The 57671-nt window shown below is 51.1% G+C and carries 52 protein-coding genes and 1 riboswitch (2 of these 53 running past the window's edge); of the genes, 28 read left to right on the top strand and 24 right to left on the bottom strand.

What is annotated here, in order from left to right; all coding sequences use genetic code 11:
* A protein-coding gene (locus MNO13_RS17565) for an autotransporter outer membrane beta-barrel domain-containing protein (protein ID WP_241939073.1) crosses the window boundary here: on the top strand, nucleotides 1–1843 show its end. Its footprint begins 1997 nt before the window's first position; only the last 1843 of its 3840 coding nucleotides appear in the window; its start codon lies beyond the left edge, outside the window; it ends in the stop codon at nucleotides 1841–1843.
* A gap of 138 nt (nucleotides 1844–1981) precedes the next feature.
* On the opposite strand, the gene ubiG is transcribed toward MNO13_RS17565, so the two are convergent.
* Entirely contained in the window at nucleotides 1982–2707 is a 726-nt protein-coding gene (gene ubiG / locus MNO13_RS17560; protein ID WP_121814089.1) for a bifunctional 2-polyprenyl-6-hydroxyphenol methylase/3-demethylubiquinol 3-O-methyltransferase UbiG, read from the bottom strand.
* A 148-nt stretch (nucleotides 2708–2855) separates the two neighbouring features.
* Between ubiG and gyrA the strand changes: the two genes are divergently transcribed.
* The 3 genes from gyrA to rcsC all read left to right on the top strand — a co-directional run bounded on the left by gyrA (nucleotide 2856) and on the right by rcsC (nucleotide 8950).
* Nucleotides 2856–5504, top strand: coding sequence for a DNA topoisomerase (ATP-hydrolyzing) subunit A (gyrA, locus tag MNO13_RS17555; protein ID WP_064548583.1), 2649 nt, complete (start codon nucleotides 2856–2858; stop codon nucleotides 5502–5504).
* A gap of 110 nt (nucleotides 5505–5614) precedes the next feature.
* A complete protein-coding gene (locus MNO13_RS17550) occupies nucleotides 5615–6001 on the top strand; it encodes an ASCH domain-containing protein (RefSeq protein WP_064548581.1) in 387 nt (128 codons plus the stop codon).
* Nucleotides 6002–6103: 102 nt separating this feature from the next.
* Complete coding sequence (gene rcsC / locus MNO13_RS17545; RefSeq protein ID WP_241939072.1) at nucleotides 6104–8950, top strand: two-component system sensor histidine kinase RcsC; 2847 nt, start codon at nucleotides 6104–6106, stop codon at nucleotides 8948–8950.
* A gap of 68 nt (nucleotides 8951–9018) precedes the next feature.
* Here the strand turns inward: rcsC and MNO13_RS17540 are convergent, their stop codons facing one another.
* The gene (locus tag MNO13_RS17540; RefSeq protein WP_121815380.1) at nucleotides 9019–10005 is read right to left on the bottom strand and encodes an IS110 family RNA-guided transposase; all 987 of its coding nucleotides are present in this window, start codon (nucleotides 10003–10005) and stop codon (nucleotides 9019–9021) included.
* A gap of 330 nt (nucleotides 10006–10335) precedes the next feature.
* Between MNO13_RS17540 and MNO13_RS17535 the strand changes: the two genes are divergently transcribed.
* On the top strand, nucleotides 10336–11463 hold the full coding sequence (locus MNO13_RS17535; RefSeq protein ID WP_241939071.1) for an integrase core domain-containing protein: 1128 nt from the start codon (nucleotides 10336–10338) through the stop codon (nucleotides 11461–11463).
* A 79-nt stretch (nucleotides 11464–11542) separates the two neighbouring features.
* On the opposite strand, the gene rcsB is transcribed toward MNO13_RS17535, so the two are convergent.
* Complete coding sequence (rcsB, locus tag MNO13_RS17530) at nucleotides 11543–12193, bottom strand: response regulator transcription factor RcsB (protein ID WP_064548567.1); 651 nt, start codon at nucleotides 12191–12193, stop codon at nucleotides 11543–11545.
* A gap of 16 nt (nucleotides 12194–12209) precedes the next feature.
* Nucleotides 12210–14849, bottom strand: coding sequence for a phosphotransferase RcsD (gene rcsD, locus MNO13_RS17525; protein WP_422387199.1), 2640 nt, complete (start codon nucleotides 14847–14849; stop codon nucleotides 12210–12212).
* An 891-nt stretch (nucleotides 14850–15740) separates the two neighbouring features.
* Here rcsD and MNO13_RS17520 point away from each other — a divergent pair.
* A complete protein-coding gene (locus MNO13_RS17520; RefSeq protein WP_232886019.1) occupies nucleotides 15741–16838 on the top strand; it encodes a porin OmpC in 1098 nt (365 codons plus the stop codon).
* A gap of 139 nt (nucleotides 16839–16977) precedes the next feature.
* On the top strand, nucleotides 16978–18018 hold the full coding sequence (gene apbE, locus MNO13_RS17515) for an FAD:protein FMN transferase ApbE (RefSeq protein WP_064548562.1): 1041 nt from the start codon (nucleotides 16978–16980) through the stop codon (nucleotides 18016–18018).
* A 28-nt stretch (nucleotides 18019–18046) separates the two neighbouring features.
* Here the strand turns inward: apbE and MNO13_RS17510 are convergent, their stop codons facing one another.
* The 8 genes from MNO13_RS17510 to MNO13_RS17475 form a co-directional block, all read right to left on the bottom strand.
* Complete coding sequence (locus MNO13_RS17510) at nucleotides 18047–19249, bottom strand: glycosyltransferase (protein WP_241939069.1); 1203 nt, start codon at nucleotides 19247–19249, stop codon at nucleotides 18047–18049.
* On the bottom strand, nucleotides 19246–19830 hold the full coding sequence (locus tag MNO13_RS17505) for a hypothetical protein (protein ID WP_232886015.1): 585 nt from the start codon (nucleotides 19828–19830) through the stop codon (nucleotides 19246–19248). Before MNO13_RS17505 ends, MNO13_RS17510 begins: the two co-directional genes overlap by 4 nt.
* Complete coding sequence (locus MNO13_RS17500) at nucleotides 19823–20944, bottom strand: glycosyltransferase family 2 protein (protein ID WP_064548558.1); 1122 nt, start codon at nucleotides 20942–20944, stop codon at nucleotides 19823–19825. The genes MNO13_RS17505 and MNO13_RS17500 overlap by 8 nt, the downstream gene beginning before the upstream one ends.
* Entirely contained in the window at nucleotides 20941–21909 is a 969-nt protein-coding gene (locus MNO13_RS17495) for an NAD-dependent epimerase/dehydratase family protein (protein ID WP_241939068.1), read from the bottom strand. The genes MNO13_RS17500 and MNO13_RS17495 overlap by 4 nt, the downstream gene beginning before the upstream one ends.
* Nucleotides 21910–21978: 69 nt before the next feature.
* Nucleotides 21979–23262 (bottom strand): F390 synthetase-related protein, encoded by a 1284-nt coding sequence (locus MNO13_RS17490; protein WP_133522435.1) that lies wholly within the window; start codon nucleotides 23260–23262, stop codon nucleotides 21979–21981.
* Nucleotides 23259–24065 (bottom strand): MBL fold metallo-hydrolase, encoded by an 807-nt coding sequence (locus tag MNO13_RS17485; protein ID WP_064548551.1) that lies wholly within the window; start codon nucleotides 24063–24065, stop codon nucleotides 23259–23261. The genes MNO13_RS17490 and MNO13_RS17485 overlap by 4 nt, the downstream gene beginning before the upstream one ends.
* Nucleotides 24058–25074, bottom strand: a complete 1017-nt coding sequence (locus tag MNO13_RS17480) for an NAD-dependent epimerase/dehydratase family protein (protein ID WP_232886011.1) — start codon at nucleotides 25072–25074, stop codon at nucleotides 24058–24060. The genes MNO13_RS17485 and MNO13_RS17480 overlap by 8 nt, the downstream gene beginning before the upstream one ends.
* Nucleotides 25071–26078, bottom strand: coding sequence for a 3-oxoacyl-[acyl-carrier-protein] synthase III C-terminal domain-containing protein (locus MNO13_RS17475; RefSeq protein WP_241939067.1), 1008 nt, complete (start codon nucleotides 26076–26078; stop codon nucleotides 25071–25073). The genes MNO13_RS17480 and MNO13_RS17475 overlap by 4 nt, the downstream gene beginning before the upstream one ends.
* 213 nt (nucleotides 26079–26291) lie before the next feature.
* Here MNO13_RS17475 and ada point away from each other — a divergent pair, with 213 nt between their 5' ends.
* The 4 genes from ada (at nucleotide 26292) to mgtE (ending at nucleotide 31267) form a co-directional block, all read left to right on the top strand.
* Nucleotides 26292–27362, top strand: a complete 1071-nt coding sequence (ada, locus tag MNO13_RS17470; RefSeq protein ID WP_241939066.1) for a bifunctional DNA-binding transcriptional regulator/O6-methylguanine-DNA methyltransferase Ada — start codon at nucleotides 26292–26294, stop codon at nucleotides 27360–27362.
* Nucleotides 27362–28003, top strand: a complete 642-nt coding sequence (alkB, locus tag MNO13_RS17465) for a DNA oxidative demethylase AlkB (protein ID WP_241939065.1) — start codon at nucleotides 27362–27364, stop codon at nucleotides 28001–28003. Before ada ends, alkB begins: the two co-directional genes overlap by 1 nt.
* An 83-nt stretch (nucleotides 28004–28086) precedes the next feature.
* The gene (locus tag MNO13_RS17460) at nucleotides 28087–29733 is read left to right on the top strand and encodes a multidrug ABC transporter permease/ATP-binding protein (RefSeq protein ID WP_121814024.1); all 1647 of its coding nucleotides are present in this window, start codon (nucleotides 28087–28089) and stop codon (nucleotides 29731–29733) included.
* Nucleotides 29734–29824: 91 nt separating this feature from the next.
* Entirely contained in the window at nucleotides 29825–31267 is a 1443-nt protein-coding gene (gene mgtE, locus MNO13_RS17455) for a magnesium transporter (protein WP_064548538.1), read from the top strand.
* Between the two features lie 6 nt (nucleotides 31268–31273).
* On the opposite strand, the gene MNO13_RS17450 is transcribed toward mgtE, so the two are convergent.
* Both MNO13_RS17450 and MNO13_RS17445 read right to left on the bottom strand, forming a co-directional pair.
* Nucleotides 31274–31906: an IbrB-like domain-containing protein gene (locus tag MNO13_RS17450; RefSeq protein WP_241939064.1), complete on the bottom strand. Its 633-nt coding sequence runs from the start codon at nucleotides 31904–31906 to the stop codon at nucleotides 31274–31276.
* Nucleotides 31903–33117 carry a phosphoadenosine phosphosulfate reductase gene (locus tag MNO13_RS17445; protein WP_241939063.1) on the bottom strand — a complete coding sequence of 405 codons (1215 nt, stop codon included), beginning with the start codon at nucleotides 33115–33117 and terminating at the stop codon, nucleotides 31903–31905. The genes MNO13_RS17450 and MNO13_RS17445 overlap by 4 nt, the downstream gene beginning before the upstream one ends.
* 334 nt (nucleotides 33118–33451) lie before the next feature.
* Here MNO13_RS17445 and modA point away from each other — a divergent pair, with 334 nt between their 5' ends.
* Genes modA through modC form a run of 3 tightly spaced genes read left to right on the top strand, consistent with a single transcriptional unit; the run spans nucleotide 33452 to nucleotide 35975 of the window.
* Nucleotides 33452–34225, top strand: a complete 774-nt coding sequence (modA, locus tag MNO13_RS17440) for a molybdate ABC transporter substrate-binding protein (protein WP_241939062.1) — start codon at nucleotides 33452–33454, stop codon at nucleotides 34223–34225.
* Nucleotides 34225–34917: a molybdate ABC transporter permease subunit gene (gene modB / locus MNO13_RS17435; protein ID WP_064548533.1), complete on the top strand. Its 693-nt coding sequence runs from the start codon at nucleotides 34225–34227 to the stop codon at nucleotides 34915–34917. The genes modA and modB overlap by 1 nt, the downstream gene beginning before the upstream one ends.
* Complete coding sequence (gene modC / locus MNO13_RS17430; protein ID WP_064548531.1) at nucleotides 34917–35975, top strand: molybdenum ABC transporter ATP-binding protein ModC; 1059 nt, start codon at nucleotides 34917–34919, stop codon at nucleotides 35973–35975. The genes modB and modC overlap by 1 nt, the downstream gene beginning before the upstream one ends.
* Before the next feature lie 41 nt (nucleotides 35976–36016).
* Here the strand turns inward: modC and MNO13_RS17425 are convergent, their stop codons facing one another.
* A complete protein-coding gene (locus tag MNO13_RS17425; RefSeq protein ID WP_241939061.1) occupies nucleotides 36017–36835 on the bottom strand; it encodes a pyridoxal phosphatase in 819 nt (272 codons plus the stop codon).
* A gap of 142 nt (nucleotides 36836–36977) precedes the next feature.
* Here MNO13_RS17425 and pgl point away from each other — a divergent pair, with 142 nt between their 5' ends.
* Nucleotides 36978–37976, top strand: a complete 999-nt coding sequence (gene pgl / locus MNO13_RS17420) for a 6-phosphogluconolactonase (protein ID WP_241939060.1) — start codon at nucleotides 36978–36980, stop codon at nucleotides 37974–37976.
* Between the two features lie 68 nt (nucleotides 37977–38044).
* On the opposite strand, the gene MNO13_RS17415 is transcribed toward pgl, so the two are convergent.
* The 4 genes from MNO13_RS17415 to bioA form a co-directional block, all read right to left on the bottom strand.
* Nucleotides 38045–39343 carry a putative acyl-CoA thioester hydrolase gene (locus MNO13_RS17415; protein WP_064548524.1) on the bottom strand — a complete coding sequence of 433 codons (1299 nt, stop codon included), beginning with the start codon at nucleotides 39341–39343 and terminating at the stop codon, nucleotides 38045–38047.
* 111 nt (nucleotides 39344–39454) lie between these two features.
* Entirely contained in the window at nucleotides 39455–39931 is a 477-nt protein-coding gene (locus MNO13_RS17410) for a kinase inhibitor (RefSeq protein ID WP_064548522.1), read from the bottom strand.
* Nucleotides 39932–39947: 16 nt separating this feature from the next.
* A complete protein-coding gene (locus MNO13_RS17405; protein WP_121814018.1) occupies nucleotides 39948–40628 on the bottom strand; it encodes a type 1 glutamine amidotransferase domain-containing protein in 681 nt (226 codons plus the stop codon).
* Nucleotides 40629–40698: 70 nt separating this feature from the next.
* The gene (gene bioA / locus MNO13_RS17400) at nucleotides 40699–41988 is read right to left on the bottom strand and encodes an adenosylmethionine--8-amino-7-oxononanoate transaminase (protein ID WP_241939059.1); all 1290 of its coding nucleotides are present in this window, start codon (nucleotides 41986–41988) and stop codon (nucleotides 40699–40701) included.
* Between the two features lie 89 nt (nucleotides 41989–42077).
* Between bioA and bioB the strand changes: the two genes are divergently transcribed.
* From bioB to MNO13_RS17370, 6 genes are all read left to right on the top strand, one after another.
* Nucleotides 42078–43118, top strand: coding sequence for a biotin synthase BioB (bioB, locus tag MNO13_RS17395; RefSeq protein WP_241939058.1), 1041 nt, complete (start codon nucleotides 42078–42080; stop codon nucleotides 43116–43118).
* A complete protein-coding gene (gene bioF, locus MNO13_RS17390) occupies nucleotides 43115–44266 on the top strand; it encodes an 8-amino-7-oxononanoate synthase (protein WP_241939057.1) in 1152 nt (383 codons plus the stop codon). The genes bioB and bioF overlap by 4 nt, the downstream gene beginning before the upstream one ends.
* Complete coding sequence (gene bioC / locus MNO13_RS17385) at nucleotides 44250–45008, top strand: malonyl-ACP O-methyltransferase BioC (RefSeq protein ID WP_241939056.1); 759 nt, start codon at nucleotides 44250–44252, stop codon at nucleotides 45006–45008. Before bioF ends, bioC begins: the two co-directional genes overlap by 17 nt.
* A complete protein-coding gene (gene bioD / locus MNO13_RS17380) occupies nucleotides 45001–45684 on the top strand; it encodes a dethiobiotin synthase (RefSeq protein ID WP_241939055.1) in 684 nt (227 codons plus the stop codon). Before bioC ends, bioD begins: the two co-directional genes overlap by 8 nt.
* 173 nt (nucleotides 45685–45857) lie before the next feature.
* Entirely contained in the window at nucleotides 45858–46121 is a 264-nt protein-coding gene (locus tag MNO13_RS17375) for a hypothetical protein (RefSeq protein WP_241939054.1), read from the top strand.
* A gap of 17 nt (nucleotides 46122–46138) precedes the next feature.
* Nucleotides 46139–46657, top strand: a complete 519-nt coding sequence (locus MNO13_RS17370) for a helix-turn-helix transcriptional regulator (RefSeq protein WP_133522453.1) — start codon at nucleotides 46139–46141, stop codon at nucleotides 46655–46657.
* A gap of 44 nt (nucleotides 46658–46701) precedes the next feature.
* Here the strand turns inward: MNO13_RS17370 and MNO13_RS17365 are convergent, their stop codons facing one another.
* Both MNO13_RS17365 and MNO13_RS17360 read right to left on the bottom strand, forming a co-directional pair.
* Complete coding sequence (locus MNO13_RS17365; protein ID WP_064548506.1) at nucleotides 46702–47412, bottom strand: ABC transporter ATP-binding protein; 711 nt, start codon at nucleotides 47410–47412, stop codon at nucleotides 46702–46704.
* A gap of 432 nt (nucleotides 47413–47844) precedes the next feature.
* On the bottom strand, nucleotides 47845–48213 hold the full coding sequence (locus MNO13_RS17360; protein ID WP_064548504.1) for a hypothetical protein: 369 nt from the start codon (nucleotides 48211–48213) through the stop codon (nucleotides 47845–47847).
* A gap of 14 nt (nucleotides 48214–48227) precedes the next feature.
* On the opposite strand from MNO13_RS17360, the gene uvrB reads away from it, so the two are divergent.
* Nucleotides 48228–50243: an excinuclease ABC subunit UvrB gene (uvrB, locus tag MNO13_RS17355; protein WP_064548502.1), complete on the top strand. Its 2016-nt coding sequence runs from the start codon at nucleotides 48228–48230 to the stop codon at nucleotides 50241–50243.
* An 896-nt stretch (nucleotides 50244–51139) separates the two neighbouring features.
* On the opposite strand, the gene yvcK is transcribed toward uvrB, so the two are convergent.
* Nucleotides 51140–52048 (bottom strand): uridine diphosphate-N-acetylglucosamine-binding protein YvcK, encoded by a 909-nt coding sequence (yvcK, locus tag MNO13_RS17350; protein WP_064548497.1) that lies wholly within the window; start codon nucleotides 52046–52048, stop codon nucleotides 51140–51142.
* A gap of 205 nt (nucleotides 52049–52253) precedes the next feature.
* A riboswitch (molybdenum cofactor riboswitch) is annotated at nucleotides 52254–52382 on the top strand.
* Here yvcK and moaA point away from each other — a divergent pair.
* The 6 genes from moaA (at nucleotide 52370) to MNO13_RS17320 (ending at nucleotide 55887) form a co-directional block, all read left to right on the top strand.
* A complete protein-coding gene (moaA, locus tag MNO13_RS17345; protein ID WP_064548495.1) occupies nucleotides 52370–53359 on the top strand; it encodes a GTP 3',8-cyclase MoaA in 990 nt (329 codons plus the stop codon). Its footprint overlaps the riboswitch before it by 13 nt.
* Nucleotides 53360–53383: 24 nt before the next feature.
* Nucleotides 53384–53896 (top strand): molybdenum cofactor biosynthesis protein B, encoded by a 513-nt coding sequence (moaB, locus tag MNO13_RS17340; protein ID WP_064548493.1) that lies wholly within the window; start codon nucleotides 53384–53386, stop codon nucleotides 53894–53896.
* A 3-nt stretch (nucleotides 53897–53899) separates the two neighbouring features.
* Nucleotides 53900–54397, top strand: a complete 498-nt coding sequence (gene moaC, locus MNO13_RS17335) for a cyclic pyranopterin monophosphate synthase MoaC (RefSeq protein WP_064548491.1) — start codon at nucleotides 53900–53902, stop codon at nucleotides 54395–54397.
* Entirely contained in the window at nucleotides 54390–54635 is a 246-nt protein-coding gene (moaD, locus tag MNO13_RS17330; protein ID WP_121814010.1) for a molybdopterin synthase sulfur carrier subunit, read from the top strand. Before moaC ends, moaD begins: the two co-directional genes overlap by 8 nt.
* 1 nt (nucleotide 54636) lies before the next feature.
* Complete coding sequence (gene moaE, locus MNO13_RS17325) at nucleotides 54637–55089, top strand: molybdopterin synthase catalytic subunit MoaE (RefSeq protein WP_064548487.1); 453 nt, start codon at nucleotides 54637–54639, stop codon at nucleotides 55087–55089.
* An 87-nt stretch (nucleotides 55090–55176) separates the two neighbouring features.
* Nucleotides 55177–55887: a Bax inhibitor-1/YccA family protein gene (locus MNO13_RS17320; protein WP_237932115.1), complete on the top strand. Its 711-nt coding sequence runs from the start codon at nucleotides 55177–55179 to the stop codon at nucleotides 55885–55887.
* A 17-nt stretch (nucleotides 55888–55904) separates the two neighbouring features.
* On the opposite strand, the gene MNO13_RS17315 is transcribed toward MNO13_RS17320, so the two are convergent.
* Both MNO13_RS17315 and clsB read right to left on the bottom strand, forming a co-directional pair.
* Complete coding sequence (locus tag MNO13_RS17315) at nucleotides 55905–56918, bottom strand: lysylphosphatidylglycerol synthase domain-containing protein (RefSeq protein WP_237932113.1); 1014 nt, start codon at nucleotides 56916–56918, stop codon at nucleotides 55905–55907.
* Nucleotides 56918–57671, bottom strand: the 3' portion of a protein-coding gene (clsB, locus tag MNO13_RS17310; RefSeq protein ID WP_241939053.1) for a cardiolipin synthase ClsB. The gene runs 503 nt beyond the window's last position; 754 of the gene's 1257 nt are visible here — the last part of the coding sequence; its start codon lies off the right edge, out of view; its stop codon occupies nucleotides 56918–56920. Before clsB ends, MNO13_RS17315 begins: the two co-directional genes overlap by 1 nt.

Below are 57671 nucleotides of genomic sequence, written 5' to 3'. Positions count from 1 at the left end.
ACTCACTGCCAGCGGCACAACCCATTCAGCGGTGCGCGTCGAGCAAGGTACGCTGAAAGGCGGCGCGGTGGATATCTTCCCGTATGCTTCTTCTTTATGGATTGGTAGTGAAGGCACTTTCGAAACCGGTGCGGACCAACACATTCAGTCAATAGATGCCTCGTCGCAGGGCGATATTGTGATTAGCGACCAGACGTCGTTAACGCTCACTAACCAGGATACTCAGCAAGCGCTGGATGCTTCGCTGTTCAGCGGTGACGGTACGTTGGTGAATGAGACGGCAGGATTAACGCTGACCGGCACGTTGAACACCAATCTGACTACCGACAGCGAAACGAATCTGGCTGGCGTAACGGTGAACGGCAACGTCACCAACAGCAGCGGAACCATCAGCATGGCGAATGGTTATGCGGGTGACACTTTCACGGTGAACGGTGATTACACCGGCGGTGGCACGCTAGTGATGGACACCGAGTTTGACGGTGATGACTCGGCAACTGATGAGCTGGTGCTAAATGGCAATACTTCTGGCACGACGACAGTGCAGTTTAACCCGATAACCGGTATCGGCCAGCCAACCCAGGCCGGGATTAAAGTAGTGGATTTCACCGCAGATTCGGCACAGTTTTCCAACGATGCCCAATTTACTATGGCAGGCGATGGCTATTTAAATATGGGGGCGTATGACTACACGCTGGTGAAGGACGACCAGGATTGGTATTTGCGCTCTGAGGTGCTCAAGCCAGAACCGACACCGGAGCCAGAGCCGACTCCAGATCCTGAACCGACCCCAGATCCCACTCCAGCACCGGAACCAACACCAGCGCCAGAACCTGCGCCGGAACCAACACCAGACCCTGTTCCGACACCAGACCCTGTTCCGACACCAGAGCCTGCGCCAGCCCCGCAGCCTGCTTCACAGCCGGTACTTAATCCGAAAACAGGCGGCTACTTTAATAATATTCATAGCGCCAACGATGCTTTTGTTATGCGGCTGAGCGACCATGCGGGCGGGCAAGATCAACAGAAGTTACACCTACGTTTACTGAGCAACCGTACCACCTCAACGTTTGCCGATCAGCTTGATCAAAGCCAAGACCAGAACGTGGTGCAACTCAGCGGTACGCTGGCGGATTTGGCATACGGAAATGATAGTGAGTGGTTACTGGGGGCGGTGGCGGGTTACAGCAATAACAGCGGCGATAGCCATTCAAGCGTGACCGGACGCAAAGCCGATAACGACAGCCAGGGCTACAGCGTGGGGCTGACTTCAACCTGGTATCAACACGGTGCGGGCAACGGCGGAGCCTGGATCGACAGTTGGGCGCAATATGTGTGGTTCGATAACCACGTGAGCGAAAAAGACAGCGGTGACGATAACTACCGTTCGTCAGGTTTACTGGCATCGGTAGAAGCTGGTTACAACTGGCAGGCAATCAACACCGACGCGCTGCGTTGGGAGATTGAACCGCAGGCGCAACTGGTTTATCAGGGCGTTCAACAAGACGCCTTTACTGCCGCTAATCATTCGCGGGTCGAACAGCAATCGCCACACAATATTCAGAGCCGACTGGGTTTGCATAACCAGCTAACGTTTGGCAAAACTTATGAGATCTCACCATTTGTTGACCTGAACTATCTGCACAATAGCGAAAACACCACTATGAGTATTGATGGCGTCAATTTTAGCGATAACACGGCAAAAAACGTGGGTGAAGTCAGCGTGGGCGTGACCAGCAAGTTAAGTAAAAACGCCAGCCTGTGGGGGAAATTTACCGGCCAAAAAGGCTCAGAGGGTTATCAACAGATGGCGGGAAGTGTCGGCTTTAGCCTGACGTGGTAAACATGCGATTATTCTGCGAAAACAGTGCCGTAGGGTGGATAAGCGTTAGCGTCATCCACCATTTTCGCCTGTTGTTACCGATAAAAGTGTCGGCTGACGCTGCGCTTATCCGACCAGGGAAAAGTCTGACATTGAGTATTAGTCAGCACAAACGGTATGCAGCATATAGTTAACGTCAACGCCCGGTGCCAGTTTGAACACGTTGGTCAGCGGGTTGAAATGCAGGCCTGTCATGTGGCGCTCGCGCAGTGGCGTCTCATCAACCCAGGAGAGTAATTCTGCCGGTTTGATGAACTTCTTAATGTCATGTGTGCCTTTTGGCACCATGCGCAGGATGTATTCCGCGCCAACCACGGCCATCAGCCAGGATTTACCGTTACGGTTAAGCGTGGAGAAAAAGACGTGACCGCCAGGTTTCACCAGTTTTGCACAGGCGTGAACCACTGATTGCGGGTCCGGCACGTGCTCGAGCATTTCCATACAAGTGACGACGTCATACTTTCCGGCAAATTTATCCGCGTGCTGTTCCACGGTTTCTTGCACGTAATCGACCTGAATGCCACTTTCCAGCGCGTGAAGTTTCGCGACTTGTAACGGCTCAAAACCCATATCCAGCCCGGTTACATTAGCGCCTTCGCGCGCCATGCTTTCAGCCAGAATCCCGCCGCCGCAGCCGACATCAAGCACCGTTTTACCAAATAACCCATCCGCACGTTGGTTGATATAACCCAAACGCAGCGGGTTAATACGGTGCAGTGGCTTAAATTCGCCTTCTAAGTCCCACCAGCGTGAGGCAACGGCTTCGAATTTGGCGATTTCATCATGGTCAACGTTGTGGATTACCGGTTGGTTTTCGGCATTCATGGGGCTAGTTACTCCTTACTCATTTCGTGGCGGGAGTATATCAGTCAATTCTCTGCTGGCGAATGTGTTCTGGTTTCCCCACTGTCGGGCGATTGTGTTATAATTTGCGACCTTTGAATCCGGGACACAGTAGAGGGATAGCGGATACATGAGCGACCTTGCCAGAGAAATTACACCGGTCAACATTGAGGAAGAGCTTAAGAGCTCATATCTGGATTACGCGATGTCGGTTATTGTCGGCCGCGCACTGCCAGATGTCCGCGATGGACTCAAGCCGGTACACCGTCGCGTACTTTACGCCATGAACGTATTGGGCAATGACTGGAATAAAGCGTACAAAAAATCCGCCCGTGTTGTTGGTGACGTAATCGGTAAGTATCACCCTCACGGTGATACCGCTGTCTATGACACTATCGTGCGTATGGCGCAGCCATTCTCATTGCGTTACATGTTGGTAGATGGCCAGGGTAACTTTGGTTCTGTGGACGGTGACTCCGCCGCGGCGATGCGTTATACGGAAATCCGTATGTCGAAAATCGCTCACGAACTGATGGCCGATCTCGAAAAAGACACAGTAGATTTCGTCGATAACTACGACGGAACCGAGCGTATTCCCGATGTAATGCCAACCAAAATACCTAACCTGCTGGTGAACGGTTCGTCCGGTATCGCAGTCGGTATGGCAACTAACATCCCGCCTCATAACATCACAGAAGTGATCAACGGCTGCCTCGCATTTATTGAAGACGAGGACATCACCGTTGAAGGGCTAATGGAACACATCCCAGGTCCTGACTTCCCGACAGCGGCAATCATCAATGGCCGTCGTGGCATTGAAGAAGCGTACCGTACTGGCCGTGGCAAAATTTACATCCGCGCGCGCGCAGAAGTAGAAGCTGATGCCAAAACAGGCCGCGAAACTATCATCGTTCACGAAATTCCATACCAGGTTAACAAAGCACGCCTGATTGAGAAAATCGCTGAGCTGGTGAAAGACAAACGCGTTGAGGGCATTAGCGCTCTGCGTGACGAGTCCGATAAAGACGGCATGCGCATTGTTATCGAAATCAAACGCGATGCAGTGGGCGAAGTTGTCCTGAATAATCTTTATTCTCAGACTCAGCTTCAGACTTCCTTCGGTATCAACATGGTTGCGCTGCATCAGGGCCAACCGAAGATCATGAACCTGAAAGACATTCTTTCTGCGTTCGTGCGTCACCGTCGTGAAGTGGTTACGCGTCGTACTATTTTCGAACTGCGTAAAGCCCGTGACCGTGCACACATCCTTGAAGGTCTGGCGATCGCCCTGGCGAACATCGACCCAATCATCGAACTGATTCGTCACTCACCAAATGCGGCAGAAGCGAAAGCAGGCCTGATCGCCCGTTCATGGGATCTGGGCAACGTTTCCGCCATGCTGGAACGTGCGGGCGATGACGCTGCGCGTCCTGAGTGGCTGGAGCCAGAGTTCGGTATTCGCGACGGTCAATATTTCCTGACCGAGCAACAAGCACAGGCAATTCTGGATCTGCGTTTGCAGAAACTGACTGGCCTTGAGCACGAAAAACTGCTCGACGAATACAAAGAGCTGCTGGAGCAGATCGCTGAATTGCTGCACATTTTGGGCAGCGCTGAACGTCTGATGGAAGTGATCACCGAAGAGCTGGTTGCGATGCGCGATCAGTTCGGCGACAAACGCCGCACTGAGATCACCGCAAATACCTCTGATATCAACATTGAAGATCTGATCAACCGCGAAGATGTGGTTGTGACGCTCTCGCATCAGGGCTATGTGAAATATCAGCCGCTGACCGACTACGAAGCACAACGTCGTGGTGGTAAAGGTAAATCCGCAGCACGTATTAAAGAAGAAGATTTCATCGACCGCCTGTTGGTTGCCAATACTCATGACACCATTCTGCTGTTCTCCAGCCGTGGCCGTCTGTACTGGATGAAGGTTTATCAATTGCCGGAAGCGAGCCGTGGTGCGCGTGGACGTCCAATTGTTAACTTGCTGCCACTGGAAGCGAACGAACGTATTACCGCGATCCTGCCGGTTCGTGAATATGCCGAAGGTGTTAACGTATTCATGGCTACCGCCAGCGGTACCGTGAAGAAAACGGCGTTGACCGACTTCAGCCGCCCACGTTCAGCGGGCATCATCGCCGTTAACCTGAACGAAGGTGACGAACTGATTGGCGTTGATTTGACCGACGGTAGCAACGAAGCCATGTTGTTCTCGGCTGCGGGTAAAGTGGTGCGCTTCAAAGAAGACGCCGTTCGTACCATGGGCCGTACTGCAACAGGTGTTCGCGGTATCAAACTGGCGGGTGAAGACAAAGTCGTTTCCCTGATCATTCCACGCGGTGAAGGTTCTATCCTGACCGTGACGCAGAATGGTTATGGTAAACGTACTGCGGCTGATGAGTATCCGACTAAGTCTCGTGCAACTCAGGGCGTTATCTCCATCAAAGTAACCGAGCGTAACGGCAGCGTCGTTGGCGCGGTTCAAGTTGAAGATACCGACCAGATCATGATGATTACCGATGCCGGTACTCTGGTCCGTACTCGCGTTTCCGAAGTGAGTGTCGTTGGCCGTAACACCCAGGGCGTTATCCTTATCCGTACTGCGGATGATGAAAACGTGGTGGGCCTGCAACGTGTTGCAGAGCCGGTTGATGAAGAAGAACTGGATGCTATTGATGGCACCGTTGCTGAAGGTGATGATGAAATCGCACCAGAAGCAGACGTAGATGACAACGCTTCCGATGAAGCAGACGATGAAGCAGACGAATAATCTGAATTTTGTTGTTTGAAATAGCTCATAACGCCCGGTGCATTTATTGCATCGGGCGTTTTTTATTTTAATATCAAGTTAGGCTTGGTTTAACTCATAAAGGTAAAACAATGGCAATTCCTGAGAAGTATGAAGATGTAGAACGCTGGGCGTTTGGTGATACAGAAAAACAGGCTGATGAACTGGTTAAATTAGTGCTCGATGGCGTGAAAACGGCGACCTGCGCTAACCTCGATGGTGAAGGTATTGCTCAGGTTGGCGATGTTTTTGTGGTGGTGGATGGCAAAAATAAGCCGGTTTGTGCGATTGAACTGACCACCACAGAGATGACCACTTTTGAACAGGTAAACGAAGCCCATGCTCTGGCAGAAGGGGAAGGTGACCGGACGCTGGCATACTGGCGCAACGAGCATAAACGCTTTTTTGAAGAGTACGATCTGTTCTCACCAGATATGACGTTAGTACTGATGCATTTTAAGGTTATCGAAAAGTTCTAGTTTTATCGCGATAAACCTTACCGGTTTGCCGTTGCGGGCTGCCATTTTTGCGGCTACCTTAACGGCATCCAAAGTTTTGCAATTTTCACGACCAGGCTCAATTTGAAATATCTTGTCTCTTTTCGCACCACACTAAAAGTCTCCCGCTACCTGTTTCGGGCACTGGCTTTATTGCTTTGGCTGTTGATTGCACTCTTTTCCGTGTTCTACATCGTAAATGCACTGCATGAAAAAGAGTCTGAAATTCGTCAGGAATTTAATATCAGCTTTGACCAGGCGCAGCGTTACATACAACGTACGTCTGATGTGGTGAAAGAGCTTAAGTACATTGCGGAAAATCGGCTTTCTGCGACCAATGGTGTGTTGCCTGCCATGGAAAATGATGACAACAAAATCGATCCGCCCAATTTCATGCCGTTATTCCCGGATTCTGACTGTTCAGCCGTCAGTGCTTCCTGGCGTACTTCGCTGCAATCTCTGGCGTGGTTTTTACGTTACTGGCGTGACAATTTCTCTGCCGCCTACGATCTCAATCGCGTCTTTTTGATTGGTGGCGATAACCTGTGTATGGCGGATTTCGGCCTGCGTGAAATGCCGCTCGAGCGCGAAAAAGCGCTGAAAAATCTGCATGAACGCATCATGAAATATCGCAGCGCCCCGCAGGATGAGCACAGCAATAGCATTTACTGGATTGGCCCTGGCGCGCGCCCTGGAGTCGGTTACTTCTATACACTGACACCTGTTTATTTGGCTAACCGCCTGCAAGCTCTGCTGGGTGTTGAGCAAACCATCCGCATGGAAAACTTCCTGTCGCCGGGTTCTATGCCGATTGGTGTGACGATTCTGGATGAAAATAGCCGTCCGCTGATCTCCCTTACTGGCCCCGAAACGCGTATTCAGCCGGAAGAAAAATGGCTTCAGGAGCGCTCGTGGTTTGGTTATACCTCGGGCTTTAAGCAATTCATTCTCAAGAAAAATTTACCGCCTTCATCCATGAGCGTGGTGTATTCAGTACCGGTGGATATGGTTCTGGAACGCATCCGCATGCTGATCCTCAACGCTGTACTGCTCAATATTCTGGTGGGCGCAGTGCTGTTTACCCTGGCGAGGATGTACGAAAAGCGGATATTTATCCCGGCAGAAAATGACGCCCAGCGCCTGGAAGAACACGAGCAGTTCAACCGTAAAATTGTCGCTTCAGCGCCGGTCGGCATCTGTATTCTGCGTACTCAGGACGGAACAAATATTCTGAGTAACGAGCTGGCGCACAATTATCTCAACATGTTGACTCACGAAGACCGGCAACGGCTGACGCAAATCATCTGTGGCCAGCAGGTTAACTTTGTCGATGTGCTGACCAGCAGCCATACCAACTTGCAGATTAGCTTCGTGCATTCTCGTTACCGCAACGAAAACGTGGCGATTTGCGTGCTGGTGGATGTCAGCGCGCGCGTCAAAATGGAAGAGTCGCTCCAGGAAATGGCGCAAGCCTCCGAGCAGGCGAGCCAGTCAAAATCCATGTTCCTTGCCACGGTCAGTCATGAACTGCGCACACCGCTTTACGGCATCATCGGCAACCTGGATTTATTGCAAACCAAAGAGTTGCCGAAAGGGGTGGATCGCCTGGTGACGGCGATGAACAACTCTTCCAGTCTGTTGCTGAAAATCATCAGCGATATTCTCGACTTCTCAAAAATTGAATCCGAGCAGTTGAAAATTGAGCCGCGAGAGTTCTCACCACGTGAAGTGATGAGTCACATCACCGCCAACTATTTACCGCTGGTGGTGCGTAAACAACTCGGCTTGTACTGTTTTATCGAACCCGACGTGCCACTGACGCTGCAAGGCGACCCGATGCGCTTGCAGCAAGTGATTTCCAACTTGCTCAGTAACGCGATCAAATTCACGGATGTTGGCTGTATTGTCCTGCATGTCAGCGTAGCGGGGGATTATCTTTCTTTGCGTGTGCGCGATACCGGCGTGGGGATTCCCGCAAAAGAAGTCACGCGGTTATTTGATCCGTTCTTCCAGGCTGGTACCGGCGTGCAGCACAATTTCCAGGGCACCGGTCTCGGTCTGGCTATCTGTGAAAAGCTTATCAGTATGATGGATGGCGATATTTCGGTTGATACCGAAGTGGGAATGGGTAGCCAGTTTACGATTCGCATTCCTTTATACAGTGCAAATTACGCCGAGCCAGCACAGGTTGAAGGTTTACTGAATAAGCGTTGTTGGCTGGCGGTTCGGAATGCTTCGCTGAGTAAATTCCTCGAGTCGATACTGGCAAGAAACCACTTTGAAGTTTTGCAGTATCAGGGCCAGATACCTGATAACGATGATATTTTAATCACCGATGATGAACTGGAAAAAGTCTGGGAAGGGCGCGCAGCGATTATTTTCTGTCGTCGTCATATCGGTATCCCGATTGAAATCTCCCCTGGTTGTTGGCTGCACAGCCTGGCTGCTCCTCATGATTTACTGTTGTTACTGGGGCGCATTTACAGCGTGACGGTTAACCAGCCAGGCGTTGATTCTGAATCACCTGCGCCATCGGGTAGCAATGAACACAACGATGACATGATGATACTCGTCGTCGACGATCATCCAATCAACCGGCGCTTGCTGGCAGATCAGTTGGGATCATTGGGCTATCAGTGTAAAACAGCGAATGACGGCGTCGATGCATTGAATGTGTTGAGTAAAAATCACATTGATATTGTGCTCAGCGACGTCAACATGCCGAATATGGATGGTTATCGTCTGACGCAACGCATTCGTCAGCTAGGTTTGACACTGCCAGTCGTGGGCGTGACAGCCAATGCGTTGGCTGAAGAAAGACAACGTTGTCTGGAGTCGGGAATGGATAGTTGCCTGTCAAAACCGGTGACGCTGGATATTCTTAAACAGACAGTCGATCTTTATGCGGCACGCGTGCGTAGCGGCAGATAAAAAAATGGTGGATGTCGCTTACGCTAATCCACCTTACAAATGCTTTCTTGTAGCTACCGTCTTGGACGTCAAGCGGTAGCTGCATAATTTTCATCCCATGGTAATCGGGTTTTCAGTACGCCGAAGCACATATGCACCAGCTTACGCATCACTGCACCCAGGGCCGCTTTTTTCGCCTTACCTTTCGCTACCAGCCTTTCATATATCGCCTTCGCGGGTTTATTCCACCGGATTGCACTCAGGGCTGCTACATACAGTTTGGCTCTGACTATTGAGGGGCCTGTTTTTGACATATGTGCCCGCCCGCGTACCGAACTGCCGGACACTCTCTCCACCGGTGTTATTCCCAGATACGCTGCCACCTGCGAGGCACTTTTGAACGTCCCGTCTTTCAGTAGTGCCAGCATCTCCCGTCCCACCTGCTCCTTCACACATTTTATCGATTTCAGCAGCTCCAGATCGGCCTTCAGTCCCGGGTCGTTATCTGTGTGGTCAGTAATGAGCTTTTCTATCCGTTCCAGTTCATCACTCAGCCAGCCGTGTGTCCGCTCCAGTGAGGCTATGACCTCCCGTGGTGTCGAGGTTGAATGCGCTTTTTCAAGCCGGTTGGCCGTCCTCTGCACATCCTCTTTCAGCGCGTCGCGCTGACGCAACAACGCCCTGAGTTTACGGACTTCAACTGACGGTGGGACCCAGGCATCGGGATGCTTCAGCTCGCCATAACAGGCCAGCACAAATGCGTCCACTGTGTCATTTTTCGTGAGGATATCCATTCCGCAGGCAAACTCACGGACACGGTATGGATTGGCCATGCAGACAGAAATCCCCGCATCATGAAGCCCATACGCCAGATTCTCATGGTAGATACCCGTGGCTTCCATCACGACTGTCATATTATCAGAGGCGCATTTTTGGGCCTCCAGCCAGTCGATGATTTTGCGGGCCACACAGGGTTCATTGGTGAAGACTTTCTGCTTTTTCTTACCCTTAATACCGGCAACAAGCAGACAGACATCTATTTTATTTTTGCTGATATCAGCACCGAGAAAAGCCATATTTCATCTCCTTCCACGTGAACCAACACGCCATTCCAGCCTTGTACATGCGAAGTCAGAGCTTCTGGTTACCGTTCGGATTTTGAGTGGCGTGAAAGGTGAAACGGAGGGCTTAAGCTACGTCGGAAGATCGAGGTCTTCAGGTCGGATACAAGCTTCCTCCGTTTCATGTAACCGGTAGCTAACCAGCTACCGGTTCAAGATACAAGGTCGGATAAGCGCAGGGTACAAACCGGGCACATGGGTAACACTTTAGACCGGACACATGGGTAACAGTTATAAACGGTATAGCAGAGGAGACTCACTATGCCCTGGACTGAGACCCGACCCATGCAACGTCTTGATTTCATCCGTGCCAGCCAGACTGGCACGGAGCCTTTCTCCACTCTGTGCCGCCGCTTCGGCATCAGCCGCAAAACTGGCTATAAATGGCTGCAGCGCTTTAACCCTGATGACCCCGCCTCTCTTTTTGACCAGCCCCGTACCCGGCTCACACATCCTGAACGCCTGCCGCCCGGGATTGTTCAGCAGCTTATCGATGTTCGCGTAAAACACCCCTACTGGGGACCTAAAAAAGTCCGCGCCTGGCTGATTAATCACCAGGTGCCGTTTGATGTGCCAGCCGCCAGCACTATCGGCGATACCCTGAAGCGTGAGGGGCTTGTCATCCCCCGTACTCATCGTCGCCGTACGCCCGGAAACCGGCAGCCACTGACGACCATCAGCGAGGTCAATCAGGTCTGGAGTGCCGACTTCAAGGGCAAGTTCCGCCTGCTCAGCCAGCAGTACTGTCACCCTTTCACCCTGACCGATAACCACAGCCGGTACCTGCTGTCCTGCGAGGGAACGTTCCGGGAAAGCGAGTCCTTTGTCCGGGGCTGCCTGGAGCGGGCGTTCCTTGAATACGGCCTGCCGGAGGTACTGAAAACCGATAACGGGCAGCCATTTGCCGGCACCGGTATCGCCGGGCTGAGTCGCCTCGCAGTCTGGCTGATTAAGCTCGGTATCCGGCCGGAACGCATCCGTAAGGGTCATCCTGAAGAGAACGGTCGCCATGAGCGCATGCACCGCTCCCTGAAACACAGCCTGAGCTTCGGTAACCGGAGGGCTTCGCTCGAAGCACAACAGACCTGGTTCGACAGTTATCGCCGGGAGTTTAATCAGGAGCGGCCGCACGAAGCGCTGGGCGGCCTGACGCCGGGCGGTATCTGGGTACCGTCGCCGAGGCGATGGGATGGAAAAACGCCGGAGGTGAGCTATCCGGAAGGGGCACGGCTTTACAGGGTGCGAACCAAAGGTGACATCTACATCGGCAAACGGTTGTTCCTGAATCAGGCCCTGAGAGGGGAATATGTGATGCTGGAGGAGCGTGATGATGGACTTGAAGCGATAATATTTAACCAGATGGACCTTGCTTACTACGACAGACGTAAGCAAAGTATCATCCGGATAGATTAGGCAGAATGTGTTACCTATGTGGCCGGTCTGATCTGTAACCTATGTGACCGGTCATACAGCAGCGTCATCCGACATTGATTTATTCTTTGTCGGCCGGAGACAGGCTAACGGAAGAAAGATAATTCAGCAGGGCGATATCGTTTTCTACGCCCAGTTTCATCATGGCTGATTTTTTCTGGCTACTGATGGTTTTAATGCTGCGGTTCAGTTTGCGGGCAATTTCGGTGACCAGGAAACCTTCAGCGAACAGGCGCAGCACTTCGCTCTCTTTCGGAGACAAACGTTTGTCGCCGTAACCGCCAGCGCTGATTTTTTCCAGCAGGCGAGAAACGCTCTCTGGGGTGAATTTTTTGCCTTTCTGCAATGCGGCCAGCGCTTTTGGTAAGTCAGTTGGCGCGCCTTGCTTGAGTACAATCCCTTCGATATCAAGTTCTAACACTGCACTCAAAATGGCAGGGTTGTTATTCATCGTCAACACGATGATCGACAGATGAGGGAAGTGACGCTTGATGTATTTGATAAGCGTAATGCCGTCGCCGTATTTGTCGCCAGGCATTGAGAGATCGGTTATCAAAACATGGGCATCAAGTTTTGGCAGGTTATTGATAAGCGCTGTGGAATCTTCAAACTCACCGACAACATTCACCCACTCGATCTGCTCGAGAGATTTACGAATGCCGAACAGGACAATCGGATGGTCGTCGGCAATAATTACGTTCATACTGTTCATGTAATAGGCTACCTTGCTACAGCAAACTCTTGACGTAAGCGTCAATATCGCTGGTGTATTTTTGTATGTTGGCAGCATCACTTTCACGAATGTGATGCTCTAACGTTTCACATAACTGTTTGCCGTGTACCAGGTTGAGCATTGCAAACACCCCTTTCAAGCGGTGAGCTGTCTGCGCTAACGCCACAAAATCGTGCGCTGCAGATTCAGTATACAATCTCCTAACATCTTCCGGTACTGTGTCAACAAACAGCGCGTAATAACCGCTGGCGTGAAGCTGCGCATTTTCATCGCCGCCTAACGGTGACTCAGAAATGCCTTCCTGCGCCAGTTGTTCTTCTATCAGTTGTAGCACTGCATCCTGCATCGCATTGCTGATATTAAAATTAACCCGGAACTGACCTGGGCCGAGTTTACGCATTCCGTTCTCATCATCGCTTAAAAGCAAACCCGAAGATGTAAGATTAGACGGATTATCTGTCAGGAATATATCAAACTCTTGACTTGCTAGTCTTTCATCTGGGGTGACGCATTGTGCACCCCAGTTTTCCAGCAGACGCGTGACGATATTCCGTACTTCATTTGAGGTGATATCGATCATCGCCACCACATCATCAAGCAATTTCTCTTCTTGCTCTTCATGCTGCGGTTCTGCGGTCATCTTTATATGCAGATTGTAGCGGGTACCAATCTCTTCGCGGGTTTTGATATTCAAATGCCCGCCCAATTTGCGTGACAGTTGATCGCACAAATAGAAGGTTAACCCATTCGCGCGCCCGTAACGATCTTCACTGGTTTCGTTCAGGAACGGGAAGTGGAGATTGTCGACTTCACCGCTGCTAATCCCTTCGCCGGTATCCAGAATACGGAATAACAAACGGTCAGTGCCGGACTCTTCTTGCGTGATATCGAGAGTAATTTTGCCAATCTGCGTCGTGGTGACAGAATAGTGCAGCAACAGGAGTAGCACTTTGCGCAGTGCTTCCCGGTCACCGTGGCGCTCTTCATCTGCAGCTAACTGGTTGTTGATAAGCAACTGCAGGCCTTTGCGTTTGATAATCGGCAGCATTTCCAACGCGACTTCATCAATCAATGGCTGAATGGCGAATTGTGTCGCATGGGTTTTCCAGGCGTCAGACTCCAGCGTATTAAGCAGCTGAATCTCATCGACCAGACGCACAATACTTTGCGCTTCATTGGCGATACCACCCGCTTCTGGCGCATTTAGTACACTCACTTGCTCGGCGATATGCTTCACCGGTTGCTGTAGCGCTTCGCCAATATGCTGCATGAACGTTATCCGTCCCTGCTGATTTTTCTCATACAGACGTTGAGCTTGTTTAAGCTTTTTATTGACGAGGATTTCACGATCCTGATCGCGAATCACAAAGATTTGCGTGCGTGGGGCAATCTGGCTGCGGAACTGGCGTATTTCATACAGTTCATTATTGATGGTTGCCTGAATCACGCCCTGATGCTGATCGGCCATCGCAATAATATTTTGCAGATTCAGATGCGGCAGCAGGTGGTCAGCAATTTTATTGCTGATAACGGTGCGGTTTGAGTCCAGGTCATGCACCAACAGGCCAAGCGGCAACTGCGCGACAATCTCTTCATTTAATGCACGCAAAGTTTGTAATTCGGCATTGCCACTTTGAACTTCGGCAGGGCGCGCCGTATGTTGGCGGAAGGTAGTGAAACCGAACAGCGCCAGCGCCAGCAGACCAATATTGAGCAGCAGCGGGAATAAAATATTTTGCAAAGTGTCCATCAGCAAAGTGCCGAGCGATACTTGCCAAACCAGGCGCAGATTAGTGGTGGCGAGAGGGGAGGCTATGTCAATTTTGGCACCATTAAAATTAATGGTGACGCTATCCGGGCCATCTTTCTGCGCGCTGTTAATCGGCTTCTGCGCATCGTTATTTTCCAGACGGAAGTTATCCAACGGCAAAGTCGGCGGAATCAAATCATTAATCGGTAAATCAAATGCCACGACAGTGGCCAGATGGCCCGGCTGATTAAAGGTAGTACGCAGCGTAAAGTAGTGTCCGTTTTGCCAGGCCAAAGTACGCAGCAGAGAAAAGCTTTCGCGTTCGTCCAGGGCGTTTGCCTGCTGGAGCATTTCAGCGCGGCGGGAATCAACAATGGAACTGACGCCACTGTCTTTAAGGCCTGTGGAGAGGTCTTTTAGTGGCAAGGTTGAGACCAGAATCATGCTGTTATCCTGGCCGTTTAAATAGTACATCGACCAGGGGCTGGTTTCGGCACCCCATAACGTATCGAGGTAAGTCGAGATACGTTGTGTCGTATCCAGTGTTGTACTGTCGTGAGAGCCAAAAATCAGGGCTTCAGTTTTACTGCGCGGCTTATCTAAATAGTAAACATCCTGGCGCAGGCGGGTTTCTTGCAGACCGTCACTGGCAGGGGAAGTGGAGACCGCAATGTTGTCGTAAATTTGCCAGGTCGCGTAACGGTAAACATCAACCCTTTTATGTAGCGCATGGGTGATATCGACAATCTGATAGCTCTTATCTTTCAGCCAGGTGTTGACGGCGCTTTGCACCATGACACCCATGGTGACCAGCAGCACGACAATCAATAGCAGAAAGAAGCGCGTGATATTGCCGGGGATAAGCGAAAATTTATTAGGGATCATACTGTCTGACTGACTCATTGTTAGCGCGCAACCCGGCGAGCATTCGCCACTTAAAAATATCCTCTGCTCTGCAAGGCTAGCAGGCAGGCGTTAAAAGCTGTTAGTAAGATAACCAACGCGCCCTGGATAAGAATACCTGCAACCAGCGTTGGCGTCATCGTCTGTCTGTCAAAACTCAACGAGTATAATTCGAAATCGCCGCATTTCCAGGTTGTTGATAATTCGCCAAAATAACGACATTAAAAGGTAGATATTTTAAGCAACAAGGTGGGCTATTTTTGTACAAAGTAATTTAGGTGGTACAACTATTTTTTCTGAAACGATTTTTTGTCGGGATTATTTTTAGAAGAATATTCCCGCTTCGCTTGTATGATTTTAGGCCAAAAAATGAAGGATTTATTAATAGTTGTTACTTTTTGAAGGGGGTAGCACAGAATGATTAAAGTTACGTAAAGAAGCGTAAAAAAAACCGGATGCAAGCACCCGGTCCAAAATAGGTATTAAACAGACATTCAAAGCTGAATGACGGTAATAAATAAAGTTAATGATGATAGCGGGATGTATTTTATATATAAATCATGGCTATGTTTTAACATTCAGTGCTAAGAACGTATTTGTTGTTTATGTTGTTGATTTTTTATGTGTATTTTATTTTTTTTGATAATTAGTGCTTATATCATTGTCTTTTTGTGCGAAAAAAAGTTCCCTCATATTTACATTTTGCAACACCTATGTGGATAAATGAAACATCTATAGGGTTTTAGTATCATATTCGGATTGGATTAATCTGTATTTGTTTTACACAATGGGTTAGCCGACTGATTAGTAAATTAATCAGTAAGCAGTGGCATATAAAAAGGCATATAACACCTATAACAGAGGGTTAATAACATGAAAGTTAAAGCACTGTCCCTCCTGATTCCAGCATTGCTGGTAGCAGGCACCGCTCAGGCGGCTGAAATTTACAACAAAGACGGCAACAAATTAGATCTGTACGGCAAAGTAGATGGCTTACATTACTTTTCTGACGACAAAAACCAAGACGGTGACCAGACCTATATGCGTCTGGGTATCAAAGGCGAAACTCAGATTAATGACCAACTGACCGGTTACGGCCAGTGGGAATACCAGATTCAGGGCAACACTTCTGAAAGTGAAAACAACGCATGGACTCGTCTGGCGTTCGCTGGTCTGCGTTTTGGTGAATACGGTTCATTCGACTACGGTCGTAACTACGGCGTCGTTTACGACGTAACATCCTGGACCGACGTTCTGCCAGAATTTGGCGGTGACACCTACGGTTCCGATAACTTCCTGCAGTCTCGTGCTAACGGTGTTGCAACTTACCGTAACACTGACTTCTTCGGTCTGGTTGATGGCCTGAACTTTGCTCTGCAATATCAAGGCAAAAACGGCAGCCCAGACGGTGAAAGCGATAACTTCACCCAAAACGGTCGTAAAGTTCTGAAACAGAACGGTGACGGTTTCGGCGGCTCCCTGACTTATGATCTGGGCGAAGGTTTCAGCATGGGTTCAGCTATCTCTAGCTCCAAGCGTACTTCTGATCAGAACAACGGTGAGTGGTTAGGTGAAGGCGATCGCGCTGAAACTTACACCGGCGGCCTGAAATATGACGCTAACAACCTGTACCTGGCAACTCAGTACACCCAGACTTACAACGCAACTCGCGCGGGTGATATCGGTTTTGCTAACAAAGCACAGAACTTTGAAGTTGTCGCTCAGTACCAGTTCGACTTCGGTCTGCGTCCATCCATCGCTTACCTGCAGTCTAAAGGTAAGGACCTCGAAGGTTACGGCGACCAGGATCTGGTTAAATACGTTGATATTGGCGCGACTTACTACTTCAACAAAAACATGTCCACCTACGTTGATTACAAAATCAACCTGCTGGACGAAAACAACTTCACACGTGACGCTGGCATCGGTACCGATGACATCGTAGGTGTTGGTCTGGTTTACCAGTTCTAATTCCTGCTTTTGCAGTGTTAGTGCTAAAAGGCGCCTTAGGGCGCCTTTTTTACGTCTGGACTCTCAACAACTCTGCACTTTTCACCACATTGTTTGCCAGTTGGTGTACCCTTTTGCGCTCAAACAGGAGAGAGAAACAATGGATTTACGTTTATTACGCTATGGCCTGTTTGCCATAGTTTTGGGCGCGTTAGCGGGTTGTGATAACCCAACGGCAAAAGGCAACAGCGGCATGGTGCTGGAAGGTAAAACCATGGGCACGTATTGGCGTGCAAGCCTTGCTGGTGTGGACGATGCACGGCAGGTAGAGCTGCGTGAAAAAATTCAGGCACAACTAGACGGCGACGATCGTTTGATGTCGACCTATAAGTCAGATTCTGCATTATCGCGCTTCAACCAATCCCGCTCGACTGAGCCGTATGCTGTAGATGAAGCAATGAGCGATATCGTGACGCTGGCTCTACGCATTGGTGCGAAAACTAACGGTGCGATGGACATTACCGTTGGGCCGCTGGTCAACCTGTGGGGATTTGGCCCGGATAAACAGCCGGTCAAAACTCCCAACCAGGCGCAAATTGATGCTGCCAAAGCATTGACCGGTTTACACCATCTGACGGTGATCAACCAGGCGGGGAAACAGTGGTTACAAAAAGATCTTCCCGGTTTGTATGTTGATCTTTCAACAATGGGCGAAGGTTACGCGGCCGATCATCTGGCCCGCTTAATGGAACAAAACGGCATCAGCCGCTATCTGGTTTCCGTTGGTGGGGCCGTTGTGACGCGGGGGACTAATGCTGACGGTAAAGCCTGGCGCGTGGCGATTCAGAAACCCACCGATCGTGAAAATGCCGTGCAGGCTGTGGTTGATCTCAATGGTCATGGCATAAGCACCTCAGGTAGTTATCGTAATTACTACGAACTGGATGGCAAACGCCTTTCGCATGTTATAGATCCGCAAACCGGGCAACCGATTCAACACAAATTAGTCTCCGCAACCGTGATAGCACCCACGGCTATGGAAGCTGATGGTTGGGATACTGGCCTGATGGTTCTCGGCACTGAAAAAGCCAAACAGGTCGCTCAGAAAGAGGGATTGGCGGTCTATTTGATTACTAAAGAAGGCGATAGTTTTACGACGTGGATGTCGCCGCAATTTAAGACGTTCTTACTCAGCGAGTAATCCTCGTTCACCCAGTCACTCACTGGCGTCAGTGACTGGGTGACTCCAGACCCAAAAGTCGCTCAATTTCTGGCTTCGCCTGCACAAGCGAACGCAGCCCACCTTTTATCCAGATACCTTTACCCGATGCATCCAGCCGGGCAGCATGGTCAAACTGATCAAAATCAACCGGATAAACCAGCGCTGGGATGTGATTTTCCAGGCAGTAATACATGATGCCCGCCCCGCCATGATGAATCACCACGTCGTAATGCCGAATACTCGTTTCATAGTTTATCCACGGGACACGAATGAAGTTCTCAGCCTGCTTAAATGTATTTGCTACTGGGTCACCATCGGTGAAATGAAAAATGGTGTCAGGCATGGTACGGGCTAACTGGAAAATGGCATTCGCCACTTCATCCTTATGCCAGGCCAGATGCGTGCCAAGTGTGACTAATACATGGCGACGACCCGCTGCAAAATGAGGTTCGATACCTGAATCCGGCGGGGTATATAACGCGGGGCCAATAAAGTGCACGCTGGCAGGCCAGCTACGATCAAACTCAATAGATTTGTCACCCAGCGCCAGAATACATTGCGCAGAGTAGGCACTTTCTGTGCCGTCATGGCGATACAATTGGGTGATTCCGGTCTGCATTATCGTCTTGCGGAACAGCCAGAAAATAGTGCTTTTAAACCAGCGTACTTTTTTACGGGCAATCAAATGCTTCAGCCGCTGAAAACGATTTGTGGCAGGCATTAACCCGCCACAGTAGGCTGGCGGTCCATCTGGCGTTTCCAGCACACAAGGTGACGGCAAACTCGTCCACCATTCAATCCCCAATGTTTCTGCCACTTTGCCCACTCCAGGTAACGTAAAGTCAGCAATAACCAGATCGGGGGCATCTCCCTTGCGGTACAAATCTTCCAGTTGGGAGGCAAAATCAACCAGCAATCCGACTGCCTCTTTGAACTGCCGATACAGCTTGAGAGGGTTATTTTTCACGGCGTAATCTGGATTAGCGATCGCCAACAGCGGGCGGTCGAAATCCCCCGGTAAAGCGATACCCCGTAAACCTGCTCCAGTGATACGTTCCTGAGCTCCCTGAGTGCTGATAATACGCACGTCATAATGAGTGGCGAGCACACGCCCAAGTGCGAGCACAGGATGCAAATGCCCTGAGAATGGCGGTGCCAGTAGATCGATTCTTCGTGTTGCGGGAGGGATTATCGACAATAAGGTATTCATGGCATCGCCTGGTTTGATTCAATACTTGAAATAAAGTGCTCGCACAGCGTGAGTAACTCAGGGTTCACCAGATAGTTCATGTGCCCGCTACGAACTTTGCTGTCAACGTTGCGGAACCATATTTGGGAAATCCTATCGTTATCTCCCTGCACCAGAAAATGGTGACAGACCGGCCGCTTTCGGGCAACCGGCCCATAGGCAAAGACGCTGGTGGTTTTTAACAACGTAGCAGGCAAATTAAGGTTGTTGAATAACTCCAGGCCACAACTCCCCGCAAGGAAAACAGTATGCTGCGCGCGCGCCAACAACCCAGCTACCGGCATTTGATAATTTTTTTCAAATACCGGACGGCGAGAAGCTAAATAGTCGCGGCTGTTATTGAGGCTCGCTGTGAATAAACCCACTGCTTCGAAGGTAGTTGAATCGCTTGCGCCTGTGAAATAAGGGAAATTCAACTGAGCAAGCGTGCGCCCAGGCTTTGCCAGTCGGTTAATAAATGCCGTCTGTACCGGGCTTAAATCAGCGCGTCCGGGAAAACTCCGCCCGGTAATATAGGCTATCTGTAACGGAGGTTTATTCATCGGAGATAAATCTTTTGTTGTCTAACACTCGGTAGCGTCGGGTGCGCCATACGATGGTTCGATTACATAAGGCATGAAACAAATGCAGCGGCTGAAGCAACTCAGAAAGTAAGGAAAGAACAGGCCGCGCGCGAATATCTGCCGTCATTTCTTGCTGAACTTTAGCAATAGCAAATTGCCGTATTGCCAGGCAACCAATAAAAATCAATGGATGAGAAAAAGCATTCAATAACATCAGCCATAGCAGCAGGGGATGTAAACCTTGCAGCAAGAAAATGAGAACATTTATTTTCAGTGGTTTTTCGCGCAGCAGTAACGTGGCGAACAAGAACCAGCGGTGCATTTGCTGAATGTATTTTTTACCGTTGGATAAATGGGTCTGGATCTTAACCAGCGCTGTAGATTGAATCAGGCGAATCTGATGCTGATTCAATAAAGAGGCCATTGCCAGGTCATCGGTCAGATGGTGTTGAATAGGGGCAAACCCGCCCACGCTTGCCAGCGTTTTGGTTGTTAACGCATAACACATGCCATTAATGGTTAATGGCGGCAACCAGGGTAACAGGGGTAAGTAGGTTAGTGCGGAATTATCGTTTACAAATTGAGCCAATAATGCCGAGTAACGGCTTCCTGTTTGTGTGTAATAAGGGAGTGCGGTGACCAGGGTATCTTCACCCATTTCTGCCAGTAATTGCGCCAGGGCAGCCGCCGACAGCATGGCATCGTCGTCCAGCACCAGAATGACCTCATTATCGGCCTCGCGCCAGGCGTGCTCGAGTTTAAAGGCTTTAGGATTGATGCCCTCAGGAGCCTGGGGGAAAGAGCGCACCGTGATTTTTTTATCTGGATAGCACTGCTGAATATGATTGACGATATTTTTGGCAACCGCGTCATTATCATCAATGAGCCACATAAAACTCGCTTGTTCGAGAGCAATCACATTGGTTTCCAGAACGCTGGCTAATGTCGGATCACCGCTCAAAATGGGCTGAATAATAGTCACTTTTTCAAACAAAGGTTGATATTTCTGCCGCCGTTCTCGCCGAATAACGTTGAGTGTTAATACCGTTTTCACAAGCAAGATGAGCAGCCAGGCTGTGGCGAGAATAATCATCGGATAGCCTTTGAGTATTGCTGAATAAAAGCATTAAGCCCTGCGGATAACGAACAACAAGGGGCACCAAAATCTTCCAGCGCCGCGCGAATATCCAGGGTTTTGCTATAGCCGAATACGCCAACGCCAAAGCGCGTAATGGGTGGTTCTTTAGTGATTTTTAACAATCGCCAGACACCTTCAACCACGTTTGCAATAAGCATGGCGTGATTAACCGACAGATGTTTTGTGGGGGCAGGCAAGTCGAAACGCTTGAGGACCTGTTGCAAAAAGGTATTTATCTCAACCGGCTCGCTATTTGAAAGATTATAAATCGGGCGCAGCTGCGGCAATGTTGCAGCGCGCAGCAAATATTCACACAGCACGTCAATGTACATAATATCGCTGCAAGCAGGCGTTGCGTCAGCGGTGATTAATGGCAGCATTTTTTTGCGGGCGGCATTCAGTAATGGCGGAAAGAGTAATTTGTCTCCAGGCCCAAATACCGCACAGGGGCGTAAAATAGTTTTCTCTCCCCGATAAGTCTGCACGCGCTCCTCGCCGCAGAATTTCGTTCGCGCATATTCATTGGCGAAATCAGGCCCAATTTCGCTTTGTTCCGTGAGCCCCAACTGATGTTGATAACGGTAATAAACAGCGGCGGATGAAAGATATATCAGCCGGGGATTTCCCCGATGACGGCAAAACTTTATCGTGTCCTCAGTGGTTAACACATTATCGCGCCAGTAATCTTCGGGCGTTCCCCACGGGCTGGTTCTGCCTGCCGCATGAATCACCACATCGGGAGCAAAATCGAGATCGTCAAGCCTGGCTAAATCGAGCCGCGAGTAGCGAACCGTGTCGGGAAGGTTGTGCACTTCACGTCTTCCCACGCCATACAGTTCCAGGCCATCAACATCTGCAAAATGCCGCAGGAAGGCATTGCCTATAAAGCCAGAGGCGCCGGTTATCAGGATTTTTGTCATGGTTGTTGTCGGCTCAGCCAGTAGTATCCCAGGCAAATCTGGTGTTTCATATAACGACCCTCGCGATTTTCATGCCGCTTCCTTGCGGGTGATACGCCGCCGTTTGCTATCGAACTGTGGGATTAGCGTGGTGGTTTCCAGCTTCCAGCTGAGCTTTTGTGTCTCAATGCCTTGTTGTTGCAGCATCGCCAGTAAAGCAGTTTTGCACTGTTCAAGCTCAGCCGCAGAACAATCGGCTATCAAATGCAGCGTGGCTTCACCGTGCTGAATCAGCCGGTAATCCGCGGTCACAGGCAGCGAAATCGCCAGAACCCGGCTACAGAGATCGGCGAAGACGATTTGTAAATCCCCCTGGCAATTCACCAACTGGAGCTGATCGTCCCAACGGCCTTCAATATGGCTGATAGCCCGCGCGGGGTTACCGCACGGGCAAATTTCGTTGCTGGCAACCAGCACATCATCTAGCCGATAACGCACGATGGGCTGAGTCTGGCGGGTGAAATCCGTGATAATCGGTGTGAAGCGCCGCTCGTCAATCCACTGTGGCTCTATGTGCAGGAATTCTTCATTGAGATGCAGCGTTCCGTGGGCGCAGGTGGCAGCCAAAAATCCTTCTGTGGCCTGGTAGACTTCGCCCACGTCAGCAAAGACTTCGTTAAGCAGCAGGCGGTCTTGTTGCTCCAGCACTTCCGCTACAGAAATCACTTTTTTCACCTGCAACTTCAGTTCACCGCGTTTTACGTTCAATGCCAGTTCGCGCAACACCTGTGCGGGTGCGACAATAATCGTCGGGGACTGTTGCTCAAGTGGGGCGTAATGAGAGCGCATCGGCTGAAACAGATCGTAAAAAGCCAGGCTCAACCAGCGGTTATTCACGCTCTGGTAAAGGTTGTTATTGGCGCGCAGAAACAGCGCCACCCGTTCACCCGCAAACAAACCGTCCGGCAGCATTTTCGCCAGCATGCCTCCCGCCCAAAGTTGTTGTTCCTCTGGGCTGACGACAAACACCCCACGCTGGCCCGATGTTCCTGATGAAAGCCCCACGCTGAATCTGCCACTCTTGCGGGAAAAATCTCGATCCTTTTCGCATTCCAGCGCACACGCCAGCAGTTTTCTGCAGCGCAGCCCCTGGGTGTTCATTTCGTCAAAGTTATTCATCATCAGCGCCTTATCCATCAAAGGCCAGCTGCTGATAGGTTGCGAAACAAAGCGGCTAAACCACAGGCTTTTTGCCTGGAGACGACGGGAAAAGCGCCTGAGCTGTAGCTGCTGGTATTTTTCCAGCGCCTCGCGATTGGAAAAACGCCGGTGGCGGATGCGGAAATAGTGCCAGAGGGTACGAAACGGGATCATAAATCCCCCTCATGACATAACCGAATGTCGCACTTTCCACCCCGCCAGAGTTGGTTGAGTTTTTCTAACGTCTGGTAATACGCAACTGAATTGTCCATCACGATATTGGCGATACGGGATGGGCCACGCAGCGTCTGGTAACTCACTGGCGACCAGGCCGCATCACTGGCAAGCAACACCCAGCCATCATCGGTTTGCACAAACGCCCCTGTGTGGCCGACTGCGTGACCAGGCAGCGGCACCAAAATCACTTGCCCCTGGCTACCCGGCAACTCAAAGCCCTGTTCAAAGGGGGCTAATTCTGCGGGCAATGCAACGCTTGCGAAACCTTCAAAAAATTGTACTGAATCCTCAAACGACTCGGGGATCAGCCCCGGAATAAATGCCTGTCGCAATGCCGTAATCCCCCGTAAACCACGGGTCTTTTGCCAGCCTTCACCGGAGCAAATAAAAGTGAGTTCGGCAAAATCGCGCAGCCCGGCAACGTGGTCGGCATGAAAATGGGAAAGGATCACTCCATGAATATCTCCACGGGCGTAGCCTTGCTCGCGCAACTGGGCAGCCAGCGATTCGCGTGGGTCAAAATAAACCGGCGTCACCTGGCGATACAGCCGGAAAATACCCGAACGGGTGTAGTGTTCAAACCAGGTTGCGTAGCCGGTATCCCACAGCCAGCGCTTATCTCCCGCTTCAATTAAATAAGCGCGAGCCGGAAATTTACAGACCCGAAAACCCGCCCCTTTCAACGCCATACATCCCACATGGGTGCAGTAACCCACTTCAAACGTCGTGATATTAGCCATGGCGGCCTTTTCCTTGTGCCCGCCACCACTCACCGGTTAGCGCAATGCCTTTTTCCAGAGAGTAAAGAGGGTGGTAACCCAGCTCATCTATGGCAAGTTGGGAATTCAGTGTCATATCAAAATAGACTGCACCAACACTGTATCGTGTCAGTAAAGGCTCTTTGCCGGTCACTTTCGCCACCAGTTCCATACCTAAAGCCGCGACATACAGCAGCCACCAGGGCAGTGCTCGCACCGTAAGATTATAATTAAGTTGCTGATTTAATAGTGCATCCAGCATGTCAGCTAACCGCTGCGGCTGGTGGTTTGTGATGTTATAAACCGAACCGGAGCGCAGGCTTTGATGCTGTGTCGCTAAGTCCATGGCGTGAACCACATTCAGCACAAAAGTGAGATCAAGCAGAGCCATCCCTCCACCAGGCAAATGCAGAACGTTGCGTTTGGCGCTGATTTGTTGCAGCAGGCGAGGCACAATCACGCGGTCGTGAGGGCCAAATAACCCGCGTGGGCGCAGGAGCACATAGATGGTGTCCGGAAAACGCTCAATCGACTTTTGTAGCGCCTGTTCAGCCGCATACTTGCTACTGGCGTAATGGCTTGAAAAACGGGGTGCGCGGCAGGTTTCCGCCAGATTGTGGTGATGGTGAAAATCGAAATAGACGGCGGGTGATGAGATATGCACAAAGCGTTTTACCCCTTCACACCCTGCGGCGAATGCCAGTTTTTCGGTGACAACCACATTGGCATTGAAGAAATCTTGCGCGTCGCCCCAGGGAGATGATTTTGCTGCACAATGCCAGACGGCGTCGCATCCTTGCACCAGATGAGCAAATACTTCATCCGAACAGTGGGTTAAATCCTGGGCGATAAACGTGGCTCCGAGGGATTGTAATTCCGCACCCGCCTGCTGATTGCGCCCGACGGCAATAACTTGATGCCCGGCTTCCAGCAGCCATTGCGCCGCGTTCCGCCCCAGCCCGCTGGTGGCTCCGGTGACCAGAATTTTCATGGCAGAATAATCATTCCCGCCAGCGTCAACCCTGCCGCAGTACCAATCAGCATCACCGGTTCACCGGCGTTAAAACGACCAGTAATCATCGCTTCATGCAATGCGCTTGGAATAGAGGCGGAGACCTGATTGCCATGATGGCAGTAAATATCAATCAGCACGTCATTCGAGACATGAAGGCGCTTGCGCATATGTTCCAGTGATAAATGGCTGGCCTGGTGGGGAACCACAGTGGCGATGTCGCTCAGCGTTAACTTGCTTTGATCCAGAAGGCGTTGAAAATAACCTTCAATAATAGAAGAGGCGTGACGAAACAGTTTTTTCCCCTGCATATGGAACAGGAAGTCGGCATCTTCCATACCTGCTCGCGGGTTACACCGTGTTCCCCCGGCACGTATTTCGCATAGTTCGCTGCCGGATGGATACATTTCCACCAGACTGCCAAGAATACGGCTGCTGCCATCACCGCGTTCAACGATGGCACAGGCCGCGCCGTCACCGAAAATTAGCGAGGACTCTTCATGGTCCCAGTCGATACCGCGTGACGCAATATCGGCGCTGACGATGGCAATGCGTTTATAGCTGCCAGTATTCAGTAAACCGCTGGCGACCTGCAGGGCAGAAATAAAGCTGACGCAGCTACTGTTAATATCAAATCCCGCCGTTCCTGGTGCCAGTCTGGCGGCTTTCAGGATATGTATTGCGGTACATGGCAAGGCCTGGTAGGCGACTGCGGAAGCTGAAATTAAGAGGTCAATGGAGAGAGGAGCAATGGCGTGGCGCTCCAGCGCATCGTGTAATGCCGCCGCGGCGAGTTCGGCCTGGCTGGCATTTTCACTGGCATGGAATCGGTATTTTATGCCCGAACGCTGCTCAACATATCCCGCAGTTTTACCGAGCTTGTGATCGAGGGCTGAGGACTCCACCTTACCAGGCGGCAGCGCAACTCCAGTGGCTATAATCCTTAGCGCCTGAAGTGGAGGGGAATACGGTGATGTGGACATGTGTAACGGTTTACCTTTGTTACGGATGGCTAATGAATGATTTTACTCTGTCGAAAGTATAACTTTGCAGAATAAATATCTTAGTCTTAAATTCTTTTTTTGAGAGTTATGCGCTGTTCACTGGGTCTTTATAATAGAAAGCAAGATTGCGGGTTTTTCATTCCGGTAACGCTGTCAGAATCATTTCATGACAGCAAAAGACAGGAGCCAGTCATGAAACCATTTTTTGACAATGCCAATGATGAAAGCCGCTGGCAGGCTGTGGAAACCCGTGATCACCGTGCTGACGGGCAGTTTGTTTTTGCGGTAAAAACTACCGGGGTTTGTTGCCGTCCTTCATGCAGCGCCCGCCATGCGTTACGCAAAAATGTCGTATTTTTTGAAAATGTCGGGCAAGCGGTAAACGCCGGTTTTCGCCCGTGCAAACGCTGCCAGCCAGACAAACTTGCCCCTGAGCAACAACGAATTGACCGCATCACCCAGGCTTGCCGCATCCTGGAAACCATCAATCAACCCATAGCGCTGGCTGAACTGGCTAGCCGTGTTGCCATGAGCCCATTTCATTTTCATCGGCTATTCAAACAAGTCACTGGGTTAACGCCCCATGGCTGGCAAAAAGCGCTACGTGCCAAACGCCTGCGCGAACAACTCACGCAAGGTGAGCCTGTTACGCGGGCCGTTTTCGATGCCGGTTATCAATCGGGCAGTAACTATTATCAGCAAGCTGACGAGGTGTTGGGGATGACCGCGAAGCAGTTTCGTCAGGGCGGGGAACGCGCAGAAATCCAGTTTGTGGTCGGGACTTGCCGGTTAGGGGAATTCCTCGTGGCACAAAGTGAGCGGGGGATTTGCGCCATACTGTTAGGTAGCGATGCGCAACGTTTGATTCAGGAACTGGAAACGTTGTTCCCGCATTCTTCTTTAATGGTGGGTGACGCGTACTTTGCGGCGCGGGTGGCACAGGTCGTCAACTTGCTGGAGCATCCCGGCCAACCCATTTCCCTGCCGCTCGATATTCAGGGAACCGCCTTCCAGCAGCTGGTCTGGCAGGCGCTGCGCGACATTCCCGTCGGGCAGACGGCGAGCTATCGCGATATAGCCCAGCGTATTGGCAAACCGCAGGCCATTCGTGCCGTGGCAGGCGCTTGCGCCGCAAACAAATTGGCGGTGGTTATTCCCTGCCACCGTGTGGTGCGAAACGACGGTGCGCTTTCGGGCTACCGCTGGGGTGTGGAGCGTAAACGCCAGTTGCTTGAAATTGAAGCCGAACAGCAGGAGGAGTGATGCTCGATTTATTTGCCGATGAAGCGCCCTGGCAGGAGCCGCTGGCGGAAGGCGCGGTGATTTTGCGCCGCTTTGCCTGTGCAGACGCGCAGTTACTTATCGCGCAAATATCGGCGCTCGCCGCGATTTCACTTTTTCGCCAGATGGTCACACCCGGCGGTTACACGATGTCGGTAGCGATGACCAACTGCGGGGAAGTCGGCTGGACAACCGACGCTCACGGTTATCTTTACTCGCCGGTTGACCCGCTGACGTCACAACCTTGGCCGGCAATGCCGAATCTATTTCGTCAGTTATCTGATGCGGCGTCTAAGGCTGCCGGATATCACGACTTTGCGCCCGATGCCTGTTTGATTAACCGTTATGCGCCGGGCGCAAAACTGTCGCTGCATCAGGACAAAGACGAACTTAACCTGCAACAACCGATAGTCTCGGTATCGCTTGGGTTGCCCGCGGTGTTTCAGTTTGGCGGCCTTAAACGCAATGACCCGCTGACCAGAGTGATGCTCGAACACGGTGATGTGGTGGTGTGGGGCGGGCCTTCACGGCTGTTTTATCACGGAATTTTACCGCTCAAACCTGCGCATCATCCAGCCACCGGCGAGTACCGCTTCAATCTGACCTTCCGCCACACTCGTTAACACGAATATAAATAAGAATTATTCTTGCTGTAGCGAAATTGCCGTTTAAACTGCTCGCTGTTTTCGATTTTGGGTAGTGAGTGATGGAACTTTTGCGTGTGGTTTACCGGCAGTATCGCTGGCCTTTTTTGATGGTAATGGCATTAAGCCTGCTCAGCGCGGCGTTAGGTATTGGTTTGATCGCTTTTATCAATCTGCGGCTGATTGAAACGCCGGATATTTCTCTTTCGGTATTACCCGAATTTCTTGGCCTGTTACTGCTGTTAATGGCGGTGACGCTCGGCTCACAATGGGCACTCACCACACTTGGCCACCACTTTGTCTTCCGTCTGCGTAGCGAGTTTATTAAGCGCCTGATGGACACCCATGTTGAACGTATCGAAAAACTCGGCAGCGCCGCGCTACTAGCCGGATTAACCAGCGATGTGCGTAATATTACCATTGCTTTTGTGCGCTTACCTGAGCTGGTGCAGGGCATTATTTTGACTCTGGGTTCAGCGGCTTATCTGGCGTGGCTGTCGCCAAAAATGCTTGGTGTGACCGCTATTTGGGTCGCGATAACCGTCTATGGCGGCTATGTGCTGGTGGCGCGGGTTTACAAACATTTGGCGCAACTGCGTGAAATTGAAGACCAGTTGTACAACGATTACCAGACCGTTATCGAAGGCCGCAAGGAGTTGGCGTTAAACCGTGAACGTGCAGAGCGTGTCTTTGAGGATACCTATATTCCTCATGCCAGCGACTACCGTCGCCATATTATTCGCGCGGATACCTTCCATTTAAGCGCGGTAAACTGGTCGAACATTATGATGCTCGGTGTCATTGGCCTGGTGTTCTGGATGGCAAATAGCCTTGGCTGGTCTGACACCAATATTGCGGCCACTTTTTCTCTTACTCTGCTGTTTCTGCGCACGCCAATGTTGTCGGCGATTGGTGCTTTACCCACCTTGCTGACCGCGCAGGTAGCGTTCAACAAACTGAACCAATTCAAGCTTGCGCCATACGATGCTAAATTCCCGCGCAGCAAAGAACCGGCAGACTGGCAAACCCTTGAGATGCGTGATGTTGTGTTCCAGTATGCCGATAACACCTTCTGCGTTGGGCCGCTCAATCTCACCATTAAACGTGGCGAACTGCTGTTCCTGATTGGCGGAAACGGTAGTGGGAAATCGACGCTGGCAATGCTGCTGACCGGGCTTTATCAGCCGGTGTCCGGCGCAATCTATCTGGATGGCAAAAAGATTGATGCCAGTAATCAGGACGACTACCGCAAACTGTTTTCTGCGGTGTTTACCGATGTCTGGCTGTTTGACCGCCTGCTTGGCCCGCAGGGTAAGCAAGCCAACTCAGCATTAGTTTCAAGCTGGCTTGAACGCCTGAAAATGAGTGAAAAGCTCGAGCTGGAAAACGGCACCATCCTGAATCTGAAACTCTCGAAAGGGCAGCGCAAACGTGTCGCGTTGCTGCTGGCGCTGGCAGAAGAACGCGATATCATTTTGCTGGATGAATGGGCAGCCGACCAGGATCCGCATTTCCGCCGTGAGTTTTATCAGGTGCTGTTGCCGCTAATGCAGCAAATGGGGAAAACCATTTTTGCCATAAGCCATGACGATCACTACTTTGTTCATGCTGACCGGTTGCTGGAAATGCGCCAGGGGCAACTCAGTGAATTAACCGGACATGAACGCGAGCATGCTTCGCGAGATGCGGTCGCCCGAACCGAGATTTGATCAATAAAACCAGCCTTAATCGGCTGGTTTTTTGTTTTATGCGCCTGAAAGGACTATAACTTAGCACGTCGCAATTAGGGAAAACCGCCAGATGTCTGTCACTCGTAAGCTCAGCACTAACAAGTACAGCACTAAACAGCGTGCGCAAGATCGAGCGCGAATCCTCCAGATTCTGTTAACCAACAAAGCGGTTGCCACCGGTATTCTCGGCAAGTTTCCGCAACCAGATGTCCATACCCCAGAGCAAGATATTGCCGAAATCGTCAAGCTGGTAGCAAGACTGCCCGCCGCCGATCTGGCCGACGTACTGGAAGCACTTCCCAGCGAAGAGCGCCATGCGTTGTGGAGCCTGGTCAAAGATGATGAACGCGGCAAAGTACTGATCGAAGCCTCCGAAACCGTCTGGGACGACCTGATCGAAGGCATGAGCGATAAAGCTTTATTGAATATTATTCGCCCACTGGATATCGACGACCAAATCTATCTTGCACAATATTTGCCTCGTGATCTGATGGGGCGCTTGCTGGCCACTCTACCGCAAGAGGAACGGGCTCGCGTCAGGCAAGTCCTGCACTACGAAAAACACAGTGTTGGCGCGATCATGGATTTCGAAGTGATCACCGTGCGTGCTGATGTCACGCTGGCGGTGGTGCAACGCTTTCTACGCCTACGCGGAAAAGTGCCGCAAAACACCGATAAAGTTTTTGTTACCACGCGTGATAAAACGCTGCTCGGGGAATTGGGGCTAACCACCATTTTGCTGCACGCGCCGCAAACGTTGGTGCTTAACGTGATGGACGATAATCCCACCTGTTTTGCCCCCGAGGATGATGATGAGGCTGCGGCGCGAACCTTCGAACGTGATGACTTAATCAGTGCGGCAGTTATCGACAGCAGCGGTAAACTGATTGGCCGTTTGACCATCGATGAAATCGTTGATGTGGTTTATGAAGAAACCGATAACGATTTGCGCCGCATGGGTGGCTTGAGTGCTGAAGAAGATGTTTTTGCTCCAGTCAGCAAAGCAGTCAAAGCACGTTGGGCGTGGCTTGCGATTAACTTGTGCACCGCGTTTGTTGCTTCACGCGTTATCGGCCTGTTTGAACATACTATCTCGCAACTGGTGGCACTGGCATCACTAATGCCGATTGTCGCGGGTATCGGCGGGAATACCGGAAACCAGACTATCACCATGATTGTGCGCGCATTAGCGCTACAACATATTCAGCCGGGTAACTTTTCGTTCCTGGTGCTGCGTGAACTGGGCGTTGCGCTGTTCAACGGTATCATCTGGGGTGGCGTGATGGGTTGTGTCACCTGGCTACTCTACGACGACCTCGCGTTAGGCGGCGTGATGACGCTGGCGATGGTGCTCAATTTATTGGTGGCATCGCTGATGGGCGTGCTGATCCCGATGATTATGATGCGGTTGGGAAAAGATCCGGCAGTCGGTTCGAGTGTGTTGATTACCGCTATCACCGACACCGGAGGCTTCTTTATTTTCCTTGGGCTTGCGACAATCTTTCTACTTTAAACGCGGTTATTTTACCGTCCAGGCTTGTGAGAACTGGCGATGGCTAAACAGTTCGAACAGGCCGCAAACCTGCTTGAGTCGCAACACTTCGTCCGTATCCATTCCCAACTCAATACCGATTTTCGAGTCATCCCAACCCAGTTGTGACAACTCGCGCACGATTTCAGCCATCGCATTAATTTGATGACGCCCGCGAGCACGGTTATGACGAATAGTGGCTGCCATGCGGCGGTTCTTGTCATTATTTACCTGAGGCATCAGAACAACTGGAACATACCCCTTGAGTCGTTTGTTCAATTCACCGGCTTTGCTGCTGATTTCAAAACGATGAAAACCATCAATGATAATGAATTGATCGGTACTCTCATCGCATGTCGCGACAATCGGGTGAGTAAACCCGTCCTGTATCAGCGAGGTATTTAACAGCGCTTTCTCCGCAGGTGCCACGTTATTCGGGTTGTAATCATTCGCTTTTATTTCTTGTGTTTTCATCCAGATAACGCAATCAACTGGCTCATTTTTGAAAGGGCTACATTCATGCAATGCGACTTTCACTTGATTGATCGACGTGATGCGCTGAGCTTCCGGCATTGCAGTTAGAAGAGTGCGTAATGAAGCGGTAATTTCTTCAACTGTCATATTATTTTCCATATCTGACGTTTCTCCTGAATACGTTGGATGTAACGTTTGTAACTACTTGATTTATTAGGGCTGAATGAAAGTGTTCGGCACCAGTAATCGTTGTTTAATAACACTTTGCAGATACGCCGCCATGAGGGCATATCCTTGCTTCCGGTATCTTTTTCTTGGGTATCAGGAATATCGTCGGGGAAGCCTCGTGTCTGATACCAGCGCAAGTAAACTGCTATTTTATTGCGATAATGCTCGGCGGTGGTGTCGGGAATACTGTCGAGCAGCGCCATGGCGTACTCACGCCAGGTGAGGTGTTCTGGTTTATTAATCTGCCGACGGGCGTAGAAATCCCCTTTTTGTGAGGCGTATAAACAGCCGCTATTTGCCCCGCTGACGCGTGTGCACATCAACGCCCATTTTTCCGGCTCGAGTACGTGGTAAAGCCATAAACCTTGCCGCTGATCCATGCCAAATGGTTCGCAAATTCGCATATGGCGCATGGGAACCCCAGCCTGATACATCAGAGAATACAGTGTGTTGCAGGTTTCATTTGTCTGGGAAAACCACGTCCAGATATCGGCAGTTTTCCAATCATAGATGGGATAAACATTATAAGCGTGTCCCTTTGCGGTGGCGGTCGTCCAGGGCTTGTCGTCGGCATAACGTAATTTTTTGTTTGAGGCGATGCTCAGGAAACGGTGATAGGACTCATCCGCACGAATACCAATCATCACAGCCGCTGGGTTTGATGCGGAAAACCATTCAGAAAATGCACCGACAAAGGCTTCAAAGCTCATTGCATACTTATAAAAGGGGAAAAAGTTACCATCAGTAATGGCATCTGATGGGGGTTGGCGAACCCAGGAAACGCCCTCCTGCCAGCACGTCCATTCTGGTTGAAATTGTGAAACTGAATTCGGCGTAGTAAGGGGAAGGGCAACCCAGTAAAAGTCATCGACTACATCTTTGTACTGTTCACGCATCTTTTCGATAACCGAAATGGTGTGGCTAAATTGTGCTTCCCAGTCGACAAACAGAATGCTGATTTTCCGCTTGAGTTGGCGTGCGACCATAGCGGTTAAATGAAACATTAACGTGGAATCTTTTCCGCCGGAAAATGAGATGCAAATGCGGTCGAAGTTAGTGAATGTCCAGAGAATACGTTCAAGGGACGCCTGTAACACATTTTGCTGGAGAGGGATTTTATGCGAAGACATTATTGTTGGTCATGTAATAATTAAAGATATTTATGATATATCAATATAAACATAATGTTATGTGGCATTTTTTTATTTTTTTTATTTTTAGCTCTAATATCTAAAAATAAATTTAATGGTAATTTAAAAATATATTTAGCATTGATTTATATATTATCTGAATATAATTCAGGTGCCATATTGGTATTGAATGAAACTTGTCTGGCTTCATGCTCATGTAACAGGCAACCAGGATTTGGATCAAGTTTCCGGCCTTCTTACCGATAAGTTCTGTAAATTCCTTCTTAGCATCGTTATATTATGCGCTACATAACGAAACTCAATGGAGTAAAACATGGCTAAGCAGTGGGTACGTCTGGCATTCGGCGCGGCACTGAGTGTCACAATGGCCGCGCAAGCATTCGCCGATAACAACAAAATTACCGTTTTTGCTGCCGCATCGTTAACTAACGCGATGCAGGATATTGCGACCCAATATCAGAAAGGGAAGACGGTCGAAATTGCCTCTTCTTTCGCTTCATCTTCAACGCTGGCGCGCCAAATTGAAGCTGGCGCACCTGCTGATTTATTCATTTCTGCCGACCAGAAATGGATGGATTACGTGGTCAGTAAAGATGTGATTAAAGCCGATTCCCGTGAAACACTGCTCGGCAACAGTCTGGTAGTGGTGGCACCTAAAGCCAGCAATATTGGCGATGTTGCGATTAATGCTAAAACTGACTGGGCTGCGTTGCTGAAAGGTGGCCGTCTTGCTGTGGGTGATCCAGACCACGTTCCGGCAGGCATTTATGCCAAAGAAGCGCTGCAAAAATTAGGTACCTGGGATACGCTATCACCACAATTAGCTCCGGCAGAAGATGTCCGCGGCGCCCTGGCATTGGTTGAACGTGACGAAGCACCTATAGGTATCGTGTATGGTTCCGATGCCGTAGCCAGTAAAGGTGTGAAAGTGGTTGGCACATTCCCTGAAGATTCCCACAAAAAAGTGGAATACCCGATTGCCATTGTGAAAGGCCACGACAACCCAACGGTAAGTGCGTTTTACACTTATCTGAAAGGACCGGAAGCGGCTGCTATCTTCCAACGTTACGGATTTACGACCAAATAATGATATTGACCGATCCCGAATGGCAGGCGGTACTGCTGAGCCTGAAAGTCTCAACCCTTGCGGTGTTGTTTAGTCTTCCTTTTGGGATCTTCTTTGCCTGGGTGCTGGTGCGTTGCCGGTTCCCTGGCAAAGCCCTGCTCGACAGCATTATCCATCTTCCCTTAGTGCTCCCGCCCGTGGTGGTCGGTTACTTATTGCTGATTGCAATGGGGCGACGTGGCGTGATTGGCGCCTGGATTTACGATGTTTTTGGTATCACTTTTGCTTTCAGTTGGCGTGGAGCGGTACTGGCTGCCGCGGTGATGTCCTTCCCGCTGATGGTACGAGCGATTCGCCTGGCGCTGGAAGGCGTAGATATGAAACTCGAACAGGCTGCTCGCACATTGGGAGCCGGGCGCTGGCGGGTATTTTGCACCATCACGCTACCGTTGACCCTACCGGGCATTATTGCCGGAACGGTGCTGGCGTTTGCCCGTTCACTTGGCGAATTCGGCGCAACTATTACCTTCGTTTCAAATATTCCCGGCGAAACCCGCACTATTCCTTCGGCGATGTACACCCTGATTCAAACCCCTGGCGGCGAAAATGCGGCAGCACGTTTGTGCGTGATTTCGATTGTATTAGCGCTGGTGTCTTTGCTGGTGGCGGAATGGCTGGCACGACAGAGCCGTAAGCGGATAGGGGCAGTCTGATGCTGGAACTCAATTTTGTTCAGACGCTGGGCGAACATCGTCTTGAGATAAACGAAACCTTACCCGGCATGGGCATTACGGCAGTATTTGGCGTTTCAGGTGCCGGGAAAACCTCGCTGATTAATGCGATTAGTGGTCTGACACATCCGCAACAAGGCCGGATCGTGCTTAATGATCGGGTGTTGAGCGACGCAGAAAAGAAGCATTTTCTGGCCCCGGAAAAACGTCGTATTGGTTATGTATTCCAGGACGCACGCCTGTTCCCGCATTACCGCGTGCGTGGCAATCTGAAATACGGTATGCACAGATCCGCCGCAGGGCAGTTCGACAAAATGGTCGCGTTACTCGGTATTGAACCGTTGCTTGAGCGCTTCCCGTGGAGCCTTTCGGGCGGTGAAAAACAGCGTGTGGCGATTGGCCGTGCCTTGCTGACATCTCCAGAACTGTTGTTGCTTGATGAGCCGCTCGCCTCGCTGGATATTCCGCGTAAGCGTGAATTACTGCCATATTTGCAGCGGCTGGCGCGAGAAATTAACATCCCGATGCTTTACGTCAGCCACTCGCTGGAGGAAATTCTCCACCTGGCAGATAAAGTGCTGGTGCTGGATGCGGGTAAAGTGAAAGCCTTTGGCAATCTGGAAGAAGTGTGGGGCAGTAGCGTGATGCACCCGTGGTTACCGAAAGAGCAGCAAAGTAGCGTGCTCAAAGTGACCGTACTGGAACATCATCCGCATTACGCGATGACTGCACTGGCGCTGGGCGATCAGCATTTGTGGGTCAATAAACTGGATAAACCGTTGCAGGCGTCGTTACGCATTCGCATCCAGGCCTCAGACGTTTCATTGATTCTCCAGCCGCCAGTCAACAGCAGCATTCGTAACGTGTTGCGGGCGAAAGTCGCGCAATGTTATGACGATGAAGGGCAGGTGGAAGTGCAACTGGAAGTCGGGTCGAGAACGTTGTGGGCGCGGATTAGCCCGTGGGCGCGGGACGAGCTAATGATAAAACCGGGGCAATGGTTGTATGCGCAAATTAAGAGTGTTTCGATAACCGCGTGAATTACTGGCGGGCGTGTTTCGCTGCCCGCCAATAAAATTCATTACAACAAATGCTTATAAATCGTCTCGGCGATACCGGTTTCCAGATTGGTGCCAATCACCAAATCGGCACGGGCTTTAATTGCCTCATCGGCATTGCCCATTGCGACACCGAGTCCGGCAGTTTCCAGCATACTCAAATCGTTAAAATTATCGCCAAAGGCAATGACCTGGCTCATTGATAAACCTTGAGATTCAACCCATTGCGCTAAGCGATTGCCTTTGCTGTTGCCACGTTGTGCCACATCAACCTGATCATGCCATGACCACTCACACGACAGACCAAGTTCTTGCTCCACAACCTGTGTGAAGTTTTGCAATTTCACAGTGTCTTCATCAGTCAGCGCAAACTTCCAGATAGCATCCACTTCATGTGCGGCTTCACGCAGAGAATTCACATGGCGGAACACCGGGCGCTGAGATTCTGGCAAGGATTTAGCCCAGTTCTCGGTACGCAAAACATGACCTGTTGGTTCCTGATACAGCATCGCATCATCGACATACATCAACCCATGAACGTTATGGGTATCCAGTAGGTCAATCAACTGGTTAGCTTGTTGAGGCTGCAAAGGATCGGATGAAAGCACCTTTTTTGCATGATAATCATACAAATAAGTCCCATTACAGCAAATTGCAGGTGTTTCCAGAGCCAGTGCCTGATAAAAAGGATGGATGGCAACGTGATGGCGGCCCGTCACAATGACAACTTTCACGCCAGCGTCACGCGCGCGTTGTAAAGCTGTCAGTGATTCAGGAAGAATGGTTTTTTGCGGCGTGAGTAACGTGCCGTCAAGATCAAGGGCGATTACGCGATAAGTCATTTAGGGTTCCAGTCAAATTCAGAATCATAAGGCCTGTGCCGATGTTACACCGCTTGCGGCGTTGTTCAAAATGACAACACGAAGCGGCAAAACGCACTACCCTTGTGACTATTACTCAAGACGTTGGGAGGAGAGATAATTCATGAAACAAACCGTTTATACCGCCAGCCCGGAAAGCCAGCAAATCCACGTTTGGCAACTTAATTCTGGTGGCGAGCTTACGCTGGTTCAGGTAGTGGACGTGCCAGGACAGGTTCAGCCGATGGTGATAAGCCCTGACAAACGTTATCTGTATGTGGGAGTGCGCCCCGAGTTTCGTGTGATTGCCTTCCGCATTGCGCCAGATGACGGCATGCTTACCGAAGCCGGTGTCACGTCAATTCCGGGCAGCCCAACGCACATTTCGACCGACCATCAAGGCCGTTTCCTGTTCAGCGCATCTTACAATGCGGGCAGCGTCAGTGTGGTGAGCCTGGCTAACGACGGTCTGCCTGGCGAGGTTGTCGATGTGGTGGAAGGTTTAGAAGGTTGCCACTCCGCCAATATTTCCCCGGACAACCGCACCTTGTGGGTTCCTGCATTGAAGCAAGATCGCATCTGCCAGTTTACTCTGTCTGACGACGGCCATCTGGTCGCGCAAACCCCGGCAGAAGTGACCACCGTTGAAGGTGCTGGGCCACGTCATATGGCGTTCCACCCGAATCAGCAATACGGTTATTGCGTTAACGAATTGAACGGTTCTGTGGATGTGTGGGAACTGAAAAATACCCTGGGAAAAATTGAGTGCGTGCAGACGCTGGATATCATGCCTCCAGGTTTCTCTGATACCCGTTGGGCGGCTGATATCCATATCACGCCTGATGGTCGTCATCTCTACACTTGCGACCGCACCGCCAGCATTATCACGGTATTTAGTGTTTCTGAAGATGGCAGCGTTCTGGCAGTGGAAGGCTACCAGCCGACTGAGAGCCAACCGCGTGGCTTCAACGTTGATCACTCAGGTAAATATCTGATTGCTGCAGGCCAGAAATCGCACCATATCGCGGTTTATCAAATCACGGGTGAGCAAGGTTTGCTTGAAGAGAAAGGCCGCTATGCTGTAGGGCAGGGGCCGATGTGGGTGGTGGTTAACGCAGTATAACCATTTGATTATGCTGACAAAAAACCTCGCAATTGCGAGGTTTTTTGTTTTAAGCCATGGGCTTAATATTAGTGGGTAACGACTTGGCTACCTACGCCACGGTTGTTGAACTCCCACAGGCGGTTTGCGTTAGCGTCGTTCAGGTCGCGCTGGATTTCGCCTTTCTCGCCTTTAGTACCGATGTTACCGGTGAACGGACGTTTAGAACCTACGGCATCGCCCCACGGTTTCGCGTTGTTGAAACCTTCGTTGATCACGCTGTCACGGATAACCACCTGGCCGTTTGAAGTCTGGCCTGCGGCATAACCGTTTTCAGTGGCTTCAACATCCCAGGCGCGGCCCAGTTGTGCAACGTTCTCGCCAGCAGCTGAGAAGCGGCTGTTAATTGCCAGGAAGCCGTAATAAATGTTTGGCTGAGTTGCCGGAGCAAATACCGAGCCTTCTTGCGTACGGCTGTTTACCAGGCGGAAATCGGTGTTATCAAACACCACTGCACCTCGGCCGGCAACCACATCCACATCGCCTTCAATGTAGCTGTTAGTTACCAGGGTGCGCGGTTGACGGTCAGTCAACAGGCGGTTTTGCACGTCGCTGTTGGTGACGAAGAAGGTGTTCTGACGGCCCAGCAGGTGAACATTGTTCAACTGCACTTTGTCGCCATCAGTACGCAGCGCGACGGCCTGATGATTAGACGCATCAACGCTGTCACCCAGGGTGTTGGCGATAGTCAGGTTCTGCATCTGCAAACCATTGTTCTGTGACCAGACTGCGGCAGAACACATGATACCGACGGTTGCAGTGCGCTTGCTCTGGCAGCTATCAAACATGTACCAGGCTGGTTTACCCGGCATATATTTGCCTGCTGGGTTAACGGCACGGCGCCAGGTATTCACGTCGATTTCAGAATCCAGTGGCATGGTGATTTTGACATCAGCAGCGTTATCAGTGGTGCCGTACAGCGTCACGCTGCCAGAACCCGCAGGAATATAAACGGTACCGGCGTACTCGCCCGGCTGAATCGCAATGTACAGGCGATTGTTGCTGTGTTTCATCATGGCGGCATCAACGGCGGCCTGAATAGACGTATGCGTTACACCTGCGCCACCCGCGGCACCGACAACAAAGTCAGGCTGCTGAGGAAGGCGAATCGAGGAAGGAGTCCATGGAGCTTCATCTTTATTCTTAGATGAGAAGTAGCGCGCCTGAACAAAGTTCTGCGCTTCATCGGACGATAAAATCGGGCGAGATTGAGTGCCTGGTGCTGCTTGTGTAGAAGGGCGTTCTGCCGACGGTGTTGAGCTACAGGCCGACAAAGCCACAGCAAAAGCGAGCACAGCTGCCCGACGAGAAACCGAAAATGTGTTCAAGGCTTGCTCCTTGCAATGCAATTATAAAATGGGGTCTTAAAGCCTGCTTTTTTATACTAAGTTGAGTGAAACAGGAAGCCGATTGTGCAAATCGGCTTCATAAAAAGCGGACTATCTGAACATTGCGGTGATAGAGGCACTGGCTAAAGAGTGGAAATGGACGTTAAAGCCGACCATGGCGCCGGATGCATTTTCATCAACCTCAAGCTGTTCCACGTCGAGGGCATACACGGTAAAGATATAGCGATGAGTTTCGCCTTTCGGCGGTGCTGCTCCACCGTATCCCGCTTTGCCGAAATCGGTGCGTGTCTGAATCGCAGGTTCGGGTAACTCCACTAAATTTGAGCCAGAACCTTGCGGCAATACGCGGGTATCAGCAGGAAGATTCACCACTACCCAGTGCCACCAGCCGGAGCCCGTCGGCGCGTCCGGGTCATAACAGGTGACGACAAAACTTTTGGTTCCGCTCGGGACTTCATCCCACGCAAGATGCGGGGAAATGTTGTCGCCCTGGTAACCCATGCCGTTAAAAACGTGGCGTGCGGGAAGTTTGTCGCCTTCCTTAATATCCTGACTAAAGAGTTTCATAGCCGAACCTTCCTTACTAGAGTTTCAATAGTTTAAGCAGTTCTTCGGCCGCTACAGCTGACGACGCCGGGTTTTGCCCGGTCACCAGATGCCCGTCGACCACCGCGTACTCGCCCCAGTCATCAGTGCGCTCGAATAGCCCACCGGCTTTTTTCAGCTCATCTTCCACCAGGAATGGCACGATGGCGGTTAAACCAACGCCATCCTCTTCGCTATTGGTAAAACCGGTCACCCGTTTGCCTTTCACCAGCGGTGACCCATCCGGTTTTTTCACCTTGCGTAACACGCCTGGCGCATGACAAACCGCGGCCACAGGCTTACCCGCCGCCCAAAACTGTTCAATCAATGTGATCGAGTGTTCATCTTCTGCCAAATCCCACAATGGCCCGTGGCCGCCAGGGTAAAACACCGCATCAAAATCTTCAGCGCGGATGGTGGCAAGCTTTTCAGTATTAGCTAACCGCTTTTGTGCGTCAGTATCATGACGGAAACGGCGAGTGTCGTCGGTTTGTGCATCCGGCTCATCACTTTTGGGATCAAGCGGCGGTTGGCCACCTTGTGGTGAAGCGAGAGTAATATTCAGACCTGCGTCACGAAAGACATAATACGGCGCGGCAAACTCCTCAAGCCAAAAGCCTGTGGGTTTGCCGGTATTGCCCAGTTGATTGTGCGAGGTTAAAACCATGAGGATTTTCATTTGACTCTCCCGGTTGGGCGCATGAAAAGATCCTCGAAGTGTAGTGCATCTGTGAGCGGCTTGCTGGTGCTCAGCTTTTGAAGAAGGCCGGGTTTTCTACCGCATTCGTTACGGCGGTGATCAATTTTGCTAGCTGTTCATGCGTGATGACGTAAGGTGGCATCAGATAAATCAGGCGGCCAAATGGACGGATCCACACGCCTTGCTCAACAAAGAACGCCTGAAGTGCAGCCATATCCACCGGATGATGCGTTTCCACCACGCCAATGGCCCCAAGCACGCGCACATCGGCTACTTGCTGACAATTCTGCAAGGGTTTAAGCCCTTCCAGTAACTGCTGTTCCAGAGCATTAACTTGCTGTTGCCAGTGGCCTTCTTCCAGCAAGGTGAGGCTTTCGGTCGCGACCGCACAGGCCAGCGGATTGCCCATAAACGTCGGGCCGTGCATAAAGCATCCGGCTTCGCCGTCGCTAATGGTATCGGCAACCTGGCGCGTGGTGAGCGTGGCGGAAAGCGTCATCGTGCCGCCGGTCAGCGCTTTACCAAGGCACAGAATATCCGCTGAAATCCCTGCATGTTCGCAGGCAAACAATTTGCCTGTACGACCAAAGCCGGTCGCTATCTCATCGGCAATCAGCAATATGCCTTCGCGGTCGCACATGCGGCGGATTCGACGCAGCCATTCAGGGTGATAAAAGCGCATGCCGCCCGCGCCCTGGACGATGGGTTCGAGGATAACGGCGGCAATTTCATGGCGATGAGCGGCCATCAAACGGGCGAACGGCACGATGTCCATTTCATTCCATTCGTCGTCAAAACGGCAATCTGGTGCAGGGGCAAATAAATGTTCAGGGAGATAACCTTGCCACAGGCTGTGCATCGAGTTATCCGGGTCACACACTGACATCGCACCAAAGGTATCGCCATGATAACCATGACGGAAAGTCAGGAAACGCTGGCGTGGTTCACCTTTTGCGTGCCAGTACTGCAACGCCATTTTCATCGCCACTTCAACGGCGACAGAGCCGGAGTCGGCAAGGAAAACGCATTCAAGATTTTCCGGCGTCATGGCGACCAGTTTACGACACAGTGCCACCGCGGGTGGGTGGGTGATACCGCCGAACATCACGTGTGACATCTGGTCAATCTGGTCTTTCATCGCCTGGTTTAAACGCGGGTGATTGTAGCCATGAATCGCCGCCCACCAGGACGACATCCCGTCAACAAGGGCTTTACCATCAGCAAGTTGCAGTTCGCAGCCCGTAGCCGCCACCACCGGATAAACCGGTAACGGTTGGGTCATAGACGTGTACGGGTGCCAGATATGTTGTTGGTCGAACGCTAAATCAGCAGGGGTCATAGGGTGACTTGTAAACCATTTAAAAAAGATTTAGGTTTACAAGTATAACGTCAATCAACGGCTAACAACACCCTTTTTGGAGACGCCCAATGGCTCACCACGCACGCTGGTCAATGTCGCAGGTCACTGCTTTATTTGAAAAACCTTTCCTCGAACTGATGTTTGAAGCACAACAAGTTCACCGTCAGCACTTCGATCCCCGCCATGTTCAGGTCAGTACTTTGCTGTCGATTAAAACCGGCGCATGCCCGGAAGATTGCAAATATTGCCCTCAAAGTGCGCGATACAAAACTGGGCTGGCATCCGAACGCTTGATGGAAGTTGAGCAAGTTCTCGACTCGGCGCGTAAAGCGTTGAACGCCGGTTCTACCCGTTTCTGCATGGGTGCTGCCTGGAAAAACCCTAACGATCGCGACATGCCGTACCTTGAGAAAATGGTGCAAGGCGTGCGCGAAATGGGGCTGGAAACCTGTATGACGCTGGGCACCTTAACCGGTGCGCAAGCAGATCGCCTGGCCGCCGCAGGGCTGGATTACTACAACCACAACCTCGATACCTCGCCAGAATTTTACGGCAATATTATTACCACGCGCACTTACCAGGAACGCCTCGACACGCTCGACAAAGTGCGCGATGCCGGGATTAAAGTCTGCTCCGGCGGCATTGTTGGGCTGGGTGAAACCGTAACCGACCGCGCAGGGCTGTTGCTGCAACTCGCCAATCTTCCGACGCCGCCTGAGAGCGTGCCAATCAACATGCTGGTGAAGGTGAAGGGCACACCGATGGCCGATAACGAAGACGTCGATGCGTTTGATTTTATTCGCACTATCGCGGTGGCGCGCATCATGATGCCAGGGTCTTTCGTGCGCCTTTCTGCCGGGCGTGAGCAGATGAGTGAACAAACTCAGGCCATGTGTTTCATGGCGGGTGTCAATTCCATTTTCTACGGCTGCAAACTGCTGACCACGCCAAATCCGGAAGAAGACAAAGACCTGCAATTGTTCCGCAAGCTGGGCCTAAACCCGCAGCAAACCACCACCCACGCGGGCGATAACGAACAGCAACAACAACTGGCCGAACAGTTGCTCACCGCAGATACGGAGAATTACTACAATGCGGCGGCTGTATGACCTGGCAGCAACGTATCGACAGTGCGCTTGAGCAACGGCGGGCAAATGACAGTTTCCGAATCCGCCAGGTTAATCAACAAGGTAGCGGGCGCTACCTTGTGCAAAACCAAACCCGCTATCTGAATTTTTCCAGCAATGACTATCTGGGAATGAGCCACCATGCGCAGGTGATTCAGGCCTGGCAGCAGGGAGCCGAGACTTACGGTGTCGGCAGCGGCGGTTCCGGGCATGTCACGGGCTACCACGAGACGCACCAGCAATTTGAACAACAGCTTGCCGACTGGCTTGGGTTTCCCCGTGCGCTGCTGTTTATTTCCGGTTTTGCGGCGAACCAGGCGCTGATTGCCGCGCTAACGGAAAAATCGGATCGAATTATTGCCGATAAACTCAGCCACGCCTCGCTGCTGGAAGCGGCAATGAACAGCCCTGCACAGTTGCGGCGCTTTACACATAATGATGTGCCATCGTTGCAAGCTTTGCTGGCGCATCCCCATGAAGGCCAACAACTGGTGGTAACCGAAGGGGTCTTCAGCATGGATGGCGATGCCGCACCGTTGGCTGAAATCGCGCAGATAAGCCGTAATGCAGGGGCTTTGCTGATGGTCGATGATGCGCATGGCATCGGGGTTATGGGCGAAGAAGGGCGCGGAAGTTGTGACCAGCAACAGATCAAACCGGATTTATTAGTCGTCACTTTTGGCAAAGCTTTTGGTGCCAGCGGGGCCGCGGTACTGTGCAGTGAATCACTGGCTGATTATTTGCTGCAATTTGCCCGTCATCTGATTTACAGCACCGCCATGCCGCCCGCACAGGCGTGCGCGTTATCGGCGGCATTGAATGTTATTCGTCACGATGAGTCCAGACGTGCGCAATTACGCGCCAATATTGTCCATTTCCGATCTGGGGCAGCACAGCTGCCGTTGAAATTAATGGCTTCGCAAACCGCGATCCAGCCATTAATTGTGGGTGAAAATCAGGCTGCGCTGAACCTCGCTTCCACCATGCGTGAGCGCGGATTTTGGATGACGGCGATTCGCCCGCCAACGGTTCCACCGGGCACCGCCAGGCTGCGTGTGACGCTGACCGCCAGCCACACCGCTGATGATATCGACAAGCTTCTGGAGGCGCTGTATGACGCAACTCGTTAACAAAGCCGCTGTCGCTGCCGCTTTTGGACGCGCGGCACCCACCTATGACAGCCACGCCGAGCTACAGCGCATCAGCGGCGGATTTCTTACCGACATGCTTGAAGGCCGACGTATCTCCACGATGCTGGACGCCGGGTGTGGTACCGGCTGGTACAGCCGCGTATGGCGTGACAAAGGCTGCCATGTGACGGCGTTAGATCTCTCTGCTGCAATGCTGAATTATGCGGCACAACTTGAGTCGGCAGATTGTTATCTCGAAGGTGACATCGAAGCCATCGCACTTCCTGACGGGCAAGTCGATTTAGCCTGGAGCAACCTGGCGGTGCAATGGTGCAGCGATTTACACAGTGGATTGAGTGAGCTTTATCGCATCACCCGCTCGGGAGGATGTGTGGCATTTACTACGCTTGCGGCGAACTCATTAAGTGAGCTACATACCGCATGGCACGCGGTAGACGAACGTTCACATGCCAATCAATTCCTCTCGATTGAGCAGATTCAGCAGGCTTGTGAAGGCTGGCGTTGTTCTCTACAAATTCATGAGATTAGCCAATTTTACCCCAGCGTAATGAGTGCCATGCACTCGCTAAAAGGCATTGGCGCAACACACCTTCATGACGGACGAAAAGCGTCATTGATGACCCGTCAGCAATTGCAAAAATTAAGTCTCGCCTGGCCGCAAAAAGAGGGGCAATTCCCTCTGACATGGCAGCTCGTTTGTGGAGTAATAGAACGTGATTAAACGATGGTTTGTGACCGGAACCGATACTGAAGTCGGTAAAACAGTCGCCAGTTGCGCCTTGCTGCAAGCCGCCACACAGGCGGGTTATCGTACGGCAGGTTATAAGCCGGTAGCGTCGGGAAGCGAAATGACGGCTGCGGGTATCCGCAATAGCGATGCACTGGCATTGCAGCGCAATAGCAGCGTCAAAGTAGACTATGACCAGGTGAACCCTTTTGCTTTTTTGGAACCGACGTCACCACACATTGTCAGTGCGTTGGAAAAGCGGCCTATTGAATTTTCACAGCTATCTCTGGGGCTGGAAGCGCTGGCTTCGCAAGCTGACTGGTTACAGGTTGAAGGAGCGGGAGGCTGGTTTACGCCACTTTCGCAGACCGCTACTTTTGCTGATTGGGTTATCCAGCAGCAACTGCCGGTGATCCTGGTTGTTGGGGTGAAATTGGGATGTATTAACCACGCCATGCTAACGGCACATGCGGTGCGGAGTGCAGGGCTGCATCTGGCGGGGTGGATTGCCAACGACGTTCAGCCAACAGGCAAACGTCACGCAGAATACATCGCGACGTTACGTGACGTTTTAAACGCCCCGATGTTGGGTGAAATTCCGTTTTACCCGCAACTTAATGAGCAAAGCCCTCTCGGCAGCCATCTGGATATTTCACTTCTTTCTGCATAACTCGCAAATCTTGTGATCCTTTCTGCAACGCCCGATAAATTTTTCGGGCGCTATTCCTGAATCCGTTGTTGCCCAAAACATCTCCTTGAAGAAACGCTGAGTGCGAGTAAATTACTTTTCAATTCCATGTTGTCACGTGACAACTTTTTTGAGAGTATAGCCAGGAGGTTTTTATGAAGCGGCGTTTGCACCCGAATAAGGATATTGAAGCAGCATTGAGTTATGCGGAGTGTCAGGGCTGGCAGGTCCAGCCTGGTGGTTCGCATTGCTGGGGGAAGATGTATTGTCCGTGGAATGACAAAGCCTGCCGGTGCGGTGAGTTTTGTATTAGTTGTATATGGAGTACGCCGCGCAGTGCGTACAACCATGCCAGGCAAATACGTCTTGTCGTTGATAACTGTAGTCAGCAAAGTACGCCGGCCATTATCAGACATTAAGTTTCAAGGAGCAGAACATGTCAGAATTTAGTTTCACATTGATTTTTACCTTGCCAGAAAAAAGCCAGGATCCTGCTGAGTGGGTAGAGGCGTTAGGCGCACAAGGCTGCGATGACGCACTGGTTGGCGTGGGGGTGACCGGGCGCATTGCATTGAATTTTATGCGTGAAGCGCAAGAGGCAAAGCAGGCCGTTGTTTCCGCCATTAAAGACGTGAAACGTATTATTCCAGGTGCGGTGTTGGTCGAAGTGATGCCTGACCTGGTTGGACTAACCGATATTGCCGAACTGCTGGGGTTTTCGCGCCAGTACATGCGTAAAGTGATGGTCAGCCGGAACGCGTTCCCTCAACCAGTGCACGACGGTAAAACCGCTATTTGGCATCTGGAACCGGTGTTGCGCTGGATGCGTGAAGCTGGGGTGTCAAAAGTCCCTTTGCCGTTAGTAGAGCTTTCAGCCGTGACACGGCAATGCAATTTACAACGGGAACTCGCCGATCTCGATGATGATTTACAGAAGCAACTCGGGCAGTTGTGACGGCAGAACCGGATTAACCCATCATGCCGTCGATTGATACACCATCATGGGTCAATCCAACTAGAAACCAGTTTGTCGTCCAGCATTGCGACATGACCCTGAGCGACGTTTCGTCCACGGTGGAGCAAACAGAAACGGTCTGCTACACGACGAATAAACGGCAACCGCTGTTCTACTAACAGGATAGTTAATCCAAAGTCACGGCTTAAACGTCGGATGATATTGCTGAGATCATGAATAAACCGCTGGCCGCTGCCAAAAGTCGGTTCATCCAGAATCAACAGTTTCGGCTCGGTCACCAGCGCCCTTGCTAATGCCAGTTGCTGCTGAAGATCGCCTGACAGCTCGCCACCGCGCACATGGCGCAAGCTATAAAGTTCAGGGAACAGTTCATAGATCATCGATGGGATCGCCCGCGTCCGCACACGGGCAGCTAACAGCGCAATTTGCAGGTTCTCCTCAACGCTCAGTTGGGAAAAGATGCGTCTGTCCTGGGCGACATAACTCATCCCAAGAGCCGCCCGGCCTTCAATAGGTTGGGTCAGCAAATCTTGTGGAGGATGCCCTGCCTCAAGCCAGGTCATACTGCCACTTTGTACGGGCAGGTAACCAGTGATGCAGTTAACCAGCGTTGTTTTGCCCATTCCTGGCGCACCTAACACACAGGTACATTCGCCTGGAGTCAGCTCAAGATCCAGGTTCCACAGAATATGGCTCTCACCATAAAACTGATTAACAGCTCGCAGACTCAACATCGATATTCTCCTTCGGATTGGGTTAACAGCGCAGCGTGGCGTCCACCACTCAAACCAGGACAAGTAAAACTGTGCAATTCCCTTGCCATGAACCTTTTTGCGCGGCAGAACATGGCAACTTTGAGAAAAGGCTCATGAAAAAGGTTGAAGAAACCTTCGTCGCCTACGACTCGAAAAGACGAATGCACTCTGTCAGTGCTGGTTACTGCCAGGGATGGTGCAAGAGAGTAGAGTTGCGCCATGAAAATGCGCAATTCGTGAGCAGGATCATAAGAAAAGGTGGCTCATCTTTAAGCAAAAATAAGACAAAAATAATGATGAAAAATATTTTTGATGCCACTCACAGAGATTTTAGGGTTTTTTGCGGTCTGCGCTGCAAAAGGGCTGAGAGCAGTTATCCACTATTCCTGTGGATAACCATGTGCATTAGAGTTAGAGAACTTGCGGTAAGCGAGGACTGGCGCGGCTTGCACATGAATTGGCGCTAAACCAGACTTTATCAAATAGCTGTTTAAAATTAATGAGTTGAATAAAATCAATCGCTGCAATAAAAGTGCCACAGATGTTCCTTGCGCTTTTATGACACTGCTTGACAAATGTTAAAAGGTAAAAAAATCTGGGGATAACCATTTTAGTCAGCTGAAATATCTGAGGGAGGAATGTTTTACCGGTAAACCAAACGGCAAAAAGAGGCCGTATCATAAACTTTTGTGCAAGGAACTGGTTTTTCATCCAGTATCTTTTTCTGGCAAAATTTCCTGTGCTGAGTAAAATTATCCTCCGGCCCGCTCGTTTCTTCATCAGGTAGCCTCTTCATGAGTAAAGCATTCAAATTAAATTCAGCATTCAAACCTTCTGGCGATCAGCCAGAGGCCATTCGCCGCCTTGAAGAGGGGCTACAAGACGGGCTTGCCCATCAGACACTGTTGGGTGTGACAGGCTCCGGTAAGACCTTTACCGTGGCGAACGTGATTGCAGATTTGCAACGCCCCACCATGGTGCTGGCACCGAACAAAACCCTTGCGGCGCAGTTGTATGGCGAGATGAAAGAGTTCTTTCCGGATAACGCGGTTGAGTTCTTTGTTTCCTACTACGATTACTACCAGCCTGAAGCCTACGTCCCGAGCTCCGATACTTTTATCGAAAAAGATTCCTCGGTGAATGAACATATCGAGCAGATGCGCCTGTCAGCCACCAAAGCGTTACTCGAAAGGCGTGATGTGATTGTGGTGGCTTCGGTGTCGGCGATATACGGCCTGGGCGATCCGGATCTCTACCTGAAAATGATGCTGCATCTCACCAAAGGGATGATCATCGATCAGCGCTCTATTTTGCGCCGTTTGACCGAACTGCAATACACCCGTAATGACCAGGCTTTCCAGCGCGCGACTTTCCGTGTGCGTGGGGAAGTCATCGACATCTTCCCGGCAGAGTCAGACGATTTAGCGTTACGGGTCGAATTGTTTGATGAAGAAGTGGAACGGCTTTCACTATTCGACCCCCTTACCGGGCAAATAGACCAGGTGATTCAGCGCTTCACCATTTACCCTAAATCACATTACGTCACCCCGCGTGAACGTATTGTGCAAGCCATGGAAGAAATTAAGGTGGAACTGGCTGACCGTAAAAAGGTCTTGCTGGCGAACAACAAACTGCTTGAAGAGCAGCGCCTGTCGCAACGTACTCAATTCGATTTAGAGATGATGAACGAACTGGGCTACTGCTCTGGGGTAGAAAACTATTCGCGCTTCCTGTCGGGGCGTGGCCCTGGCGAGCCACCACCAACGCTTTTCGATTATTTGCCTGCTGATGGCCTGCTGGTGGTCGACGAATCCCACGTGACTATTCCGCAAATCGGCGGCATGTACAAAGGTGACCGGGCGCGTAAAGAAACCCTGGTGGAATACGGCTTCCGTCTGCCATCAGCACTCGATAACCGCCCGCTGAGATTTGAAGAGTTTGAAGCGCTGGCTCCGCAAACCATCTATGTTTCGGCAACGCCCAGCAATTACGAGCTGGAAAAATCAGGTGGTGATGTTGTCGATCAGGTTGTCAGGCCAACGGGTTTGCTGGACCCGATTATCGAAGTGCGTCCGGTTGGCACTCAGGTTGACGACTTGCTTTCCGAGATTCGTAAACGTGTTGAAATCAACGAACGTGTTTTGGTCACCACGCTGACCAAACGTATGGCCGAAGATTTGACAGAGTATCTGGAAGAGCATGGCGAGCGGGTGCGTTATCTGCACTCAGATATCGATACCGTCGAGCGTATGGAGATCATTCGTGATTTGCGCCTTGGCGAGTTCGACGTGCTGGTAGGCATCAACTTGCTACGTGAGGGGTTGGATATGCCTGAAGTGTCGCTGGTGGCCATTCTGGATGCCGATAAAGAAGGTTTCCTGCGTTCTGAGCGTTCGCTCATTCAGACCATTGGTCGTGCGGCACGTAACATCAACGGTAAAGCCATTCTGTATGGTGACAAAATCACTCCGTCCATGGCAAAAGCGATTAGTGAAACGGAGCGTCGCCGTGAGAAACAGCAACGATACAACGAAGAAAATGGCATTACGCCGCAGGGGCTGAACAAGAAAGTGGTGGATGTGCTGCAGCTTGGCGAAGGCATGGCGAAAACTAAAGGCCGGATGAAGAGCAAAGCGCGCAGTGTTATTGAAGATGATGAAATCATCCTGACGCCGAAAGCCCTGCAACAGAAAATTCATCAACTGGAAGCGAAGATGCTGGAGCATGCGCAGAATCTGGAATTTGAAGAAGCTGCACAACTCCGTGACCAGTTGCACGAGTTACGGCAATTGTTTATCGCTGCGTCGTAACGGGTGGCTGTAGCTAACGCTAATCCACCTCACGAAATCATGCACTTGTAGGTCGAATAAGCGCAGCGTCATCCGACAAAACTGATGCAAACGGTGGATGACGCAATCGCTTATCCACCCTACAACGACTCACGAAATCATGCACTTGTAGGTCGGATATGCGCAGCGTCATCCGACAAAACTGACGCAAACGGTGGATGACGCAATCGCTTATTCACCCTACAACGACTCACGAAATCATGCACTTGTAGGTCGGATAAGCGCAGCGCCATCCGACAAAACTGATGCAAACGGTGGATGACGCAATCGCTTATCCACCCTACAATGACTCACGAAATCATGCACTTGTAGGTCGGATAAGCGCAGCGCCATCCGACAAAACTGACGCAAACGGTGGATGATGCAATCGCTTATCCACCCTACAATGACTCACGAAATGAAATCATGCACTTGTAGGTCGGATATGCGCAGCGTCATCCGACAAAACTGATGCAAACGGTGGATGACGCAATCGCTTATCCACCCTACAACGACTCACGAAATCATGCACTTGTAGGTCGGATAAGCGCAGCGTCATCCGACAATACTGATGCAAACGGTGGATGACGCTATGGCTTATCCACCCTACAACGACTCACGAAATCATGCACTTGTAGGTCGGATATGCGCAGCGCCATCCGACAAAACTGATGCAAACGGTGGATGACGCAATCGCTTATTCACCCTACAACGACTCACGAAATCATGCACTTGTAGGTCGGATAAGCGCAGCGTCATCCGACAAAACTGACGCAAACGGTGGATGACGCAATCGCTTATCCACCCTACAACGACTCACGAAATCATGCACTTGTAGGTCGGATAAGCGCAGCGTCATCCGACAGCAATCGCTCATCCTATCCCAGTTGCTGAACAGCTTTTTCCAGCGCCTGACGTAGCAATTGACGGTCGTGACGATAGCGAATATCACAGGCTTCCAGAGGCTCCTGAATCACCACACGGTCGGTGATTTCAGCAACATCTACCTGCGGGCCAACCACCACGGCATCAATAATGCGCTTACCAACACGCTGTTCCATGATGTCCAGAGTTTGCCCAAGCGACAGGCTTGCCGCAGCGGTGCTTAATTCCTTGCCTAAATTACCGATAAACACCACCGGCGCAGGTGTGCGACGCAGCGCCTGATCCATATCTTCCAGCAGCAGTAACGGCATCAGGCTGGTATAAAAACTACCCGGGCCAATCAGAATCAAATCGGCTTCACCAATGGCCTGCAACGCTTCGCGTGTGGCGCGGGCTTGCGGGTATAACGACAACTCCTGCGGCGGTGAGGAAAGCTGGTCAATATTCACTTCACCGTAAATAAAATGGCCATCTGCATCCGTCGCCATCAAATCCACTGGCTGTTCAGACATCGGAATCAGAAACGCATCCACTTTGAGAAGGTTACGAATCAGATTGATGGCTTCCAGAGGCCGCACGCTCAGGTGGTCAAGCGCCTTTAACATCAAGTTTCCAAGGTTATGCCCTGAAAGTTCGCCATTACCGCCAAAACGGTACTCAAACATGGCCGAAGCAACGCTCTGTTCAGTAATTAACTGATTTAAACAGTTACGCATATCGCCCCAGGCAATGCCACCTTCAGAGCGCCGGATTCTCCCGGTAGAACCGCCGTTATCAGTGGTGGTAACAATGCCGGTTAAACGGGAACCTAAAGAGGAGAGAGAGGACATAACCCTGCCCAGGCCGTGTCCACCGCCCAGTGCAACCACTCTATCCAAATCCGCAAGCGTACGATTGCGCATAACTTTTCCTTATGACGAACTATCGAAATAAGGTAGCGTAAAAGATCTCAAAATACGATCCTGGCTAGGGCGATAATGATGTATATCAAAGCAAAAGATCGCTTTTGGCGTAGTCTGTAGCGAAATTGAGCGATTGTCTCGCTATGTATATATTTATATAGCGAAAGCTGTTATGGCGTTGAACTCCATCACGCGCTACTATCGCTCTAACACACACTAAGCCTCTGGACCTAAGTCGAAAGATACGGTGCTTTGGCCGTGACCTTGAGTCACCAGGGTGCAGAAAGAAATGCCTGCATCTCCCGTATTTGGAAGGTGTACATGGCTACTCAACTTACCGACGCATTCGCTCGTAAGTTTTTTTACCTGCGTCTGTCTATTACCGACGTTTGCAATTTTCGTTGCAACTATTGCCTGCCGGATGGCTACAAGCCTCACGGTGTGGCAAATAAAAGTTTCCTCAACGTCGATGAAATTCGCCGCGTTACGCGCGCTTTCGCCGCCCTGGGTACTGAAAAAGTACGCCTGACGGGTGGTGAACCCTCTTTACGTAAAGACTTCACTGACATCATCGCTGCGGTACATGAAAACGCCAGCATTCGCCAGATTGCCGTAACAACCAACGGTTATCGCCTTGCGCGCGACATCCAGCAATGGCGTGATGCCGGGCTGACGGCAGTGAACGTTAGCGTAGATAGTCTTGATGCTCGTCAGTTTCACGCGATTACCGGACAGGATAAATTCCGTCAGGTGATGGACGGCATTGACGCCGCGTTCTCTGCCGGTTTTGAGCGCGTAAAAGTCAACACTGTGCTAATGCGTGATGTGAACCACCACGAACTCGATACCTTCCTTGCCTGGATCAAACCGCGTCCTATCCAGTTGCGTTTCATCGAATTGATGGAAACCGGCGATGGCGGCGAATTGTTCCGCAAACACCACATCTCGGGCAAAATCATTCGCGACCAGTTGTTGGCTCGCGGCTGGGTACACCAACTCCGCAGCCGTAGTGACGGCCCGGCGCAGGTCTTTTGCCATCCAGATTATCAGGGCGAAATTGGCCTGATCATGCCTTACGAAAAAGACTTCTGTGCCAGTTGTAACCGCCTGCGCGTCTCATCCGTCGGCAACCTGCATCTATGCTTATTTGGCGAGCAGGGCATTTCATTGCGTGATTTGCTGGCGAGCGACGAGCAAATCACGGAGCTTGAAGCGCGTATCGCTGAAGCCCTGACCCACAAAAAACAGACCCATTTCCTGCATGACGGTGAAACCGGCATTACCCAAAACCTGTCCTACATCGGCGGTTAAAATCATATACATAGGGAAATCTCAATGAGCCAGACGAGTAGTGAATTTATCCCGCTACATATTGCCATTCTGACTGTTTCAAGCCGCCGCGGTGAAGACGACGACACTTCAGGGCATTATCTGCGTGAGGCTGCCACTGACGCGGGCCACAAAGTGGTTGCCAAAGCGATTGTTAAAGAAAACCGCTACGCCATTCGCGCGCAGGTTTCTCAATGGATTGCTGAGGATGAAGTCCAGGTGGTGCTAATCAACGGTGGCACAGGTTTTACCGATGGCGACCAGGCGCCCGAAGCGTTACTGCCGTTGTTTGACCGTGAAATCGAAGGTTTTGGTGAAGTTTTCCGCATGCTCTCTTTTGAAGAAATCGGCACCTCGACGCTGCAATCTCGTGCCCTGGCCGGTATTGCGAATCGCACGCTTATTTTTGCCATGCCAGGTTCCACGAAAGCGTGCCATACCGCGTGGGAAAATATCATCCAGCCTCAACTGGATGCTCGCGTGCGCCCTTGTAATTTCCATCCACATCTCAAGAAATAAATTATGTCGCAACTGACTCATATTAATGCCGCTGGCGAAGCGCACATGGTTGATGTTTCCGCCAAAGCAGAAACCGTGCGTGAAGCGCGTGCCGAAGCGTTTATCACCATGGAAGCCGCAACATTAGCGATGATTATTGAAGGCAGCCATCATAAAGGTGATGTCTTTGCCACGGCGCGAATCGCCGGGATCCAGGCCGCAAAACGCACCTGGGATTTGATTCCTCTTTGCCACCCGCTAATGCTCAGTAAAGTCGAAGTCAATTTAGCGGCTGAACCTGAACATAACCGTGTGCGCATCGAATCTGTCTGCCGTTTGACCGGTAAAACCGGCGTGGAAATGGAAGCGTTAACTGCTGCGTCGGTTGCCGCGTTGACCATCTACGACATGTGCAAAGCGGTGCAGAAAGATATGGTGATCGGCCCGGTTCGCCTGCTGGCGAAAAGCGGCGGTAAATCTGGCGACTTTAAGGCGGATAGCAAGGTGGCAGAACATGATTAACGTGCTGTTTTTTGCCCAGGTACGTGAACTGGTTGATTGCGACAACCTGAAACTGGACGCGAGTTTTAGCAATGTCGAACAACTGCGCCAGAATCTGGCTGCGAAAAGCGAGCGCTGGGCGCTGGCGCTCGAGTCAGGCAAACTACTGGCTGCCGTCAACCAGACACTGGTAAGTTTCGATCACCCGCTAAGCGACGGTGATGAAGTCGCCTTTTTCCCTCCGGTCACAGGCGGTTAAAATGGAAAACACTCGAATCCGTGTCAGCCACGAGAATTTCAACGTCGGCGACGAATACCAGTGGCTCGCGCAGTGCGATGAAGACGGCGCGGTGGTGACGTTTACCGGCAAAGTACGCAATCACAATCTTGGCGATAGCGTGAGCGCATTGACGCTGGAACATTATCCGGGCATGACCGAAAAGGCGCTGGCGGACATTATTGAAGAAGCACGTCTTCGTTGGCCGTTACAGCGCGTTAGTGTGATTCACCGCATTGGTGAATTGTGGCCTGGTGACGAGATCGTGTTTGTTGGCGTGACGGGTGCGCATCGCAGTTCAGCGTTCGAATCCGCACAATTCATTATGGATTATCTGAAAACGCGCGCGCCGTTCTGGAAGCGCGAAGCCACGTCTGAAGGGGAGCGCTGGGTAGAAGCTCGCGAAACTGATAAGCAAGCGGCCAAACGCTGGTAACAAGCACCTTCATACAGTTGTGTTAATCTTAAAGTACAGGCCTTCGAGCCTGAAATTCGGTCAACGTAATTAACTTAAGGAAGCATCATGGATCGATTCCCACGTTCCAATGACACTATTGTCCAGCAGGCCCGTACTGGCTTGCAGGCATATATGGCACAAGTTTATGGCTGGATGACCTGCGGCCTGTTACTGACGGCATTTGTCGCCTGGTATGTGTCTGGCAATCAAGATCTAATCTTTTATATTTACTCTAATAAAATTGCTCTGATTGGGCTGTTTGTTGTGCAACTAGGGTTGGTCTTTGTTCTGTCGGGTATGATCCATAAGTTGAGTGCAGGGGCTGCCACTAGTTTGTTTATGCTCTACTCCGCTTTGACAGGATTGACTCTATCTTTCATCTTTATCGTCTATACCGCCTCATCCATAACAAGCACATTTATTGTTACTGCAGGCATGTTCGGTGCGATGAGCCTGTACGGTTACACCACCAAGCGTGATTTAAGCGGTTTTGGCAACATGCTGTTTATGGCACTGATCGGCATTGTGCTGGCATCGCTGGTGAACATTTGGCTGGAAAGCACGGCGATGATGTGGGCGATAACCTATATCGGCGTCATCGTGTTTGTCGGCCTGACGGCTTATGACACGCAAAAGCTGAAAAACATTGGTGAGCAAATTGATACTCGCGATACGCAAACCATGCGTAAGTACTCGATTCTTGGCGCACTGACGCTGTATCTCGACTTCATCAACTTGTTCCTGATGCTGTTGCGTATTTTCGGTAACCGCCGCTAAGTCCTGTCACCCTCATCCTACCCTTTCTTTTCCCCCTCTCCCGCAGGGAGAGGGCTGGGGTGAGGGTTGTTTTCTTCCAGGCTCTTCTCATTTTTCACCCGCATCGTCTTCGCCCGGCTCTCCAGCACTAAATAGCAAACAATCGCCAGCAGCAGTGGGGCAATAAAGTAAAGCATGCGATACGCCAGCAACGCGGCAATAATCGTCCCATTACTGACATGTTCACCCGCCAGCAACGCAATGAACACCGCCTCCAGCACGCCAATCCCCGCAGGAATATGCACAATGACGCCCGCAATACTGCTTACTAAAAGTACGCCTAAAACAAAGAAATAGTTGCTCCCCTGGCCCAGCAACAACCAGATAATCGCCCCCATCACCATCCAGTTACAGCTTGAAATCGCCATCTGCATCAGTGCGAATTTAAACGATGGCAACACCAGACGCTGGCCTTTGATCGTCATATGGCGATGCTTCGCAAAGGCACAAAACCACAGATAAACCGCGATGATCGCCAGTAGCACGCCGCCTAAAATGCGCAGCGTGGTTTCGTCTATGTACCAGTGAGCCGGTAATTGCACCACGCCAACGGTAAAAATCACCCCTGCCAACAGGATGTAACCCAGCCAGTTAGTGGAGATACTTAACGAGAAAATGCGCGTAATCGTGGCGCTCGGCAGGCCAAGGCGCGAATAAAGCCGGTAACGCATACCAATGCCGCCAACCCAGGTGCTCAATGTCAGGTTAAAGGCGTAACAGATAAACGACACCAGCATGACCTGCCGCTTTGCCAGTTTATGCCCGCAATACGCCCGCGCAAGCAGGTCGTAGCAGCCATAAATCAGATAACTCAGAATCACCAGACCGACCGCGCTAAACAGCGCCAGACGGTTGTAATTGCGGATCACTTCCCAAACTTCCGGCCAGTCCACTTTTGTGGCATACACCACCAACAGCACGATAACGGCAATAAAAAATAGCCAGGTGAGGATTTTCTTCGCTTTGCGCCATTTTGGGTGCGAGTGCGACATCAATATTTTACCCCCGGGTTTTCAGCCTCAACTTCTGTGTCTATTCGGTCCTGGGTTTCCAGTTGCGGCTGTGCTGGCGGCATCACCTGGGCAAGTTTTTGGGTGTGTGCGGGTAACCAGCCAACCATCGCCGGGAAGTGGCGCAAAAAGTGGAACGCCAGCACGCTTTTCCCCAGATTCCACCAGGTTCGTTTTGGTAGCATGGACTCGTCGACGGGCTGGCAATCCTGGGCTATCAGGCAGCTCAGGTTTTGGCGCAGAGTTTCGTTAAAGGTACGATCGTAAATAATCAGGTTGGCTTCAAGGTTGAGCGACAAACTCAGCGGATCAAGATTGCTGGAGCCGACGGTTGCCCAGTGGTCGTCCATCAGCGCGACTTTGCCGTGCAGCGGGCGGCGCTGGTACTCGTAAATCTTCACGCCCGAGCGCACTAAATAATTGTACAGCAGGCGAGCACCCACTTTGACAATCGGCATATCCGGCTCGCCTTGCACGATTAACTTCACTGAGACACCGCGTCGTGAGGCATTGCGCATCGCATGAAGCAGCCGGTAACCGGGGAAAAAATAGGCGTTAGCAATGATCACTTCACGCTTCGCTTTGCCGAGCATTTTCAGGTAATAACGTTCGATATCATCGCGATGCCGGTTATTGTCGCGCCAGACAAACAGCGCTTGCGCCTCTCCGGGTTTGAGGTTTTCTTGTGCGGGATTGCGGCGGCGATGCCACCAGTGGCGTTTGGTATCGTGACCC

The sequence above is a fragment of the Buttiauxella ferragutiae genome (genome assembly GCF_022637515.1).
Classification (GTDB): domain Bacteria; phylum Pseudomonadota; class Gammaproteobacteria; order Enterobacterales; family Enterobacteriaceae; genus Buttiauxella; species Buttiauxella ferragutiae.
The sequence above is the reverse complement of the archived record's forward strand: the minus strand, read 5'-3'. Positions and strand labels throughout refer to the sequence as shown.

Bases quoted from the DNA above. Each gene is read 5' to 3' on its own strand.
- ubiG (WP_121814089.1), bottom strand. From the start codon at position 2,707: ATGAATGCCGAAAACCAACCGGTAATCCACAACGTTGACCATGATGAA.
- gyrA (WP_064548583.1), top strand. From the start codon at position 2,856: ATGAGCGACCTTGCCAGAGAAATTACACCGGTCAACATTGAGGAAGAG.
- MNO13_RS17550 (WP_064548581.1), top strand. From the start codon at position 5,615: ATGGCAATTCCTGAGAAGTATGAAGATGTAGAACGCTGGGCGTTTGGT.
- MNO13_RS17540 (WP_121815380.1), bottom strand. From the start codon at position 10,005: ATGGCTTTTCTCGGTGCTGATATCAGCAAAAATAAAATAGATGTCTGT.
- MNO13_RS17535 (WP_241939071.1), top strand. From the start codon at position 10,336: ATGCAACGTCTTGATTTCATCCGTGCCAGCCAGACTGGCACGGAGCCT.
- rcsB (WP_064548567.1), bottom strand. From the start codon at position 12,193: ATGAACAGTATGAACGTAATTATTGCCGACGACCATCCGATTGTCCTG.
- rcsD (WP_422387199.1), bottom strand. From the start codon at position 14,849: ATGATCCCTAATAAATTTTCGCTTATCCCCGGCAATATCACGCGCTTC.
- MNO13_RS17520 (WP_232886019.1), top strand. From the start codon at position 15,741: ATGAAAGTTAAAGCACTGTCCCTCCTGATTCCAGCATTGCTGGTAGCA.
- apbE (WP_064548562.1), top strand. From the start codon at position 16,978: ATGGATTTACGTTTATTACGCTATGGCCTGTTTGCCATAGTTTTGGGC.
- MNO13_RS17510 (WP_241939069.1), bottom strand. From the start codon at position 19,249: ATGAATACCTTATTGTCGATAATCCCTCCCGCAACACGAAGAATCGAT.
- MNO13_RS17505 (WP_232886015.1), bottom strand. From the start codon at position 19,830: ATGAATAAACCTCCGTTACAGATAGCCTATATTACCGGGCGGAGTTTT.
- MNO13_RS17500 (WP_064548558.1), bottom strand. From the start codon at position 20,944: ATGATTATTCTCGCCACAGCCTGGCTGCTCATCTTGCTTGTGAAAACG.
- MNO13_RS17495 (WP_241939068.1), bottom strand. From the start codon at position 21,909: ATGACAAAAATCCTGATAACCGGCGCCTCTGGCTTTATAGGCAATGCC.
- MNO13_RS17490 (WP_133522435.1), bottom strand. From the start codon at position 23,262: ATGATCCCGTTTCGTACCCTCTGGCACTATTTCCGCATCCGCCACCGG.
- MNO13_RS17485 (WP_064548551.1), bottom strand. From the start codon at position 24,065: ATGGCTAATATCACGACGTTTGAAGTGGGTTACTGCACCCATGTGGGA.
- MNO13_RS17480 (WP_232886011.1), bottom strand. From the start codon at position 25,074: ATGAAAATTCTGGTCACCGGAGCCACCAGCGGGCTGGGGCGGAACGCG.
- MNO13_RS17475 (WP_241939067.1), bottom strand. From the start codon at position 26,078: ATGTCCACATCACCGTATTCCCCTCCACTTCAGGCGCTAAGGATTATA.
- ada (WP_241939066.1), top strand. From the start codon at position 26,292: ATGAAACCATTTTTTGACAATGCCAATGATGAAAGCCGCTGGCAGGCT.
- alkB (WP_241939065.1), top strand. From the start codon at position 27,362: ATGCTCGATTTATTTGCCGATGAAGCGCCCTGGCAGGAGCCGCTGGCG.
- MNO13_RS17460 (WP_121814024.1), top strand. From the start codon at position 28,087: ATGGAACTTTTGCGTGTGGTTTACCGGCAGTATCGCTGGCCTTTTTTG.
- mgtE (WP_064548538.1), top strand. From the start codon at position 29,825: ATGTCTGTCACTCGTAAGCTCAGCACTAACAAGTACAGCACTAAACAG.
- MNO13_RS17450 (WP_241939064.1), bottom strand. From the start codon at position 31,906: ATGACAGTTGAAGAAATTACCGCTTCATTACGCACTCTTCTAACTGCA.
- MNO13_RS17445 (WP_241939063.1), bottom strand. From the start codon at position 33,117: ATGTCTTCGCATAAAATCCCTCTCCAGCAAAATGTGTTACAGGCGTCC.
- modA (WP_241939062.1), top strand. From the start codon at position 33,452: ATGGCTAAGCAGTGGGTACGTCTGGCATTCGGCGCGGCACTGAGTGTC.
- modB (WP_064548533.1), top strand. From the start codon at position 34,225: ATGATATTGACCGATCCCGAATGGCAGGCGGTACTGCTGAGCCTGAAA.
- modC (WP_064548531.1), top strand. From the start codon at position 34,917: ATGCTGGAACTCAATTTTGTTCAGACGCTGGGCGAACATCGTCTTGAG.
- MNO13_RS17425 (WP_241939061.1), bottom strand. From the start codon at position 36,835: ATGACTTATCGCGTAATCGCCCTTGATCTTGACGGCACGTTACTCACG.
- pgl (WP_241939060.1), top strand. From the start codon at position 36,978: ATGAAACAAACCGTTTATACCGCCAGCCCGGAAAGCCAGCAAATCCAC.
- MNO13_RS17410 (WP_064548522.1), bottom strand. From the start codon at position 39,931: ATGAAACTCTTTAGTCAGGATATTAAGGAAGGCGACAAACTTCCCGCA.
- MNO13_RS17405 (WP_121814018.1), bottom strand. From the start codon at position 40,628: ATGAAAATCCTCATGGTTTTAACCTCGCACAATCAACTGGGCAATACC.
- bioA (WP_241939059.1), bottom strand. From the start codon at position 41,988: ATGACCCCTGCTGATTTAGCGTTCGACCAACAACATATCTGGCACCCG.
- bioB (WP_241939058.1), top strand. From the start codon at position 42,078: ATGGCTCACCACGCACGCTGGTCAATGTCGCAGGTCACTGCTTTATTT.
- bioF (WP_241939057.1), top strand. From the start codon at position 43,115: ATGACCTGGCAGCAACGTATCGACAGTGCGCTTGAGCAACGGCGGGCA.
- bioC (WP_241939056.1), top strand. From the start codon at position 44,250: ATGACGCAACTCGTTAACAAAGCCGCTGTCGCTGCCGCTTTTGGACGC.
- MNO13_RS17375 (WP_241939054.1), top strand. From the start codon at position 45,858: ATGAAGCGGCGTTTGCACCCGAATAAGGATATTGAAGCAGCATTGAGT.
- MNO13_RS17370 (WP_133522453.1), top strand. From the start codon at position 46,139: ATGTCAGAATTTAGTTTCACATTGATTTTTACCTTGCCAGAAAAAAGC.
- MNO13_RS17365 (WP_064548506.1), bottom strand. From the start codon at position 47,412: ATGTTGAGTCTGCGAGCTGTTAATCAGTTTTATGGTGAGAGCCATATT.
- MNO13_RS17360 (WP_064548504.1), bottom strand. From the start codon at position 48,213: ATGAAGAAACGAGCGGGCCGGAGGATAATTTTACTCAGCACAGGAAAT.
- uvrB (WP_064548502.1), top strand. From the start codon at position 48,228: ATGAGTAAAGCATTCAAATTAAATTCAGCATTCAAACCTTCTGGCGAT.
- yvcK (WP_064548497.1), bottom strand. From the start codon at position 52,048: ATGCGCAATCGTACGCTTGCGGATTTGGATAGAGTGGTTGCACTGGGC.
- moaA (WP_064548495.1), top strand. From the start codon at position 52,370: ATGGCTACTCAACTTACCGACGCATTCGCTCGTAAGTTTTTTTACCTG.
- moaB (WP_064548493.1), top strand. From the start codon at position 53,384: ATGAGCCAGACGAGTAGTGAATTTATCCCGCTACATATTGCCATTCTG.
- moaC (WP_064548491.1), top strand. From the start codon at position 53,900: ATGTCGCAACTGACTCATATTAATGCCGCTGGCGAAGCGCACATGGTT.
- moaD (WP_121814010.1), top strand. From the start codon at position 54,390: ATGATTAACGTGCTGTTTTTTGCCCAGGTACGTGAACTGGTTGATTGC.
- moaE (WP_064548487.1), top strand. From the start codon at position 54,637: ATGGAAAACACTCGAATCCGTGTCAGCCACGAGAATTTCAACGTCGGC.
- MNO13_RS17320 (WP_237932115.1), top strand. From the start codon at position 55,177: ATGGATCGATTCCCACGTTCCAATGACACTATTGTCCAGCAGGCCCGT.
- MNO13_RS17315 (WP_237932113.1), bottom strand. From the start codon at position 56,918: ATGTCGCACTCGCACCCAAAATGGCGCAAAGCGAAGAAAATCCTCACC.